Source organism: Tenacibaculum sp. 190524A05c (assembly GCF_964036595.1).
Taxonomy (GTDB): domain Bacteria; phylum Bacteroidota; class Bacteroidia; order Flavobacteriales; family Flavobacteriaceae; genus Polaribacter; species Polaribacter platacis.
Window position 1 is genome coordinate 1,478,942 of sequence record NZ_OZ038523.1, and the last position, 57,671, is coordinate 1,536,612.

Annotated in this window: 48 protein-coding genes and 5 tRNA genes (2 of these 53 running past the window's edge); 18 read left to right on the forward strand and 35 right to left on the reverse strand. The window is 32.1% G+C overall.

The annotated features are described in order from the left end of the window. The 3 genes in view from ABNT61_RS06265 to ABNT61_RS06275 are tightly spaced (at most 22 nt apart) and all read left to right on the forward strand, a layout consistent with a single transcriptional unit that may run on beyond the window. Positions 1 to 706, forward strand: the 3' portion of a protein-coding gene (locus ABNT61_RS06265) for a DUF6438 domain-containing protein (protein ID WP_348745270.1). The gene continues 41 nt to the left of window position 1, outside the view; 706 of the gene's 747 nt are visible here — the last part of the coding sequence; its start codon lies off the left edge, out of view; the stop codon is at positions 704 to 706. 3 nt (positions 707 to 709) lie between these two features. After that, positions 710 to 1,372 (forward strand): alpha/beta hydrolase, encoded by a 663-nt coding sequence (locus tag ABNT61_RS06270; RefSeq protein ID WP_348745271.1) that lies wholly within the window; start codon positions 710 to 712, stop codon positions 1,370 to 1,372. Between the two features lie 22 nt (positions 1,373 to 1,394). After that, positions 1,395 to 2,336, forward strand: a complete 942-nt coding sequence (locus ABNT61_RS06275) for a lytic transglycosylase domain-containing protein (RefSeq protein WP_348745272.1) — start codon at positions 1,395 to 1,397, stop codon at positions 2,334 to 2,336. 58 nt (positions 2,337 to 2,394) lie between these two features. Here the strand turns inward: ABNT61_RS06275 and ABNT61_RS06280 are convergent, their stop codons facing one another. The 5 genes from ABNT61_RS06280 to ABNT61_RS06300 form a co-directional block, all read right to left on the reverse strand. Continuing rightward, positions 2,395 to 4,245 (reverse strand): DUF349 domain-containing protein, encoded by a 1,851-nt coding sequence (locus ABNT61_RS06280; RefSeq protein ID WP_348745273.1) that lies wholly within the window; start codon positions 4,243 to 4,245, stop codon positions 2,395 to 2,397. A 112-nt stretch (positions 4,246 to 4,357) separates the two neighbouring features. After that, entirely contained in the window at positions 4,358 to 5,119 is a 762-nt protein-coding gene (gene aroE, locus ABNT61_RS06285) for a shikimate dehydrogenase (protein WP_348745274.1), read from the reverse strand. Then, complete coding sequence (locus ABNT61_RS06290; protein WP_348745275.1) at positions 5,097 to 6,107, reverse strand: DUF368 domain-containing protein; 1,011 nt, start codon at positions 6,105 to 6,107, stop codon at positions 5,097 to 5,099. Before ABNT61_RS06290 ends, aroE begins: the two co-directional genes overlap by 23 nt. Before the next feature lie 19 nt (positions 6,108 to 6,126). Then, positions 6,127 to 7,056 carry a DUF368 domain-containing protein gene (locus tag ABNT61_RS06295; protein WP_348745276.1) on the reverse strand — a complete coding sequence of 310 codons (930 nt, stop codon included), beginning with the start codon at positions 7,054 to 7,056 and terminating at the stop codon, positions 6,127 to 6,129. Continuing rightward, positions 7,040 to 11,464, reverse strand: a complete 4,425-nt coding sequence (locus ABNT61_RS06300; protein WP_348745277.1) for a translocation/assembly module TamB domain-containing protein — start codon at positions 11,462 to 11,464, stop codon at positions 7,040 to 7,042. Before ABNT61_RS06300 ends, ABNT61_RS06295 begins: the two co-directional genes overlap by 17 nt. 186 nt (positions 11,465 to 11,650) lie before the next feature. Between ABNT61_RS06300 and tsaD the strand changes: the two genes are divergently transcribed. Continuing rightward, on the forward strand, positions 11,651 to 12,676 hold the full coding sequence (gene tsaD, locus ABNT61_RS06305; protein ID WP_348745278.1) for a tRNA (adenosine(37)-N6)-threonylcarbamoyltransferase complex transferase subunit TsaD: 1,026 nt from the start codon (positions 11,651 to 11,653) through the stop codon (positions 12,674 to 12,676). A 140-nt stretch (positions 12,677 to 12,816) separates the two neighbouring features. Further along, the gene (locus tag ABNT61_RS06310; protein WP_348745279.1) at positions 12,817 to 13,056 is read left to right on the forward strand and encodes a hypothetical protein; all 240 of its coding nucleotides are present in this window, start codon (positions 12,817 to 12,819) and stop codon (positions 13,054 to 13,056) included. A 72-nt stretch (positions 13,057 to 13,128) separates the two neighbouring features. On the opposite strand, the gene ABNT61_RS06315 is transcribed toward ABNT61_RS06310, so the two are convergent. Both ABNT61_RS06315 and ABNT61_RS06320 read right to left on the reverse strand, forming a co-directional pair. Beyond that, positions 13,129 to 13,743, reverse strand: coding sequence for a thioredoxin family protein (locus ABNT61_RS06315; RefSeq protein WP_348713149.1), 615 nt, complete (start codon positions 13,741 to 13,743; stop codon positions 13,129 to 13,131). Positions 13,744 to 13,749: 6 nt separating this feature from the next. Then, a complete protein-coding gene (locus tag ABNT61_RS06320; protein WP_348745280.1) occupies positions 13,750 to 14,304 on the reverse strand; it encodes a TlpA disulfide reductase family protein in 555 nt (184 codons plus the stop codon). Positions 14,305 to 14,522: 218 nt separating this feature from the next. Between ABNT61_RS06320 and ABNT61_RS06325 the strand changes: the two genes are divergently transcribed. From ABNT61_RS06325 to ABNT61_RS06375, 11 genes are all read left to right on the forward strand, one after another. Next, positions 14,523 to 15,383 (forward strand): SPFH domain-containing protein, encoded by an 861-nt coding sequence (locus ABNT61_RS06325; protein ID WP_348713147.1) that lies wholly within the window; start codon positions 14,523 to 14,525, stop codon positions 15,381 to 15,383. A 6-nt stretch (positions 15,384 to 15,389) separates the two neighbouring features. Next, entirely contained in the window at positions 15,390 to 15,857 is a 468-nt protein-coding gene (locus ABNT61_RS06330; protein ID WP_348745281.1) for a hypothetical protein, read from the forward strand. A gap of 2 nt (positions 15,858 to 15,859) precedes the next feature. Next, on the forward strand, positions 15,860 to 16,018 hold the full coding sequence (locus ABNT61_RS06335; RefSeq protein ID WP_348713145.1) for a DUF4177 domain-containing protein: 159 nt from the start codon (positions 15,860 to 15,862) through the stop codon (positions 16,016 to 16,018). A 3-nt stretch (positions 16,019 to 16,021) separates the two neighbouring features. Then, complete coding sequence (locus tag ABNT61_RS06340; protein ID WP_348745282.1) at positions 16,022 to 16,525, forward strand: hypothetical protein; 504 nt, start codon at positions 16,022 to 16,024, stop codon at positions 16,523 to 16,525. 77 nt (positions 16,526 to 16,602) lie between these two features. Then, complete coding sequence (locus ABNT61_RS06345; protein ID WP_348724320.1) at positions 16,603 to 16,770, forward strand: Arc family DNA binding domain-containing protein; 168 nt, start codon at positions 16,603 to 16,605, stop codon at positions 16,768 to 16,770. A gap of 85 nt (positions 16,771 to 16,855) precedes the next feature. Next, positions 16,856 to 20,059 (forward strand): VPS10 domain-containing protein, encoded by a 3,204-nt coding sequence (locus tag ABNT61_RS06350; RefSeq protein ID WP_348745283.1) that lies wholly within the window; start codon positions 16,856 to 16,858, stop codon positions 20,057 to 20,059. A 54-nt stretch (positions 20,060 to 20,113) separates the two neighbouring features. Then, positions 20,114 to 22,036, forward strand: a complete 1,923-nt coding sequence (locus ABNT61_RS06355) for a S9 family peptidase (RefSeq protein ID WP_348745284.1) — start codon at positions 20,114 to 20,116, stop codon at positions 22,034 to 22,036. Between the two features lie 75 nt (positions 22,037 to 22,111). Continuing rightward, positions 22,112 to 22,777, forward strand: a complete 666-nt coding sequence (locus ABNT61_RS06360) for a DUF2490 domain-containing protein (RefSeq protein ID WP_348745285.1) — start codon at positions 22,112 to 22,114, stop codon at positions 22,775 to 22,777. 34 nt (positions 22,778 to 22,811) lie between these two features. Continuing rightward, positions 22,812 to 24,080 (forward strand): DUF819 domain-containing protein, encoded by a 1,269-nt coding sequence (locus ABNT61_RS06365; RefSeq protein ID WP_348745286.1) that lies wholly within the window; start codon positions 22,812 to 22,814, stop codon positions 24,078 to 24,080. A gap of 37 nt (positions 24,081 to 24,117) precedes the next feature. Continuing rightward, positions 24,118 to 24,834, forward strand: a complete 717-nt coding sequence (locus ABNT61_RS06370) for a DUF4369 domain-containing protein (protein ID WP_348713138.1) — start codon at positions 24,118 to 24,120, stop codon at positions 24,832 to 24,834. 517 nt (positions 24,835 to 25,351) lie between these two features. Further along, entirely contained in the window at positions 25,352 to 27,097 is a 1,746-nt protein-coding gene (locus tag ABNT61_RS06375; RefSeq protein ID WP_348745287.1) for a hypothetical protein, read from the forward strand. Positions 27,098 to 27,158: 61 nt separating this feature from the next. Here ABNT61_RS06375 and ABNT61_RS06380 read toward each other — a convergent pair whose 3' ends face one another. The 28 genes from ABNT61_RS06380 to ABNT61_RS06515 form a co-directional block, all read right to left on the reverse strand. After that, positions 27,159 to 28,988: a DUF885 domain-containing protein gene (locus ABNT61_RS06380; RefSeq protein ID WP_348713136.1), complete on the reverse strand. Its 1,830-nt coding sequence runs from the start codon at positions 28,986 to 28,988 to the stop codon at positions 27,159 to 27,161. A 72-nt stretch (positions 28,989 to 29,060) separates the two neighbouring features. Continuing rightward, positions 29,061 to 29,369 (reverse strand): DUF3467 domain-containing protein, encoded by a 309-nt coding sequence (locus tag ABNT61_RS06385; RefSeq protein ID WP_348713135.1) that lies wholly within the window; start codon positions 29,367 to 29,369, stop codon positions 29,061 to 29,063. Between the two features lie 54 nt (positions 29,370 to 29,423). Then, positions 29,424 to 33,695 (reverse strand): DNA-directed RNA polymerase subunit beta', encoded by a 4,272-nt coding sequence (gene rpoC, locus ABNT61_RS06390; RefSeq protein WP_348713134.1) that lies wholly within the window; start codon positions 33,693 to 33,695, stop codon positions 29,424 to 29,426. Positions 33,696 to 33,791: 96 nt separating this feature from the next. Beyond that, complete coding sequence (gene rpoB / locus ABNT61_RS06395) at positions 33,792 to 37,601, reverse strand: DNA-directed RNA polymerase subunit beta (RefSeq protein ID WP_348713133.1); 3,810 nt, start codon at positions 37,599 to 37,601, stop codon at positions 33,792 to 33,794. Between the two features lie 246 nt (positions 37,602 to 37,847). Continuing rightward, complete coding sequence (rplL, locus tag ABNT61_RS06400) at positions 37,848 to 38,225, reverse strand: 50S ribosomal protein L7/L12 (RefSeq protein ID WP_348713132.1); 378 nt, start codon at positions 38,223 to 38,225, stop codon at positions 37,848 to 37,850. 47 nt (positions 38,226 to 38,272) lie between these two features. Continuing rightward, a complete protein-coding gene (rplJ, locus tag ABNT61_RS06405; RefSeq protein WP_348713131.1) occupies positions 38,273 to 38,788 on the reverse strand; it encodes a 50S ribosomal protein L10 in 516 nt (171 codons plus the stop codon). Positions 38,789 to 38,809: 21 nt separating this feature from the next. Continuing rightward, entirely contained in the window at positions 38,810 to 39,502 is a 693-nt protein-coding gene (rplA, locus tag ABNT61_RS06410) for a 50S ribosomal protein L1 (RefSeq protein WP_348724307.1), read from the reverse strand. Between the two features lie 18 nt (positions 39,503 to 39,520). After that, the gene (gene rplK, locus ABNT61_RS06415) at positions 39,521 to 39,958 is read right to left on the reverse strand and encodes a 50S ribosomal protein L11 (RefSeq protein WP_348724306.1); all 438 of its coding nucleotides are present in this window, start codon (positions 39,956 to 39,958) and stop codon (positions 39,521 to 39,523) included. A gap of 65 nt (positions 39,959 to 40,023) precedes the next feature. After that, positions 40,024 to 40,572, reverse strand: coding sequence for a transcription termination/antitermination protein NusG (gene nusG / locus ABNT61_RS06420; protein WP_348713128.1), 549 nt, complete (start codon positions 40,570 to 40,572; stop codon positions 40,024 to 40,026). A gap of 3 nt (positions 40,573 to 40,575) precedes the next feature. Continuing rightward, a complete protein-coding gene (gene secE / locus ABNT61_RS06425; RefSeq protein ID WP_348713127.1) occupies positions 40,576 to 40,767 on the reverse strand; it encodes a preprotein translocase subunit SecE in 192 nt (63 codons plus the stop codon). A 17-nt stretch (positions 40,768 to 40,784) separates the two neighbouring features. After that, a tRNA-Trp gene (locus ABNT61_RS06430) sits at positions 40,785 to 40,857 on the reverse strand. Positions 40,858 to 40,916: 59 nt separating this feature from the next. Continuing rightward, positions 40,917 to 42,104: an elongation factor Tu gene (tuf, locus tag ABNT61_RS06435; RefSeq protein WP_100923982.1), complete on the reverse strand. Its 1,188-nt coding sequence runs from the start codon at positions 42,102 to 42,104 to the stop codon at positions 40,917 to 40,919. 62 nt (positions 42,105 to 42,166) lie between these two features. Next, positions 42,167 to 42,239 (reverse strand) — tRNA-Thr (locus ABNT61_RS06440). A 13-nt stretch (positions 42,240 to 42,252) separates the two neighbouring features. Continuing rightward, positions 42,253 to 42,325: transfer RNA gene (locus ABNT61_RS06445), tRNA-Gly, on the reverse strand. Positions 42,326 to 42,350: 25 nt separating this feature from the next. Next, positions 42,351 to 42,433, reverse strand: a tRNA-Tyr gene (locus ABNT61_RS06450). A gap of 41 nt (positions 42,434 to 42,474) precedes the next feature. Next, positions 42,475 to 42,548 (reverse strand) — tRNA-Thr (locus tag ABNT61_RS06455). A 95-nt stretch (positions 42,549 to 42,643) separates the two neighbouring features. Further along, positions 42,644 to 42,952 carry an HPF/RaiA family ribosome-associated protein gene (locus ABNT61_RS06460; RefSeq protein WP_348713126.1) on the reverse strand — a complete coding sequence of 103 codons (309 nt, stop codon included), beginning with the start codon at positions 42,950 to 42,952 and terminating at the stop codon, positions 42,644 to 42,646. Positions 42,953 to 42,957: 5 nt separating this feature from the next. Further along, a complete protein-coding gene (locus ABNT61_RS06465; protein ID WP_348745288.1) occupies positions 42,958 to 43,845 on the reverse strand; it encodes a tyrosine-type recombinase/integrase in 888 nt (295 codons plus the stop codon). A 75-nt stretch (positions 43,846 to 43,920) separates the two neighbouring features. Next, positions 43,921 to 44,118, reverse strand: a complete 198-nt coding sequence (gene rpsU, locus ABNT61_RS06470; RefSeq protein ID WP_348713124.1) for a 30S ribosomal protein S21 — start codon at positions 44,116 to 44,118, stop codon at positions 43,921 to 43,923. 139 nt (positions 44,119 to 44,257) lie between these two features. Then, the gene (locus tag ABNT61_RS06475; protein ID WP_348713123.1) at positions 44,258 to 45,640 is read right to left on the reverse strand and encodes an alpha-amylase; all 1,383 of its coding nucleotides are present in this window, start codon (positions 45,638 to 45,640) and stop codon (positions 44,258 to 44,260) included. A gap of 191 nt (positions 45,641 to 45,831) precedes the next feature. Next, positions 45,832 to 46,989: an acyl-CoA dehydrogenase family protein gene (locus ABNT61_RS06480; RefSeq protein ID WP_348713122.1), complete on the reverse strand. Its 1,158-nt coding sequence runs from the start codon at positions 46,987 to 46,989 to the stop codon at positions 45,832 to 45,834. A 30-nt stretch (positions 46,990 to 47,019) separates the two neighbouring features. Beyond that, the gene (locus ABNT61_RS06485; RefSeq protein WP_348745289.1) at positions 47,020 to 47,895 is read right to left on the reverse strand and encodes a ComEA family DNA-binding protein; all 876 of its coding nucleotides are present in this window, start codon (positions 47,893 to 47,895) and stop codon (positions 47,020 to 47,022) included. A gap of 12 nt (positions 47,896 to 47,907) precedes the next feature. Next, positions 47,908 to 49,512 (reverse strand): alanine/glycine:cation symporter family protein, encoded by a 1,605-nt coding sequence (locus tag ABNT61_RS06490; RefSeq protein ID WP_348745290.1) that lies wholly within the window; start codon positions 49,510 to 49,512, stop codon positions 47,908 to 47,910. Positions 49,513 to 49,610: 98 nt separating this feature from the next. After that, positions 49,611 to 50,615, reverse strand: coding sequence for a potassium channel protein (locus tag ABNT61_RS06495; protein WP_348745291.1), 1,005 nt, complete (start codon positions 50,613 to 50,615; stop codon positions 49,611 to 49,613). Next, the gene (locus ABNT61_RS06500) at positions 50,612 to 50,839 is read right to left on the reverse strand and encodes a PspC domain-containing protein (RefSeq protein ID WP_348713118.1); all 228 of its coding nucleotides are present in this window, start codon (positions 50,837 to 50,839) and stop codon (positions 50,612 to 50,614) included. The genes ABNT61_RS06495 and ABNT61_RS06500 overlap by 4 nt, the downstream gene beginning before the upstream one ends. Before the next feature lie 3 nt (positions 50,840 to 50,842). Continuing rightward, on the reverse strand, positions 50,843 to 53,359 hold the full coding sequence (locus tag ABNT61_RS06505; RefSeq protein ID WP_348745292.1) for a CHAT domain-containing protein: 2,517 nt from the start codon (positions 53,357 to 53,359) through the stop codon (positions 50,843 to 50,845). Between the two features lie 3 nt (positions 53,360 to 53,362). Further along, positions 53,363 to 55,336 carry a PKD domain-containing protein gene (locus ABNT61_RS06510; protein WP_348745293.1) on the reverse strand — a complete coding sequence of 658 codons (1,974 nt, stop codon included), beginning with the start codon at positions 55,334 to 55,336 and terminating at the stop codon, positions 53,363 to 53,365. 173 nt (positions 55,337 to 55,509) lie between these two features. Beyond that, positions 55,510 to 56,466 (reverse strand): hypothetical protein, encoded by a 957-nt coding sequence (locus ABNT61_RS06515; protein ID WP_348745294.1) that lies wholly within the window; start codon positions 56,464 to 56,466, stop codon positions 55,510 to 55,512. A gap of 92 nt (positions 56,467 to 56,558) precedes the next feature. On the opposite strand from ABNT61_RS06515, the gene ABNT61_RS06520 reads away from it, so the two are divergent. Both ABNT61_RS06520 and ABNT61_RS06525 read left to right on the forward strand, forming a co-directional pair. Further along, positions 56,559 to 57,146, forward strand: a complete 588-nt coding sequence (locus ABNT61_RS06520; RefSeq protein WP_348745295.1) for a sigma-70 family RNA polymerase sigma factor — start codon at positions 56,559 to 56,561, stop codon at positions 57,144 to 57,146. Continuing rightward, positions 57,146 to 57,671 carry the 5' portion of a tetratricopeptide repeat protein gene (locus ABNT61_RS06525; protein ID WP_348745296.1) on the forward strand. Its footprint extends 197 nt past the window's final position, so 526 of the gene's 723 nt are visible here — the first part of the coding sequence; the start codon lies at positions 57,146 to 57,148; its stop codon lies off the right edge, out of view. Before ABNT61_RS06520 ends, ABNT61_RS06525 begins: the two co-directional genes overlap by 1 nt.

Below are 57,671 nucleotides of genomic sequence, written 5' to 3' on the forward strand. Positions count from 1 at the left end.
TTGTAGCACTCCTAAAGAGAAAGCACCGAACAATGACAATACTACAGAACAAAAAGCAAAAGAAAAACCTCCTGTTAGTACCGTTGATAATTATAAAAATCAACTTATTGCAGTTTTGAGTAATCCAAATAAAGTAGAAACTGCTAAGGCTATAATAACAAATACTGGTTTAAAATGGAAAAAGATGATTTTAGATGATACTACTTCTAAAATTGTGACCATTGAAGTTCCAGATGGAAACGTAGACGAGTGGTTGAAAAGATTAAGTAACAATGAAGAATTCAGAGTAATTAAAATAAACTCTGCAGAAACACAAGAGGAACTAATCAACAAGGAAAAGAATAACTTAATTTCTTTACGTAAAACTAAATGTTTTGGAGACTGTCCTACGTATACTCTTTTTATAGATAAAGATGGTAATGTGTCTTATGAAGGAAAGGAATATGTTTTAGAAAAGGGAACCAAGGAATTTAAACTTACCGAAGAAGAATTAAGCAATATAAATACTTTATTAACTAAAAAAGACTTTTCTTCATTTAAAGACGTTTATGATAATCCGAAGATAATGGATTTACCAAGTACGTTTGTTATTTATAATGGAAAACAAATTCAGATTCGATTATGGAATGATGATGTTCCTGAAGAATTAATGGAATTAAACGAATACATTGAAGGAATTCTTTTAGAAAAAAAATTCTTTGAATAACATATGAAAGAAAAAACTCATTTATATTTTGTCCCGGGATTGGCGGCGAATACAAAGATATTTGAGTATTTAAAATTTGATGATTCTTTATTTGAAGCACATTTCTTAGATTGGATTATTCCACTTTCTATAGATGAAAGCATTGAAAGCTACGCTTCAAGAATGTGCGAATTAATCTCACATGAAAATCCGATATTAATAGGAGTTTCCTTTGGAGGTGTTATGGTTCAAGAGATGAGTAAAATAATCAACCCTCAAAAAACGATTATCATCTCAAGCATAAAAAGTAATAAAGAATTACCGAATCGTTTAAAATTTGCTCAAAAGACTAAGGCTTACAAACTATTTCCGACGAAAATAGTTGAAAACATTGAAGATTATGAACACTTATTTTTAGGTGATTATCTTAAAAAGAGAGCTGAACTATACAAAATGTATTTATCCATTAGAAATGCAACTTACTTAGAATGGGCAATACACAATGTTTTAAATTGGAAACAAGATTTTGAGTTGGAAAACATAATTCATATTCATGGTAATAAAGATGAAGTTTTCCCGTCTAAACACATTAAAAATTACATTGAAATTAACAATGGTACACATATAATGATCTTGAATAAAGCAAGAGTAATTTCCGAAATACTCGAGGAACAATGTACATGTTAATTCAGTTATAAACACATAATATATGAAGTCGATCATTTTACGCATATTATTTTTAGTCGCTGTAGTAACTACAGGTTTCTTCCTTTTAAACCTTACCAAGGTAAAACCGGATAGCACAGAAAAACCTATCACCGCCAAAGACTCGATTATTGTTTCTAAAAGTGTAAGTGACACCTATGAAGTAAAAGCCATTAAAGTTCCAGAATATATTGAGTTTGCTGGAGAAAGAGTTCCGTTGGAAAAAGCTGATATTTTCGAACGATTAGATAGAGAATTATTAGTTAATACATATTGGCAATCAAACGCACTATTATTAATTAAGAGAGCTAACAAGTTCTTTCCTTTAATTGAACCTCTTCTAAAAAAATACAATTTACCTGATGACTTTAAATACTTATGTGTTGCAGAGAGCGCTTTGATTCAAGTTCCTTCTCATAAAGGAGCTGCTGGTTATTGGCATTTTCTAAGAGCAACAGGTCGTCAATACGGACTGGAAGTGAACGACAATGTTGATGAACGATATAATTTAGAATTATCTACAAAAGCTGCAGCCAAATATTTAAATGACTCTAAAAGAAAATTCGGAAGTTGGACATTAGCCGCTGCTGGATATAATGCAGGTAATGCACGAATTTCAAAACGATTAAAAGAACAAAAAGTTTCTAACTACTATGATTTGCTATTAAACGTGGAAACAGGTAGATATGTATTTCGAATCTTAGCCTTAAAAGAAATCATGACTAACCCTAAAAAATATGGTTTCCTTTATGAAAAGGAGGATTTATATACTTTTCCCAAAGTAAAAGAGATTATTGTTGATACAGCAATTGATGATATCGCTGATTTCGCAAAACAATACAATATCACCTATAAAGAACTAAAACTAGTTAATCCTTGGTTAAGAGAAACTAAACTAGTTAATAGAAGTGCTAAAGAATACAAACTTAAAATACCAATAGAATAATAAATAAAAAAGCTTGCCAATTGCAAGCTTTTTTATTTATCTATATCTTTCAGATTTATTAATAATCTAACTTTTTCAGATAATCTAGCTTTAACTGCCAAATATCAAGCTGTTCCTTAAATTCCTGAATACCTTTTCTAACATTTTGAACCAAAGGATTATCTTCAGTTGCATTAGATATAAAGCTCAAGTTATTCTCTAACTGTTGCATCTCTCTTACGGTCTCAGTAATTTTCTTACGAATAAAGAATTGCTCATTATCAAGTTTTCTATAATCTTCTTGAGCGAATAAATTATCAACAACATTTCTAAACTTCATCATTTCAATCTCCTCTCTTCCTAAGTTTAACTTAGTCAATTTAGCATCAACTTCTTTATTAAACTTACCATCTAAATGACGAGCATTTCTTGGTAATGCTCCAAGTTCTCTCCATTTTAAGATTGTCTCTTTCACATCATCAATTGTTAAGCTATCATTGGCCTTGAAATCTTCAATAAACTTCTTTTTAGCAACAACTACAGCCTCTTGTTCTTGAGATACTCCATCTCTATGCGCATTCAATCTATCAAAATAATGGTTACATGCAGTCTTGAAACGGTTCCAGATTTCATCAGAAAATTTTCTTGGTACATGACCAATTTTCTTCCAATCTGACTGAATGCGCTTCATCGTATTTGTAGTTGCATCCCAGTCATCGCTATCCTTTAAACTTTCAGCTAGCTCCACTAGTTCCATTTTCTTCTTCAGATTATCTGTCTGAGAAGATTTCTCTTGTTTATAGAACGTATTTTTAGCTGTATTAAATCTTTTGGTAGCTTCTTTTAATTTCTGCCAAACAGCTTCACTTTTATTGTAAGGAAGCTTTCCTACATCGAAATATTTCTTACGTAACGCTTCAATTTCTTTTATGCTATTCTGCCAGTCTTTATGTGTTTTATTCTTTGAAAAATCATAGTTACTGATTTGCTCAACAACTTCTAATTTTTCATTAATTATATCTTGATGTTTTGACTTTAAATCACGATAATAATCATGACGTTTATCATGTAATTTTTTAGTCGCATTGCTAAACTTCGTCCAAACATCTTCTCTAAATTCTCTACTTACAGGACCTACCTCTTCTTTCCATAGACGATGTAATTCTTGCAACTCCTTAAAAGCAGCATTTACATCTTCCATTTCATGTAAAGCCTCGGCTCTTTGAATTAGTTTTAATTTTTCTTCTAAATTGTGTTTAAAATCTAATTCTCTGAAGTCTTGATTTAAATGTAGTAAATCATAGAAACGCTCTACGTGATGGTGATATGTTTTCCAAGTATCATTGTATCTAGTTCTAGGAACTGGACCAATAGATTTCCACTGTTCTTGAATTTTCTGAAAATCATTATACATTGTTTTTGGCTCTGCATTTTCAATTAAGTTTTTCAGCTCCTCAATTAATGTATTTCTTTTCTCTAAATTGTTCTTTAATTGATCATCAAGTTGTTTGTAGTAACGATCGCGCTTTTCTTTATAATCCTTTAATAACTTATTATATTCCGTCTTAATAGGACTAGAAAACTGAAAATCTATAGAATTACCACCTTGTGATAAAAACTCTTCTTTCTTCTCAGATAATAATTTACCAAACTTGAGGTTGAATGCATTTTTAATTGCATCTGCATTCTTTTTAATTAACTGTACAGGATTATTCTTTAAAAGACTTTGTAGTTCAGAAACTAATTTATCTAATTCCATTGTGCCGTAATCTAGCATTGGAATTTCCTGAGTTTCTTCTTTCTCAGAATTCTCAGCAACCACGTTTTCTATTTCGTTTACTGCTGCTTCAGTTTGTGTCGTTTGTTCAATTTGGTTTTGCGCTTCTTCCTTTGTGTTTTCCCCCAAGCTGTTATCATTATTTTCTAACATATGAATAATGTTTAAAGTTCCAGTTTTGTTTATGCTAAAGATAATGAATATTTATTTGCTAAAGGTTTTATTTGCACAACTTTGAAATAGTTATCAAATTCATAAAATTAGCCTAACTTTTTTGCCAAATCTGCCATGCTTTTTCAGCTTGTAACTCTAACATTTCAAGTCCATTCTTTATAACTGCTCCTTTTTCCTCTCCTTTTTGCAAGAACAATGTTTTAGCAGGATTATAAATTAAATCATACAAAATGTGAGATTCTCCAATACATTCATAAGGTATAGCCGGGCAATTATCTACATTCGGATGTGTACCTAAAGGAGTACAATTAATAATAAGCAAATGCTCTTTAATTACTGTTTCATCTAATTGCTGATATGTTATTACATCTCCCCCTGTACCTTGTCTTGAAACAAAAACCACTTCAAAATTCATTCTTTTTAAAGCAAAGGCTACAGCTTTGGACGCTCCTCCAGTGCCGAGAATAAGTGCTTTCTTATGTTTTTCCTTTAATAACGGCTTCAATGACTCCTTGAATCCGTAATAGTCAGTATTAAACCCTTTCAATTTTCCCTTCTTAGAAATTCGAACTGTATTAACTGCACCAATTTTGGCTGCCTTTTTATCAATTTTATCTAAAAAAGGAATCACCTCTTCTTTGTATGGAATAGTAATATTAAAACCAACTAATTGGTCCTTATTCTTCTGAATTAATGCTGTTAATTCTTGAATTGAATCCAGATCAAAATTCACATATTTATGATCTGTCAACTCAAGTAAATCAAACTTTTCCGCGAAGTATCCTCTTGAGAAGGAATATGATATATTTTTTCCTAGTAAACCAAAAAGCTTAGTTCTTTCTTCGATTTCCATAATAATCTATTGCTAGTATTAGTAGAATTCCCAATAGTATAAAACCAATGGAAATTAATGTTTCTTTGTCTTGAATATTTGGCAGGTATCTCTGATAATTTTCTATGATTTTATTTCCCTTAGAATCTAAAAGGAAACTACCATTTTCACTTTTAAAAATTGTTTCTTTCCACGGCCAAATAATCCCTAAAGAACCCGTAATAAAACCAATAATTATAGCGGTAACCTGTTGTTTGTATTTTTTGAACACATACCCTAAAACATGAGAAATAGAAACTAGTCCAAAAGCTGAACCTAAGGTAAACGTTGCTATAATTTTGAGATATCGAATTTTAACCGGATCATTTAATGGAGAAAAATCTCCAGAAAACATTGAAGCTACAACTCCTCCTAAAACATTTACACTATCAACTAAAAGTAACACATAGTTACCCAATAATATCAAAATAAAAGAACCAGATAAACCTGGCAAGGTCATTCCTGAAACTCCAATGATACCACAAATAAAAACAAAGAATAGATTATCATTCTCCTTTGCAGGTGACATAAAACTAATTGCAACCCCAATAACAGCTCCAATTAATAACCAGAGCATATTCTTTAATCGCCAATCACCAAAATCCTTTGAGATATAATATATAGAACCTATAATCATTCCAAAGAACCAAGACCAAACGTACAGTTCGTAATTCTTTAAAAAATAATCTAGAATAAGGGAAATACTGAAGTAACTAAATGTACTTCCCAACATTACCCAAACTAAAAATTGAAAGTTTGTATACTTAGCAAAACTTCTAAACCTTCCGTTGAAAAGAAGTTTAAATGCTTTAAGATTTATTCTACGAAAAGTAAAGATTAACTCCTCATAAAATCCCATAACGAAAGCTACCATTCCACCAGAAACGCCAGGCACTTTATTCGCACCTCCCATGGCTAATCCTTTTAAAAAAAGATTTACCTTTTGGCTAAATGTTCTTTCCTTATACATAGTCAAACTATAATTTAGCTTAATGATTTTTATTTGCTACAGCTAATCTTTCAAGTAATAATATCACTCCAAAACCAATAGCAGCTAATAAAATCGCATACATTAATTGTGGGTCGCCATCAAAAGATGAAGGTAAAATAGATTCTTCGTTAAAAGGCACTTTTTCTCCATGAGAGTTTGTTCTGTAAGTTAACACTTTCTTCCATGGCCATATTTTATTTAAAGAACCAATGATAAAACCTGTTAACGCTGCCAAAGTAAAGTTCTTGAAATTAGCAAACAGCCACTTTAGTACTCTAGAAAAAGATAATAAACCTGTAATTGCTCCTAACATAAATACAACGATAATAGGAATATCCTTGTTGGTTAATGCATTTAACACCGGTTTGTAAGCTCCTAACAAAACTAAAATAAACGAACCTGAAATTCCTGGTAAAATCATTGCGCAAATGGCAATTGCTCCTGCTAAAAATATAAATGGCATCGAAGAATCTTCAGAAACTAATGGAGGCAAAGTAGTAATTACATAAGCGATGATTGTAGTTGCAATTAACAGTAAAACGGAAACAACATTCCATTTTTCTATTTGTTTTGCCACATAAATAATACTTGCTAACACTAAACCAAAAAAGAAAGACCATAATAAAATTGGATGTGTTTCTAACAACCAAGAAATAACTTTAGCTAAGGAAAGAAAACTCACTAATATCCCTAAAAAAAGAGACAACAAAAAATTTCCATTCAGCTGTTTCCAAGCCTCCTTAAAGCCTTCGTTTTTTAAAGTTTTTAATAAACTTAAATTGATATTACTGATAGAGCTCAACAACTCTTCATATATTCCTGAAATGAAAGCAATTGTTCCTCCTGATACTCCAGGTACAACATCTGCTGCTCCCATAGCTATTCCTTTTAAAGAGATTAAGAAATAGTCTTTAATTTTTCTGCTCATTTTTAGTTTTTGTAGAATCTGGTTTCGGTTTGGTCTTAAAGCTGATTAGCTTTCTTTTCTTTACAATAATACTATCTTTTTTCTCTACTTTCTTCTTTTTCTTTTTAAAACCTAGTTTTTCACCAAGTTCTGAGATTGTATTAAAGTTTACTTGATAAGACAAACCAAGACCTTGAGTATACCCTTCATTATCAATGTCAAATTGAACATCATTGGGCTTATTAAAGAAGGTTCCTCTTAATGTTCCTTGTTCATTTAACAAGACTTCTACCTTTACTTCACCAACAACACTTGTTTGAGTATTTCCTCCTACGGGTACTCCTACTCTACCATTTACAAGAACTCTATCTGAAATTTGAGTTGATACCGAAACATCAACTTGATCATCAATAGCATTTTGAAGCTGATCAACATTTGTTCTATCCCCTTGAACATATCCTAATCCAACTTGGAATTTTCCATCTTCTTTATTAATAACACTTGAAAGTATACTTGTTGCAACTTGAGCAGCAGTTCCTGTAATTCCTTGAGAAGCACTATTACCAATTGCTTCTTCATCATAAAAAGTACTAAAAGCCATTAAAAATGTAAAGTGTTGCATTTTGGTATTTAAATCATTCTCATTTAGCTTAAACTCTAATTCTGATGCAACAGTTGAATTTGCATTTGGAATTTTAATATCAAATTCCTGTTTAGAGTCAAATAATCCTCCTGTAATTTTAGTATATAAATCAATTGGAATTTTTCTTGTTGAATTGATATTATCCAATAATTGTGCAGGATTCGCCTTGGTTTGATAGATGGCAGTAAGATCTAGTTGGGCGTTTAACGGATCTCCAGTCCAAGAAATTGTTCCTCCTCTTTGCACATTAAAAGGCTTGCTTATAATCCCTCCATATTTGAAGTTATATACTCCATTTTCAATGGTTATTCCACCATCCATGATAAACTTTCCTCTAGTATCAATTTCGATATTTAGATTTCCGTTTCCACTACCTTTTAAATCACTTCCTGAAACTTTATCAATTACAACCTGGGCAACAGCATCTTTAGTTACGGCTAGATTAAAATTAAGATTCAATCCTTTTACTTTCTCGATACTTAAATCTTCAGAACTTAATTCTTTATCATTTGTTTTAAAGCGAATAAGTTTATAATTATTCACTGTTGAAACATCGTTCAAAGGAATGACGAATAATGTTCCAGGTTGAGTTGTTGCATTAACGTTTATACTCAAGTTACTCGTTAATCCTCGTATTTGTGCATTTCCTCTAATTAATCCTTTCCCGTAATACGGTACTTCTTCTGCTTCTTTTGTATCTAATACTAATAAATTAGGAGTATCGACATCTAACTTCATGTACCATTTCTCAAAATCTTGATGTGTAATACTTCCTGATAAATAGCCTTTTGTATCGTATTTCGTGTCTTGTAGAATCATGTTATTGATTCGGAAAGTCTGATCAAACAAACGTATTGTAGTATTATCTACAAAATCAAAGTCAATATTTAGATATGGAAAAGTTAAACCTGCATCCAGTAAAGAAATATCTCCTCTAAAAACAGGATTAATAGCTGGACCTTTAGCTGTAAAATCTCCAGAAAGTCTTCCACGAATATTCGAAATTACATCACCACCAAAATCACTAAATCCATTTAATTCGTATTCTCTGAATTTCACATCTAAATCTACCTCTGCTTCTTTTTTAGAAAAATCTAATCCTCCTACAATTTTAACGTTATCGAACTCATAATCTCGAAGTGATACATCTACCTTGTATTTATTTAAAGAATTCTCTCCTTCTATTTTCATTTTCAATGTACCTTGAGAGAAATCATTTACAATCACATCATTTACCGTAATATCCGCAATTGGTTCTATTAAATTTTCCTGTTCTTTGAGTGCAACTTTACCATTTAATAATCCTGATAAAGCTAAATTTTCCATTTCTGGCAGAATACCAACTAATTGAACATCTGTAAAGCTGGCTTTTAAATCTTTTTGAGTATCCCCTAATACATTTCCTTCAAATTCAATTTTCTGCTCATTGGACACGAATTCAAAAGGACTAAATTCAAAATGGTTTTTTCCAAAATCAAAAGTAACTTTATTATTGCTATCTGCTTTTGGATTAATCGTCCAATCATAATTATTATGATTAAACGTAGATTTTTGAATTCCAACTACAGATTCGTGATTTGGATCAATAGTATAGAAGAAATTCATATTAAAGTTTTCGGTTAATTTCTTCCCGCCTTTAAAGGTTGATTTAAAAAACAAAGTGTCATTTGCTGTTCTATTGATTAAATTCAACTCTCCAAGATCGTAATACTTATTCTTAATCTCGCTTGCTGTTAAATGCGTGTTATAAAGTTTGTTTTTATTATCAATCCTCAGAACAACATCTTTTATCAAATTCTCGTAAGCGCTAACATCGGGCGAACTGAAGGTCAGTTTTACTTCATTACTATTTGAATCAACCTTTCCTCTAATCCTTGTGTTATTTCCGATGGCAATTTTTGGTAAAAACACGTCTACAATTTGATTGTAAATTTTAAAATCAAACTTAATAAACTGATTGGGATCAACTGGTAAAGGTTCGTAGTTTGTATATACGCTTCCTAAAGCATTTTGAAAAACTGGAAGCAAATCTTTAAACACAAACTTACCTTCTAGCTTACCTTGAACAATATCTCTAGAATTTACTTCAATAGTTTTAATACTATCTTTAAGTGAAGAGTTTACTTGAAAATCTTTAAACGAAAATGTTTTATTCTCATTGGTATACACTAAATTCTTAAAAGCAGCTTTTCCTACAATATTATCCAGTGTATTTCCTACCACATCAAGTTTCACATCTCCTTTGATAACTGAAATGCTATCTCTATCGAATAAATTCGTCTTTCTTAAATCTAGTTTATCAATATCTGCAGTAAAATCAAACTTGTTCACTTCTGCCGAGAAATCTGCAAGTCCTTTAAACTCTAGCTTAAAATTTTCATCTTCTGACTTTAAGTAACCATCAAACTTTTTATTCTGAAATTGCCCATTTACAGTTAAATCCTTGTAGGCATAACCTCTATAATTAAGCTTAGATACATTTCCAATAATTACAGAATTGATGTTGTCTACATTAAAACCTCTACCTTTTACGTCTGCTTTTAAAGAAACTTCTCCTAGGTCTGGATCATCGGCAATTACTCCTATATCAAGATCAATAAATTCAATTTCTCCGTTATACGTTGCATTATCAATATCATCAATATTTGTAAACTGTAAATCAGAAATTGTACCTCCGGCTTCCGAAGTAAGAGATAACGTAGCGTCCATAATTTCTGGTGTAAGATTTATCAAACCAGAAATTGAAAACTTTCCAAGTCTACTAAAACTCGTAGGAAGTGTTTTTCCAAGGACGTTAGGAAGTAAACTTTTAAGTTGGTTATAATTCGAAGAAACTTTATCTAAATCAGCATCGAAAACAAATCCTCGTTCTGACTTGAAGACATTTACAAAACCCATATCTCCACGCACAACCAATCCATTCTTCGAGTACATGTTCAAGTTAGGCGTATTGAAATTATTTAAAGTTCCATTAAATCTTCCCGTGAAAAACATTTTATCATTACCTCGAATTTCAGAATAAAATTTGCTTACATCCTTTACAGAAAGTTCGCTCTTTTTAAAATTTGCCTTCAGCTTTACTTTGTCCGTAAATTGAGCAAAATCTTTACGGTTATAGTTAAACTCTAAATCACCTTGCAGTTTGGATTCATTATCTGTAATTAGCGTTAAATCCTTAAAAGCCATTTGGGTTTTACTGTAGGTGAAATCGGTAGTTAGATTCGTTACATAAATATCTCGATTGTCTTTTAAAAACAAACCTCGAATATTTGCAAATACATTGGGACCTACAACTGAAAAATCTTGAATGCTACCACCTGCATTATATGCTGCATATTGTAATGGTTCTTTTCTATCTGCATCAATCAATTTAAAGTTTAAATTATCAACATAGATATTTTTTGATTTTAAAATGAAAGGAGTTTTACTTTTAATCGTATCATTTTCATCTTCGAAGGTATCTATAAAAACAGCTAGGTTATCATCCTCTTCTCCTTTGTACTTTTTCATATGAAAATTAACTCCTCTTAACGTAATATCGCCCAAATCAACTTCATTGTCCATCACTTTTTTTACGTTACGAAGGGAAGTTTTTAAACTCTTAATAAAAATTAAAGTATCCTTATGATGGTCTCTAATTTCAATATCTTTAAGATCTACATTACCCAAAAGTGATAAATCGAGCTTCTTAACAACAATGTTTGTATCGAAATCTTTATTGATGCGTTTTGTAGCTATTTTAGCTAGTTCACTCTGAACAAAAGGAGTAGACAAAATTAAAATCAAAAGCAATATTAGAATCACAATGATTCTTAGGAAACGGAATAGTATTTTACCTGCCTTTTTAATGATTTTTATTAAGTAATTAGATTATAAAAATCTACAAAAATTTTGCCTAACCGCAAAGAAACGCCAATTTTAACGAATATCTAACGTATTATGGATATTTTTGCATCTCAAAATCTTAAATAATTGAAAAAAGAGGTTTACATTTTAGCTATTGAAAGTTCTTGTGATGATACGAGTGCTGCGGTATTAAAAAATGATGAAGTATTAAGTAATGTTATCGCTAATCAAGAGGTACATTCTAAATATGGTGGTGTTGTTCCTGAGTTAGCTTCTCGAGCGCATCAACAAAACATTGTTCCTGTTGTACAACAAGCAATTGAGCGTGCCGGAATTACAAAAGAACAATTAAGTGCAATTGCCTTTACTCGCGGTCCTGGTTTAATGGGTTCTTTATTAGTTGGAACTTCATTTGCTAAATCTTTAGCATTAGGATTAAATATTCCTTTAATCGATGTAAACCATATGCAAGCTCATATTCTTGCTCATTTTATAAAAGAAGAAGATTGTAAAATCCCTCCGTTTCCATTCATCTGTTTAACCATAAGTGGTGGACATACTCAAATTGTAAAAATCATAAATCATTTTGAGATGGAAATTTTAGGTGAAACCATAGATGATGCTGTTGGTGAAGCTTATGATAAATCCGCAAAAATCTTAGGACTTCCTTATCCTGGTGGACCTTTAGTCGATAAATATGCTCAACAAGGAAATCCAAAAGCATACCAGTTTACACAACCCAAAGTTGGAGATTTAGAGTTTAGCTTTAGTGGATTAAAAACACAGATTTTATATTTCATTCAGAAAAACGTTAAGGAAAATCCAAATTTCATTGAAGAAAATCTTTACGATATCTGTGCTTCAATTCAATACACTATAGTTGAGATTCTAATGAAAAAAATTAAGAATGCAGTAAAACAAACAGGAATTAAAGACATCGCTATTGCTGGAGGAGTTTCTGCTAATTCTGAAATTAGAAAACGTTTAAACGAAGCTGATAAACATTGGGGATGGAACACATACATTCCAAAATTTCAATACACCACAGATAATGCAGCTATGATTGCCATTGCTGGATATTTGAAATTTCTAAATAAAGATTACGCTGATATTTCGGTTGCCGCTAAAGCACGATTGAAAGTAACAGAATAAAAACGTTTACGAACTATTCCTTCACGTTAATGAATTAATTATTTTAAAGACTATCTAATTACGATAAGTTTACAATGTATATATACAGACACATGCTGTGAGTGTCTAAATTAAGTTCATAGTATTTTAACTTATAAATTATGTTAGATAATATTTTAAAATTAGACGGAGTTCAAAAATTAAACAAAATTGAACAAAAAAATATTCAAGGAAGTGGTGTTACATGTGACCCTCCAGTTTACAGTCATATAGTACCTCCTGGTGAAGGCGCAATTAATGGAGGTCAAGGTGGCGTAGTATATACTCAACAATGTGTAAGAACAAATATTTTTGGAGGTAATCCAAGACCTTTTACACACACTTTCTATGCTTTAAGGTAATTCAATACATCTTATCATAAAAAAAGCGAACCTTTTCAGTTCGCTTTTTTTTATATAATTTAAATCTCAGTTTTATTTTGCAACCTTGATTGAACAACCAATTGCTTTTGTTTCAGTTTGTCTTGGTGTTTTACCTGCTAATAAATCGTCTACTGCATTTTCAACATATAAAGTATTTACGCTAGAAGCATCTCTTGCATTATCATCAATTGCTCCAATATAAGAAAGAACAAAATCCTTCTTAGCATTCTTTAAAATAAATACATGCGGTGTACGTGTTGCTCCAAACTTTGGGAATACTTTTTGACCATCATCAAACAAATATGGGAAAGTAAATCCTTTTGATTTAGATCTTTCAATCATTGAATCGAAATCATCTCCTGAAGAAACTGCAGGATCATTTGGATTTATAGCAACTACTGGGTATCCTTTAGTTTTATACTTTTTATCTAATGCTATGATTCTATCTTCATACATTTTAGAATACGGGCAATGATTGCAAGTAAAAACTAAAATTACACCTTTATCATCAGCATAATCACTTAGAGAAACCATTTTCCCATCAATATTTTTCAATGTAAAATTTTCAACCTTATCTCCTATTTGGTATCCTTTTTTCGCTTTTGTTGTAAAAGCTACGGTAACAGCTAAAACTGCTAATACTAGAATTGATTTTAAAGCTTTCATTTGTGTTTAATTTATAAATTTTTGTAGTTCTTGATTAAGGGCATCGTAACTAAACGACTGTTCGTAAAATGATCTTTTATTTTTGTTATAAATAATAGTTGCTGGTAAAGCTCCGCTCCAACTTTTATCTACACCATTAATCCATTTATTTTGATCTGGATCATCTAACACTATAACTTCCGGAGCTAACTTATGTTCCATGATAAATGGAATTAAATGACTTTCAATTTCATTAGGAAAATCTAAACTCACCAATAATACCTCTACATTCTTATCTTTATTTTCTTCGTGAATCTTTTCAAAAGCTGGTAATTCTTCAACGCAAGGTTTACACCAAGTTGCCCAAAAATTCACCACATGTGTTTTATCATCATTCTTCTCTATAAAAGGTTTCAATTCATCAAAATTTAAAACCTTTAATCCAAGATCCTTTTTTAAATCAGTCTGAACTTTAGTTTCTTTTTTAACTGGAGTTTGTTGTTCTTCCTTATTGGCTTCTTGTTTACAAGATACAAGAGATGATAAAAGAAGTAATGTAAGGGGTATTAGTTTTAATTTCATCTTGTTAAAATTAATGAAAGCAATAATGACAAAAGAAATATTAACTTTTTTTAACTAAAATCATAGATAACTATCTTCATTTTATCCTCTATAATCCGTCTTCCTAAATCAATTTGACAAATTCAAAACACTGAACTCTGAAAATCAACAATTTGTAAATATGATAAATTTTAATATATTTGTGATATCAAAATAATATCATAATAAAATTTAAGTTTATGGAATCAGAAAAAATTATTAAACCAGCAAATGGTTATTTAATGCTTACAATATTCTTTATTTCGTTCTTCGGAAGTATTGCAGCAGCCATTAAATTAGAAAACCCAGTTTTCCTTATTTTAACCTTTATCGCTTTGGTATTATCGTTTGGTTTTATATTGGTAAATCCCAATACTTCTAAGGTGGTTTTACTTTTTGGTAAATACATAGGAACAATCAAACAAAATGGTTTGTACTGGGCGAATCCATTTTACACAAAAAGAAAAATATCTTTACGTGCGAGTAACTTTGATAGTGAGCGTTTAAAGGTGAACGATAAATTAGGAAACCCAGTTATGATTAGTACTATTTTGGTATGGAGAGTAACAGACACTTATAAAGCTGCTTTTGATGTTGATAACTACGAAAACTTTGTTCGTGTACAAACCGATGCTGCAGTTAGAAAATTAGCTAGTATGTATCCTTACGATAATTTTGCCGACGAAGGACATGAAGAAGATATAACACTTAGATCTAGTGTTAATGAAGTAAGTGAAACTTTAGAAAAAGAATTAGAAGAAAGATTATCTATTGCCGGAATTGAAGTTTTAGAAGCAAGAATAGGATACTTAGCTTATGCTCAAGAAATCGCAAATGCAATGCTTAAAAGACAGCAAGCTACAGCTATTGTTGCTGCTCGTCATAAAATTGTAGAAGGTGCAGTGAGCATGGTTGAAATGGCATTAGAAGAATTAAATAAAAAGGAAATAGTGGAATTAGATGAAGAGCGAAAAGCTGCAATGGTTAGTAACTTAATGGTTGTACTTTGTGGTGATAAAGATGCATCTCCAGTATTAAACACAGGAACACTAAGTCATTAATTTTACATGGATAAATCTCAATTTAAATTCACTTTAGTTGACGGAGAAGTAGTTGTTGATAATGAAGTTATCAAAATTTATAAAAAAGGTGGTTTTCTTAAGGAAATAAAAGAAAAAAGCTGGTTATTGTTCATATCAATTTTAATCATTTACAAAGTCCAGAAAAGTATTTTTAATAATGATTTTGAATCTACCATGGATTATGTTGGATTTGCTTTAAGACTTCTTGTGGCCTTAGTTATATTATTATTAGGTATTTATTATGCTTTCAGATATAATTGGTTAAGTTCAATTCAATTAAACACTATTGAAACAGTAGAATTTGAAGAAAATAACAATGAAATAGAATTAACCCTCGTAACTTCTAATAATCGTGAGAAAATATTAAACTTTCGCAAATTGGAAAATCAAGTTGATCCTTTTATTCAGGTTATCCAAAAGAGAAATTCAAGAGTAAAAATTAAAAACATTTAACTATGAAAGAATATAAAGTAATTATGCTCAAATTAGGCTTTAAAAACAGATATAGTAAATTAGAAGAATTACTAAATCAGTATGCTAGAGAAGGTTGGGTATTAAAGCACTTAGGAGAAGGTTGGACAAATATTGTTTTTGAAAGAGATAAAAACAGATAATTAATGAGAGTATTTAAAGAAGAACAACGATTTACTCAATTATGGATAATTGTAGTGTTAGTAATGAGTACTATTGTACCATTAGCTCTATTTGCCCGAGCATATGCTAATAATCAAATGTCTTTACAAGACGTAATTATCGCTTCAACTCTTATATTAGCAAGTTGTTTTTTCATTTTTGTATTCAAATTGACCACAAAAATTGATAAAGCAGGAATCCATTATAAATTCTCTCCAGTACATTTTTCATTTAAACTGATTAAATGGAATGATATGGAAGAAGTTTATACTAGAAAATATGATGCGATTAGTGAATTTGGAGGTTGGGGATTTAAAGTTAATCCCTTTAGAAAAAAGAACAAGAGTATTGCCTTAAATATTGCAGGCGATGACGGAATTCAAATCCTAACCAAAGAAGGAAAACAAATCTTAATAGGAACACAACAACTAACTAAGGTTAATCAGAGCATAAAATACTATACTAAAAATAACGAAACCGATGTTTAAAGTACTACTATATCTTTTTATGTATATCACATATTTGGTGATTTCATTCATATAAAAACGATTTGTAAAATTTAATTATGGCGAAGAAAAAAGCATTTGCATTACGAATAAATGAAGACATGCTAAAAGCAATTGAAAAATGGGCTTCAGACGAATTTCGATCTACTAATGGACAGATTGAATGGATGCTTATGCAAACTTTAAAGGAAGCAAAAAGAGAACCTAAAAAGAAAAACGAAGAGTAATTCAGTTGCGTTAACACTTTTTTAAGAAATCCTAAAATGATTTAAATGTATTTTTAGCTTTTCTTAATCAACTAATTAATTCTTCATGAAAAAATCTATTTCATTACTATTGTTCTTAGTAAGCTTTATAGCGTTTGGACAAGAGTTTTCTATGGACATTGTTAAAAACATGAAACCTAGAAATATTGGACCAGGTGGAATGAGTGGTCGTGTGACTGCCATTGATGTTGTTCTTAAAAATCCCGATGTAATGTATGTTGGAACCGCTTCTGGTGGTTTATGGAAATCTACTTCTGGTGGTATCAAATGGGAACCAATCTTCGATAAAGAAGTTACTGCTTCAATTGGTGCTGTAGCCATTCAACAATCTAATCCGAGTGTAATTTGGGTTGGAACTGGAGAAGGAAACCCACGTAATAGTTTAAATGGTGGTTACGGAGTTTATAAATCATTAGATGGAGGTAAGACTTGGAAGTCTATGGGACTTGAAAAAACACGTCATATTCATCGTGTAATTATTCATCCAAATAATCCAGATGTTGTTTACGTAGCTGCAATCGGTTCACCTTGGGGAGAACATAAAGAGAGAGGAGTTTACAAAACTACTGATGGTGGTAAAACTTGGAAACAAATCTTATTCAATAATATCAAAACTGGAACGGCTGACTTAGTTATGGATCCATCGAATCCTAACAAACTTATTGCAGCAATGTGGGAGCATAAACGTGATCCTTGGTTCTTTAAATCTGGTGGTAAAGGAAGTGGTTTATATATCACACATGATGGTGGAGAAAATTGGAAAAAAGTAACCGATAAAGAAGGTTTCCCGAAAGGAGATTTAGGTAGAATTGGAGTTTCAATTTCAAGAAGTAATCCAAATGTGGTGTATGCTTTAGTTGAAGCTAAAAAGAATGCGCTGTATAGAAGTGATGATGGTGGTTTCAAATGGAAAATGGTAAATAATAAATCAGGAACTTCTGGTATTGGAAATCGTCCTTTCTATTATTCTGAAATTTATACAGATCCTCAAAATGAGAATAGAGTTTACAGTATTTATACTTATGTAAATGTTTCTCAAGACGGTGGAAAAAGCTTTAAAATGTTGATGCCTGCTTATGGCGCTAATAATGGAGTTCACCCTGATCATCACGCTTGGTGGATTCATCCAGAAAATGGGAAATTCATGATTGATGGAAATGATGGCGGATTAAACATTACTAAAGATGGTGGTAAAACTTGGCGTTTTATTGGAAACTTACCAGTTGCGCAATTTTATCATATCAATGTTGATAACGAATTTCCGTATAACGTTTATGGAGGAATGCAAGATAATGGTTCTTGGAGAGGACCTGCTTATGTATGGAAAGATCAAGGAATACGAAACTCATATTGGCAAGAAATTAGTTTTGGAGACGGTTTCGATGTAGTTCCAGATAAGGATGATTCTAGATATGGATGGTCTATGAGCCAACAAGGATTTGTTTCTAGATATGATTATAAAACTGGAAATAACTACACTGTACGTCCAACACATCCTGATGCTAATGTAAAGTTACGTTTCAACTGGAACTCTGCTATAAACATTGATCCTTTTGATAATTCTACAATTTATTTTGGAAGTCAATTTGTACATAAGTCAACTGATAAAGGGTTGACTTGGGAAATCATTTCTCCAGATTTAACTACTAATGATAAATCAAAGCAAAAACAACATGAAAGTGGAGGATTAACAATGGATGCTACTGGTGCAGAAAATCACTGTACTGTTTTAGTTATTGAACCTTCTCCATTAGAAAAAAACATGTTGTGGGCAGCAACTGATGATGGACAAGTACATTTTACTCAAAATGGAGGAGCTACTTGGACAGATGTTTCTAAAAACGTTAAGGGATTACCAGCTAACAGTTGGATCACGCAAATCAAAGCTTCAAACAAAAATAAAGGAGAAGCATTGTTAGTAGCGAATGATTATCGTCGTTTTAATTATACTCCTTATGCTTTCCGTACAAAAGATTACGGTAAAACATGGGAACGTATTGTTGATCAAAATGATGTAAAGAGTTATGCCTTATGTATCGTAGAAGATCCTGTAGAGTCTAACTTGTTATTCTTAGGAACTGATGATGGATTATACATTTCTGTTGATGCTGGAAATAAGTGGACAAAATGGACTGAAGGTTTCCCAACTGTATCTGTTAAGGATTTAGTAATTCAACCAAGAGAACATGATTTAGTTATTGGAACTTTTGGTAGAGCAGCTTGGGTATTAGATGATATCCGTCCGTTAAGAGCAATTGCAAAAAATAAATCTGTATTAAGCAAAAAGATTGAACTTTTCAATCCACCTACAGCGTATCAAGCAAGCTATCAACAACCTTCAGGAACTAGATTTGGAGCTGATGCTTTATTTAATGGAAAAAACCGAGGTTATGGTGCATTAATGCAATTTTATATTAACAAGCCAAAACCAAAAAAGAAGAAAAAAAAGAGTAAGGATAAGTCTGATATGAAAAAAGAAGAGAATAAAATAAAATGGGATTCTCTTAAATTTGAGTTCTTTGATGGTACTCGCTTAATCCGTACTTTAAAACGTAAAGTTCCAAAAGAAAACGGTATTCATACTGCAACTTGGTATATGACAGAAAAAGGTGTACCAAGAGCTTCAAGAAGAATCAGAAAATCTAAATCTGAACCTTCTGGTGTAAGTGTAAAACCAGGTACTTATAAAGTGAAACTTACTTTCGGAGATCAAACATCAGAGCAAAATATTACTGTAAAATATGATCCTAGACTTACAATTTCTAATGAAGCTATAAATCAAAAATATAATACTTCAAAAGAATTAGAGAAACATCAAGAAGTGATGGTAAATGCTGTTAAGCAATTAGTTGAAAGTAAAAAAATCGCTGAAGGATATAAAAAAGAATTATCTACAAAAGATAAAAAGAAGTATAAAGATCAAATAAAAGCTTCTAAAGACATTATTAAGAAAATTGATACAATACTTACAGTTTACTTAGGTAAAGTTGATAAACGCCAAGGTATTGTAAGAAGTCCAGAACCAAATGTGAGTAATCGTTTAGGAACTGCAAGTTGGTATATCAATAGTAGATTTGGTAATCAAACAGCAACTGAAACACGTTTAATCAATCAATTTAAAACGTCTTTAAAAGAAGCATTAGGGCAAACAAATGCTTTCTTTAATAAAGATTGGCCAGCTTACAAAGGAGAGGTTGAAAAAATTACAATTTCACCATTTAAAGAGACAAAGATTTTTCAATTGAATTAATCCGTAACTTATTGACGACTAGATCGTCTTATTAGAAATCAAAAATATCTAAAAATGAAAAACACAATCTTATGCTCTTTCCTTGTGGGTCTCTGCCTCGTTTCCTGTAAAGAAAGTAAAAAAGAAGAATTAGATTCTTCTAAAGAAATCAAACAGTATTCCATCAAACAAATGATGGATAATGAAAGTGTTTTTGGTGGTAGTTTCTCATCTGACAATTCAAAATTATTAGTTACTAGTAATAAATCTGGTATCTATAATATGTATACTGTCAGCACCAAAGATGGAACTTATACTCCAATTACAAAATCAGACAGTTCTTCTGTTTATGCTACATCTTACTTCCCTAAAGATGATAGGATGTTATTTAGAATGGATGATAATGGAGATGAAATTTATCATATCTACAAACGTGATTTAGATGGAACCATTACTGAACTTACTCCAGGAAAAGGTGTGAGATCAAGTTTTTACGGATGGTCGAAAGATGAGAAAAGTTTCTTTTATGCTTCAAACAAAAGAGATAGTAAGTACATGGACATTTATGAAATGGACTTAGAAACATTCACTTCTAAAATGATTTATGAAAATAAAGAAGGATATGATGTTTCTGCAATCTCAAACAACAAGAAGTTATTTGCATTAAATAAAACAGTAAACACAAATGATAGTGATTTATTCCTTTATGATGTAACTACTAAAGAAACCGTAAAAATCAATGGAACTTTAAGTGGTAACTCTGCGGAAGATTTTTCTAATGATGATAAGTTCTTTTATTACACTACTGATGCAAATGGAGAATTTACAACGTTAATGAAATATGATATCCAAACAAAAGAATCAACAGAAGTCTTAAAAAAGGATTGGGATATTAGCGGAAGTTATTTTACTAATAAAGGAAAATATCGAGTAACGTATATCAATGAAGATGCAAAAAATGTAATTGAAGTACAAGATGTTGCTACAGGTAAGAATATTGAATTACCAAGTGTGGATGGAAAAAGCATTACAAGTGTAGGTTTTTCTAGAGACGAATCTATGATGCGTTTTTATGCTGGAGGATCAAATTCACCTTCAAATCTTTATGTTTATGATTTAAAAACTAAGGATCAAAAACAATTAACCGATGTTTTAAATGATGAAATTAACGGAGATGATTTAGTAAGCGCTAAAGTTATCCGTTATCCTTCTTTTGATGGTGTAACCATTCCTGCTATTTACTATTTACCACATCAAGCTTCTGCAGAAAATAAAGTTCCTGCATTAGTTTGGGTTCACGGAGGACCAGGAGGACAATCTCGTCAAAATTTTAGTTCTAGAATTCAATATTTAGTTAATCACGGATATGCTGTTTTAGCTGTAAATAATCGCGGAAGTAGCGGTTACGGAAAGACATTCTATAAAATGGACGATAAGAATCATGGTGAAAAAGATTTACAAGACTGTGTAGAAGGTAAAAACTGGTTAGCAAAACAAGCTGAAATTGATCCAGAAAAAATTGGAATTCTTGGAGGCTCATATGGTGGTTATATGACTATGGCTGCTCTTACTTACACTCCAGAAGAATTTGCAGTTGGAGTCAATATTTTTGGAGTAACGAATTGGATGCGTACTTTAAAAAGTATTCCACCATGGTGGGAATCATTCAGGGAAGCTTTATACAAAGAATTAGGAGATCCACATTCGGCCGATTCAGTTCGATTAAAAAGAATCTCTCCCCTATTCCATACAGATAAAGTTACTAAACCACTAATGGTATTACAAGGAGCTAAAGATCCTAGAGTTTTACAAGTTGAGTCTGATGAAATCGTAGCTGGAGTTAAGAAAAACGGTGTTCCTGTGGAATACGTATTATTCGAAGATGAAGGTCATGGTTTCGCTAAAAAAGAAAATCAAATTGAAGCTAACAGTAGAATTTTAAAATTCTTAGATCAATATCTTAAAAAGAAAGAGCCAATCGAGAAGTCGGCTTTATAAATTAAATCAATAAAAAAATAGAATCTCTAGTTTATTAAATTGGAGATTCTATTTTTGTTTTATAACATATTCAAAATGAAGAGAAGATTATTAGCACTTTTAGCATTATTTGTTTTTTGTCAAATAAATGCACAACAAAATCCTGAAAAAGAATTAGGGATTTGGTACATGTACAATGGTTCACACAAAATATCTGATAAGTTCAGTATAAAATCTATGGCTCATTTTAGATTTTTTGAAATTGGAGAAGATATGCAACAATACATTTTACGTTTTGGATTGAATTATAAAATTGATAACACATTAAGTGCTACACTAGGATATGCATTTCTAGATACTGATACTACATTTGGATTAGATGGAGGAACATTTGGAGATCATCGTATTTATGAAGATTTACTAGCTAACCATAAAATCTCGAAACTAAGTTTTGCGCATAGATTACGTGCAGAACATCGTTTTTTCAACTCTCAAACTGGTCATTTATTAAGATATCAATTAGGTTTAAGTTATCCGATTGCAGAAAAATGGTCAACTTATATTTATGATGAAGTCTTCTTCGATTTTGATGGTGGAGATGCTTATAATCAAAATTGGTTTGGACTAGGTTTTAAGTACCAACTTTCTAAAGTTGCAAAATTACAATTGGGTTATATGAGTATTAATATAAATAATCAGAACTTAGATAGAATTCAATTGGGTATTGCTATTAGTACGGATCATAGAAAAAAGAAGAAATAAAAATTTTGATACCTTAGCAAAAACTTAACAACTAATGGAAAATCAACCTTTCTTTTCTAATGACGCTATTGTCTTTGGTATCTTAATGATTTCACTTGGATTTGTATTTTATACTGAAAGTATAAAAAAAGGATTCTGGTTAAAATTCTACAAAATTGTACCTGGATTATTAATGTGTTATTTAATCCCTGCAATATTTAATTCTTTAGGAATTATTTCAGCAGACACTTCTAAAACTTATTACATCGCTAGTAGATTTTTATTACCTGCCTCATTGGTTTTGATGACTTTGAGTATTGATTTAAAAGCTATTTTTAATCTTGGTCCTAAAGCCTTAATTATGTTCTTTACTGGAACTTTAGGAATTGTAATTGGTGGTCCAATCGCAATATTACTAATATCATTAGTTTCTCCTGAAACAGTTGGAGGTGTAGGTTTTGACGCAGTATGGAGAGGATTATCAACTCTTGCCGGAAGTTGGATTGGTGGTGGAGCAAATCAAGCTGCTATGTTAGAGATTTATCAATATAATCCGGAAAAATATGGAGGAATGGTGTTGGTTGATATTGTTGTAGCAAATATTTGGATGGCGTTACTTTTAATTGGTATTGGTAAATCAGATAAAATTGATAACTGGTTAAAAGCGGATAATTCTGCAATTGAAGAATTAAAAAGAAAAGTGAGTTCATTTACCGAGAAAGTTTCTAGAAATCCATCTTTAACGGATTTAATGATTCTTCTAGCTTTAGCTTTTGGTGCTGTTGGAATTGCGCATTGGGGAGCCGAATCTATTTCATCATTTCTAACCGAAAATGTAAGTGCTGTAGCCGATAAAAGTTCAGCATTATCATCATTCTCTTCAAAATTCTTTTGGATGATTACTATTGCCACAGCAATTGGAATAGGACTTTCATTTACGAAAGCTAAAAATTATGAAGGTGCAGGAGCTAGTAAATTAGGTAGTGTATTCATATATGTATTGGTAGCAACGATTGGGATGAAAATGGATTTATCTAAAATTATTGAGAACCCAGGTTTAATTGCTATCGGTTTAGTTTGGATGGCTATTCATGCTGGTTTATTAATATTAGTAGCAAAACTTATTCGTGCTCCATATTTTTTCTTAGCTGTTGGTAGTCAAGCAAACGTTGGTGGTGCTGCGAGTGCACCTGTTGTTGCAGCTGCATTTCACCCATCATTAGCAACTGTAGGAGTTTTATTAGCTGTTTTCGGTTATGTTGTAGGAACATATGGTGCTATTTTGTGTACAATTTTAATGGAAATAGCCTCAAAAGTTGTCTAGAATTCTGCATATTTGCAATCGAAAATTTTAAATATATATGAGAAATATTATCGCATTATTACTTGTTTCGTTAATCGCTTTTTCTTGTTCATCAGAGAAAAAAATGGGAAACATGGTAGTAACAGGACAAATTAAAGGTCTTAAAAAGGGTACTTTATATCTTCAAAAAATGATTGACACTACTATTGTTTCAGTAGATTCTATTCAGTTATTAGGTGATGATAAATTCTCTCTTACGGATGATGTAGACTCTCCAGTTATGTATTACCTAACTTTTGACGGAAATACCGAACCTAAGAAATTAATGTTCTTTGGAGAAAAAGGAACAGTAACTATTAATGATAAAGTTGAAGAATTTGGTTTTAAACCAACGGTTACCGGTTCTAAGAATCAAGAAGTAATGGATAAATTCAATGAAGTTGATAATCAATTTAAAATGAAACGTTTAGATTTCATTGCTAAAGATTTAGAAGCTCGTGCTAAAAAAGACAGTGTCTTAGCGGATAGTCTAGCTAAAGAATATAAAAAATTAGTTCGTCGTCGTTTCTTATTTACTACAAACTTTGCTATCTCAAATAAAGATAGTGAAGCGGCTGCATACATCGCTTTAACGGAATTATTCGATGCAAATATTTACTTATTAGATACGATTAATAATAGCTTAACAGATAAGGTTAAAGGATCTGATTATGGTAAACGATTGAATAAGTTTGTTACAGAAATCAAAGAAGCAGAAGCTAAAAAAACTGAATAGGTTAATAATAATTAACTCTTATAAAAATATAAAGCCTTTCTTTTCAGAAAGGCTTTTTTGGTCTTTTAGTTTAAGTTCAGTAGCATTCCCCCAAATTTTACTTTCCCTTAAAACATAGGATAGACCCATGGTGTAAATATATGAAAAAACTAAGAAACTATTGATTTACTGATTATTAACTAATTAGCATGAAATTATAGTATCATAAAATGATAAAATAGTACCAAAAAAGCAACACGGATGCATTAAAGTGTGTGACATTTACAAAAATTCAGTGTCAAAAGCATGAGTAAAATATGGATTGATTACTATCCTTTATCTTACATACTTATTAAATTAATAAGTAATTACTAGGGGCTTATATGCCCCTTTCTTTTTGCAGTCTTTTCAGTTTATAAATATTTCTTACATCACTTTCTTTACTTTTTTTCAATAGTTTTATTCTTACAAGAGATATTACATTTATAAACAATCAATAAGAAGTTTATCCTCTTTTCAATCATCAATTCAATCCAAAATGACTAACAAAAAATTCAAGCTTTGTATTACAATGGCTGGAGCAGTATCAGCTGGCGCTTATACAGCCGGTGTATTAGACTATTTATTAGAAACTTTACATCTTTGGGAAATTGCAAAAGAGAATAATCGTAAAATAGGACAAGGTAATCCTGGCTACGACAACTCTATTCCTATGCATGAAGTTGAAATTGATGTTATTAATGGAGCCTCAGCCGGAGGAATAACAGGAACGCTAGCTGTTTTAAACTTACTCGATAAAAATTATAATCATTACAATAGAGAAAATCCTAAAGGAGAAAACAATCGTTTTTATAAGAGTTGGGTTAAAATGGCGGACGATGACAAAGAAATAACATTGAATAAAATGTTACATCGAGATGATATTAAAGCTGGTGAAAAGCCAGAATCTTTGCTTAATACCAAAGCGATAGAATCAATAGCTGATGAAGCTCTACTTATAAAAGAGCAAAAGAATTATCCAAAATACGTCTCTAAAAATCTAGATTTAATATTAACTATTAGTAATCTACGTGGAATCAATTTTAAGGTAGATTTTGACGGAAGAAGTTATAATAGTTCAGGGACTACAATAACGAATCATGGTGGTTTTTTCAGATATAAAACTGTAAACAATAGTTATCCTAATAGAGGAATCCCTAAAAAAAATGACTCACTTTATCACGTCTTAGATCTAAAAAATCAAACAGATATTTCCGTTCTACGTAATGCTACATTAAGTACATCTGCTTTTCCAATAGGTTTAAAATCCAGACAATTAAATATTTACACCGAATATTTAAACCGTTACCCCAAATATCTATTCGGTAAAGATCGTTTACATGCCATTTCTCCTATCCTTAAAAATGAAAAATTGTATCATTTCAATTCTATCGATGGAGGGTTAATTAATAACGAACCGTATGGAATTGCTTTAAAAGTAATGCACGAGAAAAACGCTAATATTCTAAAGAATAAGGATAATAATTACGCAGTAATAATGGTTGATCCTTTTCCTAACCTAAATTCAACTGAAGAAAATTACACTCCGAAAAGTGATATTATTTCTGTAGTAAAAGGAATGTTTAAAGCCTTACGAAACCAAGTAATGTTTAATCAAGATGGAATTCTAGAGGCATTATCACTTTCTGATAGAACTAAATTCTTAATAGCACCCATACGTAAGGAAAAAATAGAAGGTAAATGGGTAAGAGCTCAAAATGATTTGGCCTCTGCTCCACTGAATGGATTTGCAGGATTTTTAGATGAATCATTTAGAGAACATGATTTTAAATTAGGTAGACAGAACTGTCAAACATTTTTGCGTTATTATTTTGCGGTAAAGGATGAAAATATTCAAAGTAGACTTCAATCTGATCCTACCAATGAAGCTAAAGATAGGTTCTCTTTTTCTGTGCCTCCAAAAGATCCAAACGCAAATAAATTTTATCCTATTATTCCAGATGTTCGTTTATTAAATGCTTTTAAAGACATCAGTGATAAGGAGAATTATGGTTCCGACGCTAAAATTCACTATCCGATTTACCCGAAGTTTGATACAAAACGTTTTGAAAAGACATTCAAAACACCTATCAAAAGGCGAATTTCATATGTAGTCAAAGGAATAAGTAATAGCAGAATGCTAACTTTTGGATTTAATAGACTTTTCAAAAACAAAGCTTATAATTACATCAAAAACACAATTGAAAAAGAATTAGAAGAAGCTCAGTTAATTAGAAAGGATTGATTTAAAAATAAAAACTCGGATATCGAGATATCCGAGTTTTCATTATAATCTGATAGATTTACTATTTCTCTGAAGAAATATATTTATTAACCAAATTTTCAAGGATGTCTAATGGTAATGGTCCATTGGTTAAAACAACATCGTGAAACTTTCTAATATCAAACTTATCACCAAGTGCCTTCTTAGCTTTTTCTCTTAGCTCAATAATTTTTATCATTCCTATTTTATATGCTGTTGCCTGACTTGGCATTACAATATGACGCTCTACCATTTTTACTGCATCTGCTTCAGCATTCGGAGTGTTATCCGTGTAATACTTTATCCCTTCTTCCCTTGTCCATTTTTTAGAATGAATTCCTGTATCTACTACCAAACGACAAGCCCTCCATAATTCCATGGCTAATCGTCCAAAATCTGAATACGGGTCAGAATAGAATCCCATTTCTTTAGGAATAAATTCAGAGTATAATCCCCAACCTTCAACATAAGCAGTATAGCGTCCAAATTTTCTGAACATTGGTACTTCTTTTAATTCTTGTGCTATTGCAATTTGCATATGATGCCCAGGTATTCCTTCATGATAAGCTAAAGCTTCCATCTGATAAGAAGGCATACTCGCCATATCATACATATTTGCATAATACGTTCCTGGACGAGAACCATCTATAGCTGGTTGTTGATAAAATGCTTTTCCTGCAGATTTTTCTCTAAATGCCTCCACAGCTTTTACTTGTAAATCTGCTTTTGGTTTAGTAATGAAAAGCTCATCTAATCTACCTTTCATTGTGTTAATCATATCCGTTGCTTTATCCATGTACTCTTTTCTACCTTCGTCTGTAGCTGCAAAATAGAATTGTTTATCCGTTTTCATAAACTGGAAGAACTCTTGTAATGTTCCTTTAAATCCTACTTTCTTCATGATTTCTTTCATTTCACTATGAATTCTTTTTACCTCTGAGAGACCTATGTTATGAATTTCATCAGCAGTTAAATTTGTTGTAGTAGTTCTTTGTAAAGCGTTATTATAAAATGCTTCTCCGTTCGGAAATTTCCAAGCACCATCGTCTGTAGTAGCAACATTCTGTTGTTCTTCAAGTGTACTAATGAGAGCCTTGTAACCAGCTAAAACATCTTCTTTTAATGCTTTCTTAGCTTGATCTATTAGTTCTTGTTTTTCTTTAGCTTCTAATTCAAGTTTAGCAACTTTAGTCTCAAAATCATTTAGCAATGTGCTCTTCTCATTAGAATTATCAAAAGGTTGACCTTTAATTAAATTTTTTGAATCGTCTAAAACTTTAGTAAAAACAAATTTTGGAATCATGATTCCCGCGTCTTGTCTCTTTTTTAGATTTTCAGAAAGTTGAATAAACATTGGTTTAATACCTTCTAATCTACAAATATAATCCTCAGCATCCTTTTGACTATTTATTTGATGCATATTGATTAAAAAGGCCGGAATCTCAGCTTGAGCTCCATGCATTTGATTTACTGGATATGTATATAATCTATATTTATCATCTTCGATGGTATTTTCTAAATTCTGTTTAAATAAATCGTAACTCAATTTAGTATTTACATCTAAAGCTTTACTATTTACAGAATCTGTAATCCATTTTAGCGCTTTCTTTGTTAAATCTAATTCTTTATCTAAAAAAGAATCTGATATATCATCCCATTTATCGGCATCTTTTTTTATTCCTAAATACGTTTGATACATTGGATGTAAATCTAATGATTGCTCAAACTGCTTTTGAAAAAATGCATTGACCTTAGCTGATTCTTTTTTAATTTCTTCATCTGAAGGAAGCTTCTCTTCAGTACTAGTTTTACAAGACATGCTAGTTACTAATAAGGATACTAAAACATGCTTTGATAGGTGCGTAAACTTCATTGTTAAATTGTATTTGAATTATAAAAATAGACAAAAAAAAATCGAAACAAATTTGTTTCGATTTTAATACTTTTAAGCCTCACCAGTGGTTCCTCCAAAATTCATAGGAATAGGTGGCTGCTCATAATCTTTTATCTCTCCATGTGCTTGTTCAAACTTTCTGACATTATCTAATAAGGCTTTTGTTAGTCTTTTAGCGTGCTGTGGAGTTAATATAATTCTAGATTTAACTTTTGCTTTTGGAACACCCGGCATAATGTTAATAAAATCAACAATGAATTCAGAAACCGAGTGATTAATAATAGCAAGGTTACTATACGTTCCTTCTGCTATTTCTTGATCTAATTCTATATTAATTTGTGGGTCTTTGTTTTCTTCCATTTTGAATATAGTATTAACTAAAAAGACCTCTTAGCGAGGTCTTTTTAAATTCTATTATAAGCTTTTTTCTATCTCCTCTTTAGGACCTACGATAATGTTATCATAAGATCTAAGACCTGTACCTGCTGGTATACGCTTACCTACAATTACATTTTCTTTTAATCCTTCTAGAGTATCAATCTTACCGTTTACAGCTGCTTCATTTAACACTTTAGTTGTTTCCTGGAACGACGCTGCAGAAATAAATGACTTAGTTTGTAACGAAGCTCTTGTAATACCTTGTAATACTTGCTCTGCTGTTGCAGGTTGAGCATCTCTTGCTGAAACTAATTCTTTATCTTGTCTACGTAAAATTGAGTTTTCATCTCTTAATTGACGCGAAGTAACTAATTGACCTGCTTTTAAGTTTTCAGAATCTCCAGCTTCTTCTACAACTTTCATTCCGTAAATCTTATCATTCTCTTCAATAAAGTCGTTCTTGTGCGCTAATTGATTTTCTAAGAATAAAGTATCTCCTGAATCGATGATTTTTACTTTACGCATCATTTGACGTACGACTACCTCAAAATGCTTATCGTTAATTTTCACCCCTTGTAAACGATATACTTCTTGTATTTCATTTACTAAGTACTCTTGTACTGCAGAAGGTCCTTTAATTCTTAAGATATCAGCTGGAGTTGTAGCTCCATCAGATAATGGCATACCCGCTTTAATAAAGTCATTCTCTTGAACTAAAATTTGGTTCGATAACTTCACTAAGTATTTCTTAATATCTCCAGTTTTAGACTCAACTATAATCTCACGATTACCACGTTTAATCTTACCGAAAGAAACAACACCGTCTATTTCAGCAACTACTGCAGGGTTAGAAGGATTACGTGCTTCGAATAATTCCGTTACACGTGGTAAACCTCCGGTAATATCCCCAGCCTTTCCAGACTTACGAGGTATCTTAACTAAAGTTTGTCCTTCTTCTACTTTATCTCCATTATCAACCATTAAATGAGCACCTACTGGTAAACTATACGAACGTAATGCGTTACCATCAGCATCTTCAATAATTAAAGATGGAATAATCTTTTTATTCTTAGAATCAGTAATTACTTTTTCTTGGAATCCTGTTTGTTCATCAACTTCTACAGAGTAGTTAATACCTTGCTCTAAATTGTCAAACTTAACTTTTCCTCCAAATTCTGAAACAATAACTCCGTTGAATGGATCCCACTGACATACAGCATCTCCTTTCTTTATTGACTTTCTATCTTTATCAAAAATGATAGAACCGTAAGGAATATTGTTAGTACTTAAAGTAATTCCAGTTTTCTTATCTACTATTTTGATTTCAGCAGTACGAGCAATTACGATATCAACTTCTTCTCCGTTAGTATCTTTACCGCGCACAGTTCTTAAATCTTCAATCTTAACATTACCATCGAACTTAGCTATTAACTTGTTATCCTCAGAAATGTTTCCTGCAACCCCTCCAACGTGGAACGTACGTAATGTTAACTGTGTACCTGGTTCTCCAATCGACTGCGCAGCAATTACACCAACAGCTTCACCTCTTTGAACCTTTTTAGCAGTAGATAAACTCTTACCGTAACATTGAGCACAAATTCCTCGTTTAGACTCACAAGTTAATGGAGAACGAACTTCTACTCTATCAATTCCTGACTCTTGTACTTTAGCTGCTAGTTCATAAGTAATTAATTCACCAGCTTTAACTAATACTTCGTCAGAAGTTGGGTGATAAACATCATGTAAAGAAACTCTACCTTCAATTCTGTCAGCTAAAGACTCAACAATTTCATCATTCTTCTTTAATGGAGTTACTTCTAATCCTCTTAAAGTACCACAATCAACCTCATTTACAATTACATCTTGAGATACATCTACTAAACGACGAGTTAAGTAACCAGCATCGGCAGTTTTTAATGCGGTATCGGCTAATCCTTTACGAGCACCGTGAGTAGAGATAAAGTATTCTAAAATTGAAAGACCTTCTTTAAAGTTAGAAAGAATCGGGTTTTCAATAATTTCTCCACCACCTGCTGTAGATTTTTTAGGTTTTGCCATTAATCCACGCATACCAGTTAACTGACGAATTTGCTCTTTAGATCCACGAGCTCCAGAATCTAACATCATAAATACAGAGTTAAATCCTTGTTGATCCTCACGTAAACGTTTCATCGATAACTCTGTTAATCTGTTGTTCGTAGAACCCCAAACATCAATTACCTGATTATAACGTTCTTTTTGAGTTAACATACCCATGTTATAGTTCATAACGATTCCATCAACTTCTTTGTTAGCTTCAGCAATCATTGTGTGCTTTTCTTCAGGAATAATGATATCTCCTAATGAGAATGATAATCCTCCTTGGAAAGCGAACTTATATCCCATTCCCTTAATAGCATCTAAGAATCTACCAACTGCAGGAATATCTGTTACTTTTAAAATGTTACCGATAATTCCTCTTAACGATTTCTTCGTTAATACCTCATTGATATATCCAGCTGCTTCAGGAACAACTTCGTTAAATAATACTCTACCTACTGTTGTTTGAATAATCTTCGTAACCTGTTCTCCATTTTCAACATCTTTGGTACGAACTTTAATTCCAGCATTTAAGTCAACTCTACCTTCATTGAAAGCAATAGTTACTTCTTCCGGTGAATAGAATGTTAAACCTTCTCCTTTAATTACTAATTCAGGAGTAGATTTACGCTCTTTAGTCATGTAGTATAATCCTAATACCATATCCTGAGATGGTACAGTAATTGGAGCACCATTTGCAGGGTTTAGGATATTATGAGAAGCTAACATTAATAATTGAGCTTCTAAGATAGCTTCTGGTCCTAAAGGTAAGTGAACCGCCATTTGATCCCCATCGAAATCGGCATTGAAGGCCGTACATACTAATGGGTGTAAACGAATCGCTTTTCCTTCGATTAATTTAGGTTGGAAAGCTTGAATACCTAAACGGTGTAACGTAGGAGCACGGTTTAATAAAACTGGGTGACCTTTAATTACGTTTTCAAGAATATCCCAAACTACAGGCTCTTTTCTATCTATAATTTTCTTTGCAGATTTAACTGTCTTTACAATTCCTCTTTCGATTAACTTACGAATTACAAAAGGTTTGTATAATTCAGCTGCCATATCTTTTGGCAATCCACATTCGTATAATTTTAATTCTGGTCCAACAACAATTACAGAACGTGCAGAATAATCAACACGCTTACCTAATAAGTTCTGACGGAAACGACCTTGTTTACCTTTTAAACTATCAGATAATGACTTTAATGGTCTGTTAGATTCAGTTTTAACTGCAGAAGCTTTACGTGTATTATCGAATAATGAATCTACAGATTCTTGTAACATACGCTTTTCGTTACGTAAGATTACTTCAGGAGCTTTAATCTCCATTAATCTCTTTAAACGGTTGTTACGGATAATTACACGACGATATAAATCATTTAAATCAGAAGTCGCAAAACGACCACCATCTAATGGAACTAATGGACGTAATTCTGGTGGAATTACCGGAACTACTTTCATAATCATCCATTCTGGCTTGTTTTCTCTATTCTTTTGAGATTCTCTAAATGCTTCTACAACATTTAATCTCTTTAACGCTTCATTCTTACGTTGTTTAGACGTTTCAGTATTTGCTTTATGTCTTAATTGATACGATAACTCATCTAAATCGATACGAGCTAATAAATCGATTAAACATTCAGCACCCATTTTAGCGATAAACTTATTTGGGTCTGTATCTTCTAAGTATTGATTATCTTGAGGCAATGCATCAACAATATCTAAATACTCTTCTTCCGTTAAGAAATCTAATTTCTGAAGTGGTTCACCTTCAGCATTTTTAGCCATACCTGGCTGAATTACTACGTAACGCTCGTAGTAAATAATCATGTCTAACTTCTTAGATGGTAATCCTAATAAATATCCCATCTTGTTAGGTAATGATCTGAAATACCAGATATGTGCAACTGGTACAACTAAGTTAATATGACCAACTCTATCTCTACGAACCTTCTTCTCAGTTACTTCAACACCACATCGATCACAAACAATCCCTTTATAACGGATTCTTTTATATTTACCACAAGCACACTCATAATCTTTTACAGGACCAAAAATTCTTTCACAGAAAAGTCCATCTCTTTCAGGTTTGTGCGTACGGTAGTTAATTGTTTCTGGTTTTAAAACCTCTCCTTTAGATGCTTCTAAAATCGACTCTGGAGAAGCTAAACCAATTGAAATTTTGTTAAACTTCTTAACAGTGTATTTTTCGTTTTTTCTTGCCATAATGTTTTGCAAAATGCTTTAAGCAATGTAGCTTAACTAATAAAATTATATAAACACTGAAATCAAGGCTGATAAAATCAACCTTGATTATCTTTTTTACTCTTCTAACTTAACGTCTAATCCTAAACCTTTCAGTTCGTGCATTAATACGTTAAATGATTCTGGTAATCCAGGTTCTGGCATTGGCTCTCCTTTTACGATACTCTCGTAAGCTTTAGCTCTACCTAGTACATCATCCGATTTTACAGTTAAAATTTCACGTAAAATACTAGACGCACCATATGCTTCAAGTGCCCATACCTCCATTTCTCCGAAACGCTGACCTCCAAATTGTGCTTTACCTCCTAAAGGCTGTTGAGTAATTAATGAGTAAGGACCAATAGAACGCGCGTGCATTTTATCTTCAATCATGTGTCCTAACTTAATCATATAAATAACTCCAACTGTTGCAGGTTGATCAAAACGTTGTCCAGTACCTCCGTCATATAAATATGTATGACCGAATCTTGGAATACTAGCTTCATCAGTTAATTTATTAATCTCATCTAGTGAAGCTCCATCAAAAATAGGTGTCGCATATTTCTGGTGTAATTTCTGACCTGCCCATCCAAGAACAGTTTCATAAATCTGACCAATGTTCATACGAGAAGGTACCCCTAATGGATTCAATACGATATCCACAGGTGTTCCATCTTCTAAGAACGGCATATCTTCTTGACGCACAATTCTAGCAACAATACCTTTGTTACCGTGACGTCCTGCCATCTTATCTCCTACTTTTAACTTACGTTTTTTAGCAATATAAATCTTAGCTAACTTTAAGATACCTGCTGGTAACTCATCTCCTACAGAAATGGTAAACTTCTCACGACGTAATACCCCTTGTAAATCGTTAACCTTAATTTTATAGTTGTGAATTAATTCTCCAACTAACTTATTTAAATCTTTATCAGTAGTCCAAGTTCCACTTAAATGTGTAAAATCATCAACAGAGTTTAACATTTTTTGAGTAAACTTCTTACCTTTTGGTAATACTTCTTCTCCTAAATCATTGTGAATTCCTTGAGAAGTTTTTCCACTGATTAAACCAAATAATTTATCGATTAAACGGTCTTTTAAATCTTCGAATTTAGAAACAAAAGATGCTTCTAAAGTAGCTACAGCCTCTTTATCTCTTGCCCTCTTATTCTTATCTTTTACCGCTCTTCTGAATAATTTCTTATCAATTACTACACCTTTAAGAGATGGTGAAGCTTTCAACGATGCATCTTTTACATCTCCTGCTTTATCTCCAAAGATCGCTCTTAATAATTTTTCTTCTGGTGTTGGATCAGATTCTCCTTTTGGAGTAATCTTACCAATTAAAATATCTCCTGGCTTAACTTCAGCACCGATTCGAATCATTCCATTCTCATCAAGATCTTTAGTAGCTTCTTCTGAAACGTTTGGAATATCGTTTGTTAATTCCTCTGCTCCTAATTTCGTATCACGCACATCTAATGAATATTCATCAATATGAATAGAAGTAAAGATATCTTCACGAACAACCTTTTCAGAAATTACAATCGCATCCTCAAAGTTATAACCTTTCCAAGGCATGAAAGCAACTTTCATGTTTCTTCCTAAAGCTAACTCTCCTTGTTGTGTTGCGTATCCTTCACAAAGTACTTGTCCTTCTTCAACTCTATCCCCTCTCCTTACGATTGGCTTTAAGTTAATGTTAGTACCTTGGTTTGTTTTTCTAAACTTAATTAAGTTATATGATTTCTCATCTGGATCAAAACTTACAAGTCTCTCATCATCAGTTCTATCATACTTAATTGTTATTTTATTTGCATCTACGTACTCAACAACTCCGTTTCCTTCTGCATTGATAAGAATACGTGAGTCTTTTGCTACTCTACGCTCTAATCCTGTTCCTACGATTGGTGATTCAGGTCTTAATAATGGTACTGCCTGACGCATCATGTTAGATCCCATTAATGCACGGTTGGCATCATCATGCTCTAAGAAAGGGATTAATGATGCTGAAATAGAAGCAATTTGGTTAGGAGCAACGTCCATGTAGTTAACTACATTTGGTGTTACTACTGGGAAGTCACCTTCCTCTCTAGCAATTACCTTTTCTCTATCAATTGTACCATCATCCTTAACCTCGATATTAGACTGTGCGAACTTCATTCCTTCTTCCTCTTCTGCACTTAAATAGATAGGCTCTTCAGATAATACTTGACCATTATCAACCTTTTTATAAGGAGTTTCAATGAATCCCATAGTATTCACTTTAGCATATACTGCTAAAGATGAAATAAGACCAATATTCGGTCCTTCAGGAGTTTCAATTGGACATAAACGACCATAGTGTGTATAGTGAACATCACGAACCTCGAATCCAGCTCTTTCTCTTGATAAACCTCCAGGTCCTAATGCTGATAAACGACGTTTGTGAGTAATCTCTGCTAATGGGTTTGTTTGATCCATGAACTGAGATAACTGATTCGTTCCAAAGAATGAATTAATTACAGACGATAAAGTCTTAGCATTAATTAAGTCAATTGGAGTAAACACCTCGTTATCACGAACGTTCATACGCTCACGGATAGTTCTAGCCATACGTGCTAAACCAACACCGAACTGACCAGCTAATTGCTCACCTACTGTACGTACACGACGGTTAGATAAGTGATCAATATCATCCACTTCTGCTTTTGAATTAATTAACTCAATTAGATATTTTACAATAGTAATAATATCATTCTTAGTTAATACTTTTTGATCTATAGCTTCATTTAATTGAAGTTTCGTGTTCATTCTGAAACGACCAACTTCTCCTAAATTATATCTTTGTTCTGAGAAGAATAATTTATCAATAATTCCTCTTGCAGTTTCCTCATCTGGCGGTTCTGCATTACGTAATTGACGATAAATGTGCTCAACAGCTTCTTTCTCAGAGTTTGTTGGATCTTTCTGTAATGTATTATGAATAATAGCATAATCACCCATTTGGTGATCTTCCTTATGAAGTAAGATTGTCTTAGCTCCAGAATCTATAATTTCATCTACATGTTCTTTCTCTAATATAGTATCACGGTCGAAGATAATCTCATTACGCTCAATAGATACAACCTCTCCTGTATCTTCATCTACGAAATCCTCGTGCCATGTTTTTAATACTCTCGCAGCTAATTTTCTTCCTAATACTTTCTTTAATCCAGCTTTAGAAACTTTCACTTCTTCTGCTAAATCAAAAATCTCTAAGATATCTTTATCTCTTTCGTATCCGATTGCACGGAATAAAGTTGTTACAGGTAACTTCTTTTTTCTATCAATATAAGCATACATTACTTGATTGATATCTGTAGCAAATTCAATCCAAGATCCTTTAAAAGGAATAACTCTTGCTGAATATAACTTTGTTCCGTTCGCGTGGAAAGATTGTCCGAAGAACACTCCTGGAGAACGGTGTAATTGTGATACAACAACTCGCTCAGCTCCATTAATAATAAATGTTCCTGATCCAGACATATAAGGTATAGTACCTAAATACACATCTTGAACAATGGTTTCGAAATCTTCATGTTCAGGATCCGTACAGTATAACTTAAGTCTAGCCTTTAAAGGAACACTATATGTTAAACCTCTCTCAATACATTCTTGAATGCTATATCTTGGAGGGTCAACAAAATAATCTAAAAATTCTAGTACGAATTGATTCCTTGTATCGGTAATTGGGAAATTATCCATGAAGGTTTTATATAAACCTTCTTCACCTCGTTCTTCTGCCTTTGTTTGTAATTGGAAAAAATCTTGGAAAGATTTAATTTGAATATCCAAAAAATCTGGATAATCAGATCCAATACGAGAAGATGCGAAGTTGATTCTTTCAGTAGTGTTTATCGTTGCCAAAAGAGTATCTATTTTTAATTAAAAATATTTTATTAAAAAACTTTTACAGTTTTTCTTGCAATTTTTACTACTTTAAATTGATAATTAACAATTTAATAATCAACTAAAAGAAGTTTAAAAAAAACACAAATTGCGATTGTGAATTTAGTAAGTACAAATATATACACAAAATGGTTTAGGGCTAAAACTATTGTTTCAGCACCTAAACCTGTATTTTGTTATCCCACTTTTTTGTGGGGAGTTATATTATTTTAACTCTACTTCAGCTCCTGCTTCTTCTAAAGACGCTTTAAGACCTTCAGCCTCATCCTTAGAAACTCCTTCTTTAATTGGTGCTGGAGCGCTATCTACGATTCCTTTAGCTTCTTTTAATCCTAAACCAGTTAATTCCTTAACTAATTTTACAACTGCTAATTTAGAACCTCCTGCTGCTTTTAAGATAACATCAAATTCAGTTTTCTCTTCACCAGCATCTCCACCAGCTCCACCAGCTGGTCCAGCTACTGCTACTGCAGCCGCTGCAGGCTCAATTCCATACTCATCTTTTAAAATATCAGCTAATTCATTAACTTCTTTTACTGTTAAGTTAACTAATTGTTCTGCGAAATCTTTTAAATCTGCCATTTTAAATTGTTTTTAATTTTTTATTATTAGTTTATTAGTGCGCTAAATTATTTTTCTGATAACGTCTTTAAGATACCAGATAATTTACCTCCTCCAGACTGTAATGCTGATACAACATTCTTCGCAGGAGATTGTAATAATGTGATAATATCACCGATAAGTTCTTCACGAGACTTGATGTTAACAAGAGCATCTAATTGGTCATCTCCAACGTAAACTGCTTCTTCAACATAAGCTCCTTTTAATAAAGGCTTATCAGATTTTTTCCTAAATTCTTTAATTACCTTTGCTGGAGCATTACCTGCTTCAGAAATCATTAAAGATGTATTACCTTTTAAAACCTCTGGTAATTCACCAAAGTCTTTATCTGAAGCTTCCATTGCCTTTTCTAACAATGTATTCTTCACAACAGCCAATTTTACGTTTGCCTTAAAACAAGCTCTACGTAAGTTAGATGTAGTTAAAGCATCTAAACCAGAAATATCTGCTAAATAGATCGTACTTGTATCTGCTAATTGCGCTGTTAAATCTTGTATTACTTGTGATTTTTCTTCTCTAGTCATGATTGATAGATTTTAACTGCCTTATGATACCGATTTTACATCTACAGCTACACTAGGACTCATAGTAGAAGACATAAAAATACTCTTAATATAAGTTCCTTTTGCCGCTGTTGGCTTTAATTTTAATAGTGTTTGAACTAATTCATTTGCATTTTCGAAAATCTTATCAGCATCGAAAGATACTTTTCCGATTGCAGCGTGAACGATACCAGTTTTATCAACTTTAAAGTCAATTTTACCAGCCTTTACCTCTTTTACTGCTTTTGCAACATCCATAGTTACTGTACCTGTCTTTGGGTTTGGCATTAAACCTCTTGGTCCTAAAACACGACCTAAAGGACCTAATTTACCCATAACGCTAGGCATAGTTATAATTACGTCAACATCAGTCCATCCTCCTTTGATTTTCTGAAGGTACTCATCTAAACCTACATAATCAGCACCAGCTGCTTGAGCTTCTGCTTCTTTATCTGGAGTAACTAATGCTAATACTTTTACATCCTTTCCAGTTCCGTGAGGTAATGTTACTACACCACGAACCATTTGATTAGCTTTACGAGGATCAACTCCTAAACGCACTGCTAAATCTACAGATGCATCAAACTTTACGTTTGTTATCTCTTTTACTAATGCTGATGCATCCTTTAAGTCATAAACTTTAGAGGTGTCAATCTTAGCGCGAGCTTCTTTTTGCTTTCTTGTTAATCTTGCCATTTTAAATCTCTTTTAAGTTTAAGCTGGTGCATCACCTGTTACTGTTAATCCCATAGAGCGAGCAGTTCCTGCGATCATTCTCATTGCTGATTCAATTTTGAAGGCATTTAAATCTACCATCTTATCTTCTGCAATCGTTCTAATTTGATCCCAAGTAACACTTGCTACTTTCTTTCTATTAGGCTCTCCTGAACCTTTCTTAATTTTGGCCGCTTCTAGTAATTGTACTGCAGCTGGTGGAGTTTTAACAACAAATTCGAATGATTTATCAGTGTATACTGTAATCACTACAGGTAAAACTTTACCTTGCTTGTCCTGTGTACGCGCATTAAATTGCTTACAGAACTCCATGATGTTAACTCCGGCAGCACCTAAAGCGGGTCCAACTGGTGGCGACGGATTCGCAGCACCTCCCCTAACTTGTAGTTTAACTAATTTACTTACTTGTTTTGCCATTGTTTAAGTTTTAATTGTGCTTTATACTGGAAGCTATAAAACACTTTAAAATATATATGTAACAGTTATATTTTCTCTACTTGCATGTAACTTAATTCTAATGGTGTTTTTCTTCCGAAAATCTTAACCATAACCTCAAGTTTACGCTTCTCTTCATTCACCTTCTCTACGATACCGTCAAATCCATTGAATGGACCATCTACTACTTTTACTGTTTCTCCAACAGTGTAAGGTATTGCAACAGTTTCCTCATTTACCGAAAGCTCATCTACTTTACCTAGCATTCTGTTTACTTCAGATTTACGCATAGGGACAGGATCACCTCCTTTTGTTTCACCTAAAAAACCAATTACTCCTGTAACCGCTTTAATAACGTGAGGAACTTCACCTGCTAAATTTGCTTCCACCATTATATAACCAGGAAAGTATACTCTTTCTCTGTTTATTTTTTTCCCATTTCTTATTTGAACAACCTTTTCAGTAGGAACAATAACTTGACTTACATAATCAGACAATCCATGTCTAGCAATATCTGTCTCAATGTAAGTCTTAACTTTATTCTCTTGACCACCGATAGCTCTAACCACATACCATTTCATCACCGTATCAGCCATCTCTTAGAATAATTTAAAGAAGTTATCTAATCCTGTTTGAAAAACCTTATCTATTACCGCCACTGCTAATGCAAATATGATAGTAAAAACTGCTACAACTACTGTTGACTTTTGAGCCTCTTCACGAGATATCCAAGTCATGTTAGTATTTAACTCTTCAAAAGAGTCTTTGATGTACTGTATAAAGTTATTCATTGTTTCTAGAAAATTTGCACGGGTTGAGAGGCTCGAACTCCCGACACCTGGTTTTGGAGACCAGTGCTCTACCAACTGAGCTAAACCCGTTTATTTATAAAGGCATCCCTAGAGTGTAGGGATACCTCTAATTTATTTATAAACTATAATTAGTCTAAGATTTCAGTTACCTGACCAGCTCCTACTGTTCTACCTCCTTCACGGATAGCAAACTGTAAACCGATATTTAATGCGATTGGCTGAATTAAATCAACTGTAATAGTTAAGTTATCACCAGGCATTACCATTTCAACACCATCAGGTAAGTTAATGTTACCAGTTACGTCAGTTGTACGTACGTAGAACTGTGGACGGTAGTTATTGTGGAAAGGAGTGTGACGACCACCTTCTTCTTTCTTTAAGATATACACCTCAGCTTTGAACTTAGCGTGTGGAGTTACTGATCCAGGCTTAGTAATTACCATACCTCTTTTGATATCAGTTTTATCAATACCTCTTAATAAGATACCAGCGTTATCTCCAGCCTCACCTCTATCTAAGATTTGACGGAACATCTCGATTCCAGTTACTGTAGAAGTTAACTTCTCAGAACCCATACCGATAATCTCTACAGGATCTCCAGAGTTGATGATACCAGTTTCGATACGTCCTGTTGCTACAGTACCACGACCAGTAATAGAGAATACATCCTCGATTGGCATTAAGAAATCTTTCTCAGTATCTCTTGGTGGCTCCTCAATCCAAGTATCAACAGCTTCCATTAAAGATAACACTGTATCTACCCATTTTTGCTCTCCATTTAAAGCCCCTAAAGCAGAACCCATGATTACAGGACTATTATCTCCATCATACTCATAGAAAGACAATAAATCTCTAACTTCCATTTCTACTAACTCTAATAACTCCTCATCATCAACCATATCCACTTTGTTCATGAATACAACGATTCTTGGAATACCAACCTGACGTCCTAATAAGATGTGCTCACGAGTTTGTGGCATTGGACCATCAGTTGCAGCTACTACTAAAATAGCTCCATCCATTTGAGCAGCACCAGTTACCATGTTCTTTACATAATCGGCGTGACCTGGACAGTCAACGTGTGCATAGTGACGGTTAGCAGTTGCATATTCTACGTGAGAAGAGTTAATTGTAATACCTCTTTCTTTCTCTTCTGGAGCGTTATCGATTTGATCGAAAGCTCTTTGCTCAGAGTAACCTGCGTCAGCTAATACTTTAGTGATAGCAGCAGTTAATGTAGTTTTACCGTGATCTACGTGACCGATTGTACCTACGTTTAAGTGCGGTTTCGAACGATCGTAAGTTCCTTTTGCCATGATTATTAATTTTAATTCTTAGTTAAATATATTTAGTGTTATTTATAAACTCTTATTTAAAGAGCCAATGACGGGATTTGAACCCGTGACCTCATCCCTACCAAGGATGCGCTCTACCAACTGAGCTACACCGGCAAGAATAATTTAGAGCGGGAGACCGGGTTCGAACCGGCGACATTCAGCTTGGAAGGCTGACGCTCTACCAACTGAGCTACTCCCGCAATACTATTATTATTTTAAAAATTGTGGGGAGAGCAGGATTCGAACCTGCGAAGTCGAAAGACAACGGAGTTACAGTCCGTCCCATTTGGCCGCTCTGGAATCTCCCCTACAAATTTTAATAAATCAATATTTTAATGAACTTTTATTGAGCCGATAGAGGGACTCGAACCCACGACCTGCTGATTACAAATCAGCTGCTCTAGCCAGCTGAGCTATATCGGCTTTTGTTATAAAAAAACAATCCGTTATTTCTAACGGACTGCAAATGTAAAAAGTAATTTCGAATATGTAAAACTTTTTATGTTTTTTTTTTCAATTTATAACACTAACGTGTCTCTTTGTTTTTCTTTTGATTTTCTTAACTGCCTTTTCAAGGACTCTACACCTAGACTAACTCCTTCTTCAAATGTCTTTGTTGTCTTCTTGACAATTAGTTCGTTACCTGGAATATTAATCTTTACTTCTGTTATTTTATTTTCTTTATCACTTGTTTTTTGAACCTTCATAAAAACTTCCGCATCTACGATCTTGTCATGAAATTTATCTAAACTTCCAACTTTTTTTTCAATAAACTTTACTAAATCAATGTCAGCTTTGAAATTTACAGATTGTGTGAATACCTTCATAATTTTCAATCTTTTTTTAGGCTCCTAGGATGAGCTTTATTAAACACTTGTTTTAATTGTTCCAAGTTATTATGAGTATAAACTTGGGTTGAGGCTAAACTTGAATGTCCTAGTAATTCTTTAACCGAATTTAAATCAGCTCCTTTATTGAGTAGTTCTGTAGCGAAAGTGTGCCGGAGTATATGCGGGCTACATTTTACCTTAGCTGATACCTTACTAAAGTAAGAATTTATTATTCGATAAACAAGTGTTTCATATATTTTATTCCCCTTAGCAGTTACAAAAAGATAGTCGTTATGAAGTCCTAAGTTACTCTTCTCATTTTTATATAAATTCATAATTCGAAGTGTATCAGGAAGCAAAGGCACAATTCTCTCTTTATTTCTCTTTCCTAAAACTTTTGCAGTGCTTAAACTTAAATCTATATCCGATTCTTTTAATTGTATCAATTCGATTCTTCTCATACCTGTAGAAAACAATAAATCAATAATAAGTTTATCTCGTAAAGACTCAAAATCTTCCTCACTTAATTCTTTCAGTACTTTTTCCACCTCTTGAAAACTAAATGGAATCTGTGGTTCTTTTTTTATTTTAAGTGACTTATGTTTTGCAAGAGGATTAACCGATATCCTATCAATCTCTTGCAGGTACTTATAAAATGTTTTTAAACTACTAATCTTCCTATTTATTGATCTATTCGCAACTCCTTGCTCAACCAGACTAACAATCCAACTACGTATAACATTATAATCTACTTCTACCACATCATCATTTTCAAATGATTCAACGCAGAACATTTGAAAAGCATTTAAATCTGTTTTATAGGCCTGAACAGTATGTTTTGAGTAGTTTCTTTCTAATAAAAGATACTCTAAGAAAGATTCAATATACATAGATGATAAATATACTAAAAAAGAAAACCTGCACATAACTGTACAGGTTTCTATATTTTCACATTGAGAATTAGACTATCCTACTTCTTCTTGTGTTCTTAATCTTTGGATGTAAGATGCTTTAATCTTCTGAGCTCTTTTCGCTACAGATGGTTTCGTGAACTGCTTACGAGCACGTAACATTCTCATCGTCTTAGTACGGTCGAATTTACGCTTATAACGTTTTAAAGCTCTATCGATATTCTCACCTTCTTTTACTGGAATAATTAACATGTTTTTGCACCTCCTCTCATACGTATCTTATATATTTTGATATTTAAGTTGAACAATAATCAACTGTAAATAATGATTTTACATTTTTATTGGGCTGCAAAGATACATATTAATTTTAATATTCCTATTTATTTTATTTTTATTTAGGAGCCCAAACTGAGTAGCTCTTAGGTGGCACTTGAATTTTCACCCATCTACCTCCTTGTGTTACCGGCTCCCAATTTGAATTACCTGTATAATCCTTAATTCTTGTATTAGACCAATTTGTCTCTATCCATCTCTCTTTCCATGAATTTGAATTATTTATGTAAACTACTAAACCAGCATTATTATAACCATTTCTTTTAGCTACATACTCATCGTTATCCGTATATAATACATTTGTGGAACCACCTGCTAAATTATTATGTATCCAGATCAAATTATTCATACGACCTTTATCTAACCATTCTTCATAATCTCTATAAAATATTGTAGGATATCCTTCGTGTGTTAAGATATAGGCATAAGCCAACAATTTATTATTAATGATTTCATCAGTATCGTGATTTGCCACGAAAGTTACTGCTTTAGTTGAATTTCTTTTCCAAAGCATATCATCATTTAACCTATTTAGGTTATTCCCCATAAAGGCGTCTCTCATTCTATAATAACAAGCAAAATCAAAAGCAGATGACTGCGCTTCCCCAGACCACCAGTCAAGAGTTCCTGCATTTCCATCCCAATATTCACCAACAGAGAAACCACCAACTGAGTTATTCCACTCTCTAACTACCCATGGTTCAAATCCCTTTACATAATCAAATCTCCATCCATCAAATCCCATTACATTTTTATAATACTTAGCAACACTGTTAGACCTTTTCCATAACCAATCTTGCACATAAGGTTGACAATGACTTAAATCTGGAAAACCTCCAAAGACTCCTGAATCACTATTACACGTCGCATTTGGATGGAAATCAGCATTACTTCTATAAAATTTACCAGAAAGAGGATTAAAATCTGTGTAGTAAGGTGTTCCTGTGTAAGGGTTTGGTTCTAGATCTCCTCCACTATTATGATTAATTACAATATCTGCAATTACACTTAGTCTTGCACTATGTGCTTCATTAATTAAACTCTCCAATTCTGATTTTGAACCAAAACGAGTTTCTGTACTTCCCATTTGGTTATATTGACCAAAATCGTAATAATCAAAAGGATCATATCCCATAGAGAACGCTCCATTCTGAGCTTTAGAAACTGGAGGTAACCAAATTGCATCAATACCAGCATTGCTCCAATCTTGAACTTTACCTTCTATGACTTGCCACCATGTTCCTCCTGCTGGAACATCCCAATAAAATGCTTGCATCATCACACCTGTACCTATTGGTTTCAAGGATGATCTTGAAGCAACATTTACATTCTCTTTTAAATTAGATTCTAATTGTTGATTTTCATCTTGAATACCCATATCATCCGAACAAGAATAATGGACAAACAAAATGATAATTAATAATTTTTGAAAGGTTTTCATCTTAATTAGGTTTTTGTTTCTAGTGAAATTATACATTGAAAACCGAACGGCGAAATCGGTGTAGAAACGAAATCGATTTCGTGTTAATAAATTGATGTATTAATAATAAAATGAATAGAAAATATAGGAAAAACAAAATGAGAATCATAAAAGATTCTCATTTTATAAATAGTTATATTAACAACTAAAGTTTATGTTGCTGGTTTATATTCTTTTTTATCGATTACCATTTTAGCAATAATCTCTTTTAAGATTTCAGAAGTACCACCGCCAATAGGTCCTAATCTACTATCTCTAAACATTCTTGCTAACGGATAATCTTCCATGTAACCATATCCTCCTAAAAGTTGTAATGCGTCATAAATAACTTCATCTGCAATTTTAGTAGAAAGTAATTTACTCATACTAGCTTCTTTCACAACATAGATTCCATCATTTAGTCGCTTTGTAATTGAGTAGTTATACTCCTTACACATATCAACTTTAGAAGCCATCTCTGCTACACTATGACGTAAAGCTTGGAATTTATTAATCTTTCTACCGAAAGCTTCGCGCTCATCCATATATTGAATTGCATATTCCACAGCATATTCAGCTCTAGCATGAGCATTCACACCCATAATTAATCGCTCTAAAGCAAAGTGTTGCATAATGTATGGGAACCCCATTCCTTCTTCACCCATCAGATTTTCCTTAGGAATAACTACATTATCAAATGCAATCTCTCCAGTATCTGACGCTCTCCATCCTAATTTATTCAATTTAGTAGATGAAACACCTTTCGTATCTCTATCAACTAAAAATATACTCATTCCCTTATGTTTGTCTTCTGGATTTGTCTTAGCCGCAACAATTAAGTAATCTGAATACACTCCATTTGTAATAAATGTTTTAGAACCATTAATTACATAATTATCTCCATCTTTAACTGCTGTAGTTCTCATACCAGCAACATCACTTCCTCCAAATGGTTCTGTAATACAAAGACAACCGATTTTCTTACCTTCAATACTAGGAGCTAAATACTCTCTTTTAATTCTGTCGTCACCTTCTTTCTTTAAATGCGTCATCGCTAAGTAAGCATGTGCCCACATAGCTGCTGCAAAACCTCCAGAGTTTATTCTTTGTAACTCTTCTAGAAATATAACTGTATAAAATAAATCAAGATCTAGTCCACCATATTCTTCAGGTTGATGTAAACCGAAATACCCCATCTCTCCGAATTTCTCCCAGATGAAACGATCAATTGTTCCAGTTTCTTCCCACTTTTCAATATGTGGAACTACTTCTTTCTGTAAAAAGTCTCTAAAACTTTTACGAAATGAATCATGCTCTTCAGTAAAATACATACTGTATAAAAATTTTAATTTGGTTGTTTGTTATTCTGCTTTCAAATATAAGACTATTCTGTGGTATTTGTTTTGAGGGAAATCTTTAATATTTCTTAATTCTGATATATTTTGAAGCTCTGCAACTTCATCTCTGTAATCAAAAATCTTCTTGCATAAATTGTAATCTATATAAGGATTACTGAGAACTTCCTTGAATGTAGCGGTGTTAACGTTAATTTTATCAATTTTAGGAGTTGACTGAATAGTAAACACTTTTAAGATTCTTTTAACAACTTCATCCTCTAATCCCCAAATTTCATTTAACTGATCTTCGAAAACAAAACCTTTTAATTTAGAACGATACTTAATAATTCTTTCAGATAATTTAACTCCTACTCCATTAATTGTTTTAAAATCTTCTTGAGTTGCTAGATTAATATCATTTGTTGTAATCTCCATTTCCTTTTTTGCATTCGATTTCAATTCAGAGAATTTGGTTTTCTTTTTTGAAACCCAATCTGGGAACTTGAAATGTGGAGATATTTTATTTAATAAGGAATCCGAAACCAATGTGACGTTTTGAAATTCTTTAGCTGAATTTACATATTTGTTTCCCTTCCTAAATTTATGGAGTCTATCAATTTCTTCAATTGACATTCCCAATTGATATCCTTTATAATCTGTAATGAAATTTGGATTAAATGGAAAAATCTTGGGTTTTCTTTTTTCTATTTCAATTTTTCTTAAACTATCTATTTCTTTTTCAAAAGCCGCTATTTCTGTTGAATTGATCTCTTCTTTATCATTTGAAGAGAAATCAACAAAAACATAAATTAACTGCAGTACAATTATTACCGCAATTAAAAATAAAATCCCATTTCTTTGGCTTTTAGTATACCAGAAATGGGATTTGAAATTATTCATATTAGAAAACTATTATAAGCTTTTAATAGCTTCTAAATATCTCTTCAATTGTTTTTTAACCACAGGCATTAAGAAGTATAATCCTACCATGTTAGGGAATACCATTGCAAAAATCATTGCATCTGAGAACGCCCAAATAGAACCCATACTTGCCGCAGCACCAATTACTACAAACGTTAAGAATAATAACTTATACGTTAAATCAGCTTTTTTACCTCTACCGAATAAGAATTTCCAAGATTGTAATCCGTAATAAGACCAAGAAATCATAGTTGATACCGCAAATAATACAACTGCGATAGTTAAGAATACATTAGAATAAGGGATATATTGAGCAAACGCCTTAGAAGTAATTCCGGCTCCTTCGTAACGAAGACCATCAATTAAAACACCACCTGTTCCATCTCCACCATATTCAAAAACACCTCCAGTGTTAAAAATAATGATAACTAAAGCTGTCATTGTACAAATAACAACAGTATCAATAAAAGGCTCTAATAATGCTACTAAACCTTCAGAAGCAGAGTATTTCGTTTTTACAGCTGAGTGCGCAATCGAAGCTGAACCTGCTCCTGCCTCATTTGAGAATGCCGCTCTTTTAAATCCTACCAATAACACTCCTATAACTCCTCCAACACCAATAGCTTTTGGATTAAACGCCTCACTAAAAATAAGACCAAATGCATCGTCTACTAAAGTAACATTACTTAAAATAATGTATAAACAAGCAATGATATACAATACCGCCATAAAAGGAACTACCTTTTCAGTTACTGTAGCAATACGCTTGATTCCTCCAATAATAATGATACCAACTAAAATTGCTAATATAATTCCAATAATGGCACCAGCTCCAGTACTTTCTAAACCTAATAATTCTTTAAGTACGATTGTTGCTTGGTTAGATTGAGCAGCATTTCCACCACCAAAAGAACCACCAATACAAAAGACAGCAAATAACACAGCTGTAATTTTACCTAATATTGTAAAACCTTTGTCTTTCAATCCTTTTGATAAATAATACATTGGACCACCATATACTGTACCTTCTTCATCTACATCTCTATATTGCACACCTAAAGTACACTCTACGAATTTTGTTGACATTCCTAATAAACCACAAATAATCATCCAGAAAGTAGCTCCAGGACCACCTAAAGCAATAGCTAAAGCTACCCCAGCAATGTTACCATTACCTACAGTACCAGAAACTGCAGTTGCTAGAGCTTGGAAGTGAGTAACCTCTCCTTCTTGACTTTCATCTCTGATAGTTTCAATAGAATCACCACCTGGTGTAGAATCTCCATAAGAAGTTTCTACAACACCTTTATCTACCTCATCATACTTTCCTCTAACAACATTAATAGCAGTTAGGAAGTGACGAATGTTTGGAAATCCAAAATAAATTGTAAAAAATACAGCACTGAAAACTAATAATACAAGAACAAATGGAATCTTAACGGTACCATTGTCATAGACTAAAAAGAAAATCATTTCGCTGAAAAAATCAGAAAATGGTTTGAATGCTTCATCAATTTTCTGATCTAAACCTTTCTCTTGAGCAAAGGTTAACATCGGTACTATAGCAAATAGTAACGTTAAAAGTTTTTTATTCATAATAGTGTAAATAATAGTTTTTTTGAATTAGTGGTGCGCAATATCTTAAAAAACTGACCTTTTGGCAAGTTTTTCGAGTTAAAACTAATGTATTGGCATTAAAATAGTGCTCGTAACTTTTGGATTTGTTCAGGCCTTCCTAAGACAATTAAATTACATCCAGCCTCTAGTTTCAATGAGGCTTCAGGATTTATAATATACTCTTCTTCAGTAGTTTTATAACCGATTACAGTACAACCCGTTTTCTTTCTTAAATCTAAATCAAGTATCGTTTTATTTAAATATTCTTTGGGTAAATCGTTAATTGCAACTTCTTCTAGATTCGCCGTTGTATCGCCTTCTATTGTAAGTCTATCAACAAACTCAATAACATCAGGAGTTACAACGAGTGAAGCCATATGTGCTCCTCCTAATTTATCTGGCATGATTACGTTATTAGCACCTGCAATTTTTAACTTGCTATATGTACTTTCCTTTGATGCTCTACTAATGATCTTACATTTTTTATTCAACTGACTAGCTGTTAGTACCACAAACAAGTTGTCCGCATCTGAAGGTAAAGCTGTAATTAAAAATTTTGCGTTATTAATTCCTGCTTTTAATAAAGTTTCGTCAGAGGTAGCATCTCCTTCAACATTTAAAACTTTTCGCTCATCAAGTTGTTTAATTAGCTCTTTATCTTTTTCTATAATTACAACATCGCGTTTGTAACTTTTTAATTTTGCAAGTGCTTGTTTTCCGTTTCTACCAAAACCACAAACAATTGTATGTCCGTTTAGTTGTTCTATTTGTTTTTGCACTCTTTTAATTTTTAGTTGTTGAAAAAAATCTCCACTAATAAGATACTCAGAAAAAGATGAGACTGCGTAACCAAAAGTGAATAAGCTAGATAATATTAAAAATGTAGTAAACAGTTTTTCTTCCGGAGTAAAAGGATGAACTTCGCCAAAACCAACAGTGGTTACTGTAATTACAGTCATGTAAAACGCATCTATAAAAGAATAATCAAACAGCAAGAAGTAACCAAAGATCCCAATAAAAAAGGTTAATCCACTAAAGAATATAGCTTTATATAAACGTGACCGAAAAACTAGTTTAATCATAAATCAAATACCGAAGTTCGTTTTGTATAGATCCTATCTTTCAATCGAAGTAAAAAGGCAATAATTAAATACAATCCAAAAGACAACCCAATAGTTACAAATGATATGTAAATAAAAAACAAGCGAACATTCACTGCTCTCATTCCTAATCTATCAGCCAATCTTGATGAAACATCAAATCCATTTCTTTCAAAAAAGTGTCTTATACCATGTACAACCTTCATAATTCAAAATTTCTTTTTTGCTATTTGTAAAAATATTATAATAAAAATAACGAGACCCAAAATTACATAAAATAATTGCGAAGTGTTCTGATTTTCACTAACGGAACCATAATACACAAAGGCTCCCCAATAATATGGAGACTTATAAGCGTTCTCTATTTCTGGATTATTCAAATACTTCAATTTCGCAGTTCGACTTGCATCATCTATGGAATTAATCTCCTTCAAAGAAGTATAAAAACTTTGAATTACTTCTGACGTTGATTTATCATTTATTTCCCAAAGCGTAAATATTAGATTTTCAACACCAATATAACTGAATCCTCTTGCTATGCTCATTGCTCCTTCTCCTTTTACTAAAGTACCAATTCCCGTATCACAAGCACTAAGCACAACTAAATCGGCATTACATTCTAAACTATATAAATCATTTAAATATAACTTTTCATCATAAAACTCTATATATGCATCACTTATAACACCAGTATTTCTGGAATGTGTTGAAACATGTAAAATCTCGGCTTCTTTACTAGTTTCTATAAATTTATCTTTTTTAGCTTTTTCATTTTTATAAATCTCCGATATATATTCTTTTTCTATAACATTTGCTTCATTCAGAGAATATGATAGTTCCTTAATAGTTCCTTTGAAAACTGGGAAAAAACCTGTTATTTTTTTTGGATTCAGATTACCATTACCATTTAAAAACGTATTGGTATTAAAAGCATAAGTAATTTTATGATCTTTCATCAGAAACGGCATATTCTCGAAGTATAAATCATCGGTTTTCTTAGAAAGCAAGGTTTCAAAAGGAATGAAGTTGAGTAAACCATCAGTGATTAATACGATATTTTTATATTCTTCCAATTCATCAAATCTCAATTTTTTATAGAGATTGTGACTCTTTAAAACATAATCGCTAACATTATTATTAATAACAGATGGTGAATTAAAAAAACGTATGTAATCCAATATATTTTTCTGTAAATCAGAAGTAACTTTGATTGTATTTACTTTTATATGCTTCGAAGTAATTATGAACTGATATAGATTCTTTTCACCAAAGAAGTAATTTACTAATGCCGTTTCTTTATCTTTTATTTTTTGTTGAATTTTAAGGAGTGATACTTCTTCATTAAAATCATTGGCATATTTTTCTCTAATCGATGTCGAGACCTCCTTTAACTGCACTCCGACTTTACTGTATTCATTATATAGCATCTGAATTGAATCCATCGACAACTCTTCTTCTTGCAGACTAAGAATAATCGAAGTCAGTTTTACTTGTTGTCTTTTTAAACTTTCTTCTATCTTCAATAAGCTATCATTAGGATACTTTTTTCGAATTCTTTTATGCATCAATCTATCTTTCAAAGACGATGCTTTGCCTTTATTTGCGTAATTAAACGCTTTTTCAAGTGATTCTATAGTTCTGTTTTCTTCATAATCCTGAAGAAGTAATTGAATACATTTTTCACTTCTTTTCCTTTTTTCTGACTGCAATAAAATTTTAGTCTCTTCTACAGAAATATTTCTTTCTAAAAGATCACTTACGTAAAAACTTAGATTATAATTGTCTAGAGAATCTTCAATAGTAGTACTCAAACTTGCCTTCATATCAAAAACATCTATCAACAAACTTTCAGCATATAAATGATCTTGAGTAATATGATCTCCAGGTTGATATGTCGGTATTAAATTCATTAGAACCTCATCTAAAAGCATATTCGCTGCTACACTATTCTTCAATAGTAACTGTAATTGAGCTTCCTCCAATAAATATTTAACCTTATCTCTTATACTAATTTTAATACTTCTTTCCTTTTTAGCTCTTTCAAAAAAGAGTTTCGCTTTATGGAAATCTCCAGAGTTTAACCAGTTGATATAATTCAAATAATTAGAGCTTACCTCTCCATTAGTTGTATTCATTAGAAGCAAACTGTAGTTTCTTATATCTTCAAGGTTTTTCTTTTGATCTTCATCAACTTGATATAAGTTCAAAGTTTCAGTTGCAATTTTCACCACAACTTTATGCTTGTTAATACTTTGATATAGCGCTAATAAATTTATTATTCCGGCTATTTTTTGAGATTGCTTACGTTCTTTTTCAGCAATGGAGATGTAATATTTAATGGTGTTTTCAGCATTTACAAAGTCCTTAGTTTGAATATATAAGTTCCCTAATGGTTTTAAACAATATTCAATGATATCGTAATTCTGTAAGTTATGATCTGTAAATCGTTTTCTTGCTTTCTCGTAAGAATGTATTGATTTTTGAAATTGTCCGTTCTCTTTTAAAAAGAAGGCTTTATTACACTGGAGAATTACCAAAGCTAAATGTTCATTGGAATTACCAACTTGATTTTCAAAAACAACTTCTTTTTTATTTAATTCCTTTAAAGCTGTATCTGATCTATTCTTCAGAAATTCATCTAAAGCATTGTAAATAGAGTTCTCTAATTCTTGAGCAGAAACAGAAAACGAAATTATCGATACTAAAAACAGAAGTATTATTCTCATTGCTTAAAATTTCCATATCAGGTAGAACTGCCAATAATTGTTCTCTTTATTTGTATCGAAAATATACCTTGCTCCTACACTTGGTCCGATTCTAGCAAAACCTCCGGTTGCTTCAATTAAAAATCCTTTTCTAAAATTTGTGAAAGAAGAACTTCCTTCGGTATTATTCTCTCTGGAATCACTAACAATATCTCCTCCTTGCAAACTTTGTTCAAAAGTTTCAGTTACAATAGATGTTTCATTTTTCTCATTTAAACTTAATTTACCTTGAATTCCCGCTCCTAATCCTACATAATTATTCAAATTATATCTAACCAAAACTGGGATTTCAACATCTACATTCGAAAACTTGGTGTTGGTTGTAGTACGAGTTGTTCTTCTCAAATTTACAGCAGGAAATTCTTCAGTAGTTTCCGAAATCTGAGTATTGCTATTGAAATTATGTACACTATTCAATAATTCCACTTGCCAATACCAACGATATGATTTAAATGGAGAAAGTGTTGCTCCAACAAAATAACTTCTAGAATTATTTAGGTTGGTAAAATAATTATATCCCGCTTTGGCTCCAATTGAAATTCCTGGTAAAAATCGCGTAGTTGATCTATTGGTTATAATAGGCTCATTTTTATCAAAAATGATTGCAGTTTTACTGACTGTTTTCCTTTTATGAAAATCTTTACCAAATTTAATACTGTACCTCACAAAGCCTTTCGTTGAATCCTTTTCTTGAACTCCTTTTTGATTGCTTCCTGGTAAATAAATATTCTTAAACGTAAAAATTGCTTGTTTCTCAGTAAACGTAGTATCTAAACAACTATACCGAACAGGTTCTTTTGGACAAATTTCACATTTAGGGTACATATCTAAAACCTTCAATGTCGATTTATCCAACATGTCAGGAATATCAGTTTCTAATCTTATAGTTTTGGCTGGACCTTCTCCGTCGTTTTGAAATTGAATTTTATATTTTAAAGTTTTAAATCGTACAAAACGATAATTCAACAAGGTCCCGTTAGAAGACATTTTGTTCGGATCATGAGATGTTACAATTTCCATTTCTTTTTCCTTAACAACATGATTCTGAAAGTTTCGATCTGGAACATTAACACCTCTAATTGTTATAATCGCACTTGTATCTTTTAACATTTCTGGAGGAGTTTTCATGGTAAAAAATATATTTCGCTCCTCATTAGGATTCATATCATTAAAATTAAAAATGCTCCAACTTTTATAATATTCTTTTGACTCGTGCAGTGTTTTCTTCAAATCCGTTCTTGTAGTATCTTGAGGTTCCTCATAACTATTAAGTTCATTTTGTATTGAAGCATACAAAACAGAAGTATCATTAATATCTTTTTTGTAACTCATCAAGTTCTTTTCTTCTTCTATAACTAATTCTTCATTGTTATGAACTCTGATATCTTTAATATCAAAATTATTTACTCCGTATTTCTTCTCATTATAAAAAAGATAAAGTCTTCCATTTGCGACATAGTTATGATTATTCTTATATCGCAGTACAAAAAGCATTTCTTCATCGGGAACTGGATCTCGATTACTAATTAACTCTAAACTTTCATCCATAGAAGCTATATCATTATACGTTTTAGTAGCATTTATGATTGATACTTTTTGCGGTCTTGTTGCTGGCGGTTTACCTGAATCATAATGATTCGTAACCCAAAGTTTAACTTCATAATCACCTTTCTTTTTATAAGTATGTTTAGGAGCTTTGTGTTTACTAAAATTCCCATCACCAAATTCCCAGAAATAAGAATAATATGCTGTTGGTGCTCCTGCTATTTGATTCAATTTTGGAGCTAAAGGTGTTAATGAAATTTCATTGTCTTTAAGCTGAATTTCAACTTTTGCAGTTTTTCTTACAGTATCTTTTTTTATCAGTTCTTGACCATAAACGGCTACAAAATTTGATATTATAAATAGAATTACAAGTTTTGATTTATTTAGAAACACGACAAATAACTTTCTGTTAATTAAGTAAATATAAAAAAAGCATTCTAACCTAATTAAAGATTAGAATGCGAAACAGGCCTCTAGAGCAGAGTAACCAACAACCCTAACATAACCAGTAGCAGAATAGAAAACTTCACTAAATTTTGCTTTGTTGTTTTTATAGACATCATTTATTAATTTAAAAGTTCTAAGGCATCTTTAATTTCATCGGTAGATACAGGAGAGAACTCTAAATTCACATACTCATCGTTTTGAATCGTAACCGTTTTGGTTGCCATATATTGCTGATTATCCTTTATAGTTAATCCCACATAAGTTACTTCAAGTCCCACCGGTAGTGAATTCACATAACTTTGCACACCATCAGAATAGGTCTGAGTAAAACTCACAACTGCAGGTAAATTGTTTTCCTTGAAGATGATAAATACTCGTGCTTCATCAATATTCGGACTTGATGTTAAATCAACATAATTTGTTGTTTTAGCTCCAGGATAACTATAAAACTTATCACAATTAGTCCACCCCATATCAAAAACATCGTATAAATAACTATCCGGTGCAGATTGAAAAATAACCTCTGTATTAAAAAATTGATTCCAAACAATATTATCATCAGCGTTCACAGTACCTAAAAAAGCTCCCATTGCTGGATCAGCTCCTCCTGAAGATGGAACACGAATACGAATTGAATTTCCTGGCGCTAAGTTTAATGGTGCTCCATTTTGTTCTGCTAATATTTCGGTTTCTCCTTCCGATAATAAAAACGTGTTTTCTCCTCCAGGGTTAACCGCATTTGTAGGTCTATTCGACAACACCATGTCACTTGCACTAAAAATTTCTTTTATCTTAATATCAACGTTCCCAGTTACGACCGTTCCATTTTGATCTAAAAAAGAGTTTGGTTGAAATGTTATTATCGTCCCCTGATCTCCAGTTATTGATCCTCCATTAGCACCATCCACACTAAAATCTTGAGTTGGAACACCGTTTTCTTCAAAAAACTCTTCTATTGTATTATAGCTTACTAAACTACATCCTGTACAATCATCAATGTTATTATTTTCTTTAGAACAATTTGCTAGTAACAATGTCGAAATGGCAATTCCTAGTAATAATCTTTTAGTCTTCATAATTTTAAATTTTTATGTTTAACATCCTTATATCAACCAGATTAAAATTTTGTTACCTCATTTTTTTTAAATTAGCAACAAAACAATCCTAGATGCCTATAAAAAAGGTACATACAGATCAAAAATATATTGAAGCTTTATTGAACAACAACTCGTTTGTAATACGAGAAATCTACAGTCGTTTTGTTCCTAAAGTGGTAAATTTTATTTGTAACAATAGCGGAAATACTGAAAAAGCAGAAGATGTTATTCAGGAAGTTTTAATTACACTTTACAAACAAGCAAAAGAAAAAGAATTGCAACTTACTTGTCCATTTGATGCCTATTTTTTCTTACTCTGTAAACGAAAATGGCTAAATGAGCTTAAAAAAAATAAAAATATACAGGTAACAATTTTAAATGAAGAAGTATCTAAGTTCGAAGGATTAGAAGAACTCGTTTTGGAAACATCAGTTTTTGAACAAAAGAATGAACTATTTGAAAGTACACTTCAAACATTAGGAAAAGCTTGTAAAGACTTATTGAAGGTTTGCTTTTCTCTAAAATCAATGGAAGAAGTTTCAAAGAAATTGAATATTTCTTACGCTTATGCGAGAAAGAAAAAATCACAATGTATTGGGCAATTGACGAAATTAATTAAAGCTAGTCCGAAGTATAAAGAAATAAAAAACAATTCCTGATGGAGGATCAATTTTTACAGTTTGAAAACTATTTGGCAAAACAATTATCAGATGACGAACTAAAATCATTTGAAGAAAAACTGCAAACAGATATTTCGTTTAAAGAAGCATTTAATCTTTACAAGGAAACACACGACTTTTTGAAAAACAAAATTCAAAACGAAACTTCCACCGAAGAATTCACAACGAACATTAAGAAGATTTCAAAAAATCATTTTAAAAGCCATAATAAAAATAAATCTAAAAACTGGTTTATATCAATTGCTGCAAGTATTGCCGTACTAATTGGTATTTATGTTTTTTATCCAAAAAACACACCAACCTATCAAGAGTATATAAGTTATCCGACAGCGAATTTCACTACAAGAAATTCTCAAAACGAAACGTTAATTAAAGCTCAAAATACATTTAACACAAAAGATTTTAAACAAGCTAATTTACTCTTCGACAAACTTCTAAATGAAGATATTCATAACTCAGAATTACAACTTTTTCAAGGAATAACCTTAGTTGAATTAGACCAAT

Coding starts and splice junctions, on each gene's coding strand:
- ABNT61_RS06295 (WP_348745276.1), bottom strand. CDS start 7,056: ATGAGCAGAAAAATTAAAGACTATTTCTTAATCTCTTTAAAAGGAATA.
- ABNT61_RS06490 (WP_348745290.1), bottom strand. CDS start 49,512: ATGAATAAAAAACTTTTAACGTTACTATTTGCTATAGTACCGATGTTA.
- ABNT61_RS06335 (WP_348713145.1), top strand. CDS start 15,860: ATGAAAGAATATAAAGTAATTATGCTCAAATTAGGCTTTAAAAACAGA.
- ABNT61_RS06320 (WP_348745280.1), bottom strand. CDS start 14,304: ATGAAATTAAAACTAATACCCCTTACATTACTTCTTTTATCATCTCTT.
- ABNT61_RS06385 (WP_348713135.1), bottom strand. CDS start 29,369: ATGGAAGAAAACAAAGACCCACAAATTAATATAGAATTAGATCAAGAA.
- ABNT61_RS06515 (WP_348745294.1), bottom strand. CDS start 56,466: ATGAAGACTAAAAGATTATTACTAGGAATTGCCATTTCGACATTGTTA.
- ABNT61_RS06485 (WP_348745289.1), bottom strand. CDS start 47,895: ATGAATAATTTCAAATCCCATTTCTGGTATACTAAAAGCCAAAGAAAT.
- ABNT61_RS06360 (WP_348745285.1), top strand. CDS start 22,112: ATGAAGAGAAGATTATTAGCACTTTTAGCATTATTTGTTTTTTGTCAA.
- ABNT61_RS06460 (WP_348713126.1), bottom strand. CDS start 42,952: ATGAAGGTATTCACACAATCTGTAAATTTCAAAGCTGACATTGATTTA.
- ABNT61_RS06505 (WP_348745292.1), bottom strand. CDS start 53,359: ATGAGAATAATACTTCTGTTTTTAGTATCGATAATTTCGTTTTCTGTT.
- secE (WP_348713127.1), bottom strand. CDS start 40,767: ATGAATAACTTTATACAGTACATCAAAGACTCTTTTGAAGAGTTAAAT.
- rplL (WP_348713132.1), bottom strand. CDS start 38,225: ATGGCAGATTTAAAAGATTTCGCAGAACAATTAGTTAACTTAACAGTA.
- ABNT61_RS06520 (WP_348745295.1), top strand. CDS start 56,559: ATGCCTATAAAAAAGGTACATACAGATCAAAAATATATTGAAGCTTTA.
- ABNT61_RS06350 (WP_348745283.1), top strand. CDS start 16,856: ATGAAAAAATCTATTTCATTACTATTGTTCTTAGTAAGCTTTATAGCG.
- ABNT61_RS06310 (WP_348745279.1), top strand. CDS start 12,817: ATGTTAGATAATATTTTAAAATTAGACGGAGTTCAAAAATTAAACAAA.
- ABNT61_RS06340 (WP_348745282.1), top strand. CDS start 16,022: ATGAGAGTATTTAAAGAAGAACAACGATTTACTCAATTATGGATAATT.
- ABNT61_RS06465 (WP_348745288.1), bottom strand. CDS start 43,845: ATGTATATTGAATCTTTCTTAGAGTATCTTTTATTAGAAAGAAACTAC.
- ABNT61_RS06365 (WP_348745286.1), top strand. CDS start 22,812: ATGGAAAATCAACCTTTCTTTTCTAATGACGCTATTGTCTTTGGTATC.
- ABNT61_RS06380 (WP_348713136.1), bottom strand. CDS start 28,988: ATGAAGTTTACGCACCTATCAAAGCATGTTTTAGTATCCTTATTAGTA.
- rpsU (WP_348713124.1), bottom strand. CDS start 44,118: ATGTTAATTATTCCAGTAAAAGAAGGTGAGAATATCGATAGAGCTTTA.
- ABNT61_RS06495 (WP_348745291.1), bottom strand. CDS start 50,615: ATGATTAAACTAGTTTTTCGGTCACGTTTATATAAAGCTATATTCTTT.
- ABNT61_RS06290 (WP_348745275.1), bottom strand. CDS start 6,107: ATGTATAAGGAAAGAACATTTAGCCAAAAGGTAAATCTTTTTTTAAAA.
- ABNT61_RS06480 (WP_348713122.1), bottom strand. CDS start 46,989: ATGTATTTTACTGAAGAGCATGATTCATTTCGTAAAAGTTTTAGAGAC.
- ABNT61_RS06275 (WP_348745272.1), top strand. CDS start 1,395: ATGAAGTCGATCATTTTACGCATATTATTTTTAGTCGCTGTAGTAACT.
- rplJ (WP_348713131.1), bottom strand. CDS start 38,788: ATGACTAGAGAAGAAAAATCACAAGTAATACAAGATTTAACAGCGCAA.
- ABNT61_RS06345 (WP_348724320.1), top strand. CDS start 16,603: ATGGCGAAGAAAAAAGCATTTGCATTACGAATAAATGAAGACATGCTA.
- ABNT61_RS06325 (WP_348713147.1), top strand. CDS start 14,523: ATGGAATCAGAAAAAATTATTAAACCAGCAAATGGTTATTTAATGCTT.
- aroE (WP_348745274.1), bottom strand. CDS start 5,119: ATGGAAATCGAAGAAAGAACTAAGCTTTTTGGTTTACTAGGAAAAAAT.
- ABNT61_RS06270 (WP_348745271.1), top strand. CDS start 710: ATGAAAGAAAAAACTCATTTATATTTTGTCCCGGGATTGGCGGCGAAT.
- tuf (WP_100923982.1), bottom strand. CDS start 42,104: ATGGCAAAAGGAACTTACGATCGTTCGAAACCGCACTTAAACGTAGGT.
- rplK (WP_348724306.1), bottom strand. CDS start 39,958: ATGGCAAAACAAGTAAGTAAATTAGTTAAACTACAAGTTAGGGGAGGT.
- ABNT61_RS06280 (WP_348745273.1), bottom strand. CDS start 4,245: ATGTTAGAAAATAATGATAACAGCTTGGGGGAAAACACAAAGGAAGAA.
- ABNT61_RS06475 (WP_348713123.1), bottom strand. CDS start 45,640: ATGAAAACCTTTCAAAAATTATTAATTATCATTTTGTTTGTCCATTAT.
- ABNT61_RS06375 (WP_348745287.1), top strand. CDS start 25,352: ATGACTAACAAAAAATTCAAGCTTTGTATTACAATGGCTGGAGCAGTA.
- ABNT61_RS06355 (WP_348745284.1), top strand. CDS start 20,114: ATGAAAAACACAATCTTATGCTCTTTCCTTGTGGGTCTCTGCCTCGTT.
- ABNT61_RS06500 (WP_348713118.1), bottom strand. CDS start 50,839: ATGAAGGTTGTACATGGTATAAGACACTTTTTTGAAAGAAATGGATTT.
- ABNT61_RS06370 (WP_348713138.1), top strand. CDS start 24,118: ATGAGAAATATTATCGCATTATTACTTGTTTCGTTAATCGCTTTTTCT.
- ABNT61_RS06330 (WP_348745281.1), top strand. CDS start 15,390: ATGGATAAATCTCAATTTAAATTCACTTTAGTTGACGGAGAAGTAGTT.
- ABNT61_RS06315 (WP_348713149.1), bottom strand. CDS start 13,743: ATGAAAGCTTTAAAATCAATTCTAGTATTAGCAGTTTTAGCTGTTACC.
- rpoC (WP_348713134.1), bottom strand. CDS start 33,695: ATGGCAAGAAAAAACGAAAAATACACTGTTAAGAAGTTTAACAAAATT.
- rplA (WP_348724307.1), bottom strand. CDS start 39,502: ATGGCAAGATTAACAAGAAAGCAAAAAGAAGCTCGCGCTAAGATTGAC.
- nusG (WP_348713128.1), bottom strand. CDS start 40,572: ATGGCTGATACGGTGATGAAATGGTATGTGGTTAGAGCTATCGGTGGT.